We start from the raw sequence: 57,671 nt of genomic DNA, 5'->3' as shown, positions 1-57,671 counted from the left end.
AACCGTGCGCTTAGGTATGGCACTTGGCATTCCTGAAGTCTCCAATACTTTAGAGCGTTTGGGCGTGAACAAAGACGAAATTCGCCCAGTGCCTTCGATGTTTTTGGGTTCGTTTTCTTTGACGCCATTCGAAGTCGCACAGATGTATCAGACTCTGACGAATTCAGGTAAGCGTGCAAAACTGACCGCTCTGCGCTCAGTCATGGATATGGAAGGTAATGTGCTGTATCAATCCTTGCCTCGTTCATCAAGAGCCGTGGATGAACAAGCAGCATGGCTAACGACCTACGCGATGAAACAAGGGGTTGCTCAAGGCACTGGCCGCTTCTTACAAAGCCAGTTTGGTTGGGCTGCATTGGCAGGAAAAACGGGTACCAGTAATGATAACCGCGATAGTTGGTTTGTCGGTGTTGATGGTCGTGAGGTGACGACAATTTGGCTAGGCCGCGACGATAATAAACCCGTGAATCTAACGGGGTCGAGTGGTGCATTACGAGTGTACGCAGAGTACTTGAAGCAGCGTATTCCTGAGCGCTTAGAGCTCCCATGGCCAAGAGAAATCACCACATTAGGGTTCAAGCCTACATCTGATGGAGGTTTAGAAATGAACTGCCGTAGTGATTACAAACTGCCGGTTTGGGATAAAACCGGTCAGATAAAGCAACAGTGTGAGAAGAAATCAAACTGGTTAAATAGCATATTTGATTGGTAGCATCGCCAAATCAACAACATTAGCTTGTTTATCTGATTAATTCTTAGTACATATTAGGGCGTGTTAGTACAGTACTGCTAGCACGCCCTACTTGATCAGATATTCAATAAAGGAAGAAGTGAATGTTCAAAAAGCTGTTATCAAGCCCATCGGTTCGCAACTTTGCGCTTTGGGTTAGTACCTTTTTGATGATCACTCCTTCTGTTTCCCTCGCAAACTCTCTAACAAAAACGGATGACTTGGAACCTCGACCAAAGGTGGCGGTTGTGCTAGCTGGTGGCGGAGCGAAAGGGGCGGCACACATTGGGGTTTTAAAAGCATTGGAAGAAATGCAGATCCCTGTCGATATTGTGACCGGTACCAGTATGGGCGCCTATGTGGGTGGGCTCTATGCCACGGGGATGAGTGCTGATGAAATTGAGAGTTTTATCTACACCGTCGATTGGGGCAGCGGTTATCGAGATCGTGTTGACCGTAGCCAACGTCGAGTTCGTGACAAAGAGTATGAAGACCGCTATCAAATTAATACCGATCTCGGCTTAAGGTTCGGTGAGGTACGAGCACCAACGGGTGTGGTGCAAGGCCAGAACATGTTGCGAGTATTGCGTGAGACTACAGGGAACTTAGGGCGATTCGATTCTTTTGATGAGCTTGCCATTCCTTATCGTTCTGTTGCGACAGATATTCTTGCCCTAGAAGAAGTCGTACTGGGCAATGGTTACCTTGTGGACGCCATGATGGCTAGCATGTCTGTACCAGGAGCGCTTCCTCCCTATAAGCTCAATGGCCATATGCTTGTCGATGGCGGTGTCGTCAATAACATGCCTGTCGATGTGGCTCGCGCCATGGGGGCTGATGTCGTTATTGCCGTCGATATTAGCACCGACTACAAAACCGAAGATGAATTTACGGGGCTGTTTACTGTCGCGGACCAACTCTCTAACTATCTCGTTCGTCGTAGTACACAACAGCAAGTGGACGAGCTTGAACCTCAAGATATCTATATTCGTCCCAATGTGGGCACCATGGAAACCGTCGAGTTCGACAAAATGCCTTGGGCTTTTCAAGCTGGGTACGATATTACCAAGCAATTAAAAGACAAGCTGAAAGAGTTACGCTTGTCCAACGCGGACTATCAAAAATACATCGATCGCAAACAAGAAGTTCGTAAAACTTTGATTTATGGCGATCAGCGTGTGGTTGATGATATTGTGATTGTAAATAACACGCACTACAGCGATGTGCTATTGACGAATCGTATTGAACTAGAAACCGGACGTCGTATTTCAACGGCCGAAATTGAGAAAGCCGTTGAAAACCTCTACGCGTTAGATAGGTTCGAGCTCATCACTTATCACTTTGAAGAGGTGGATGGTGAGACATTGTTGGTTTTTGATGTTAACGAGAAGTCGTGGGGGCCTAATTATCTCAACTTCCGATTTTTTCTTGAAGATGACTTCGATACAGATAGCCAGTACGGCATAGGAATATCGACCAACTTTACCAATTTAAACTCTCATGGCGCGGAGTTGGCGTTCAACGTAGAAATGGGCACGGATAAGCTGATTGAAGCTGAGTTGTATTCCCCTGTTTTATCTAGCCAAGAACTTTTTGTATCGGGGCGAATTTCCTATGGTAGTGAGAGCCGAAACTTACCTTTAACAGAGCCTCAAGCACCAGATTTAGAGTCAGTAAATGACTTTTTTCCGGTCACTTACGATGATTTTACAACAGAGTTAGCGATAGGTATCCAACCCACATTGTGGCAAGAACTTCGATTTGGCGCTCGCTACTCAACCGGAGATATTGAGCTTTCTACTTTGGCTTCTGCTGGTAAATTGGATTTTGAACGTCGTGGCCTGTTTGCCAATTATCGCCTAGATACACTTGATGATTTCGCATTTCCGACTCGTGGGCTTTTAGTCGATCTCGAATATTTAGTGTCTCATGATCAAAGTCCTCAAGGCGTTAGCCTTTTAGAAACTGACAAAATTATTGAAGATACCGTTTATGAAATCTCTGCACGATTTAAAGGTGCAGTGAGTCATCAGCGTCATACTTTAGTCGGACATGCTGAATATAGTTTTGTAGAGAGTAAAAACTCATCTTTACCGCTTGATCCCAGAGAGTTGGGCGGCTTCTTAAGCCTATCGGGAATCCCAAGAAATAGCCTGATCGGACAGAACTTATTTTTCAGCAGTTTGGTGTACCGATATAAGTGGTTTGATAATGATTTCGGATTGTTTGAAGCTCCAGTCTACCTGGGCGCATCGGTCGAATATGGCGGTGTTTGGTCTGATAATGATCTGAAACTAAACGAAGCGCCGCTTTACAATGCTGGCTCCATCTTCTTTGGTGTTGACTCACCAATAGGACCAATAATGTTGGCATACGGTCGTACCGAGCAAGATTTGGATGCTGTGTATTTGATCGTAGGAACATCGTTTAATTAATCGGGTATGAGAAAGCAAAAACTTGGCATATTTGGTCAAAATTAGCAGAACTTTAGTCGTAAGTTGCTATGTTGGTCAAAATGATAAGATTTTAATTTAAGGTTAAATTTGCTATTATTTTGCCCACAGTTTGGCCTCTACGGCGCTGTTTCTCAATCATAATTGAATGAAAACAAGGGCAATGGAGAGCCAAGTTTCCAAGGATGTTCACTCCTTTACTTTAACAATAGTAATAATAGAGGAGGAACCGCAATGAGAGGAAAAAGTCGTGCTTGAAGCCTACCGTAAACACGTCGAAGAGCGTGCTGCTGAAGGAGTTGTTCCTAAACCGCTAGACGCAGAACAAGTTGCTGGACTTGTAGAACTTCTGAAAAATCCCCCGCAAGGTGAAGAAGAAGTCATTCTTGACCTACTTGAAAACCGTATCCCTCCAGGTGTTGATGAAGCTGCTTATGTAAAAGCGGGTTTCCTAACAGCAGTAGCAAAAGGTGAAGTTAAATCACCATTAGTGAGTCGTGAAAAAGCGGCTGAACTGCTAGGCACTATGCAAGGTGGTTACAACATCGAACCGCTAGTTGAGCTATTGGATGATGAAGCACTGGCAGAGATCGCAGTAAAAGCGCTGTCTCATACGCTGCTGATGTTTGATGCTTTCTATGACGTAGAAGAGAAAGCGAAAGCAGGCAATGCGCATGCACAGAAAGTACTTCAATCATGGGCTGATGCTGAGTGGTTCCTTTCTAAGCCTAAGCTTGAAGAAAAAGTCACTCTAACCGTATTTAAAGTAACAGGTGAAACGAACACGGATGACCTTTCACCTGCACCTGACGCTTGGTCTCGCCCTGATATCCCAGTACACGCACTGGCGATGCTTAAAAACGAGCGTGAAGGAATAAACCCTGATCAACCGGGTACTATTGGCCCGATCAAGCAAATTGAAGAGTTAAAAGACAAAGGCCATCAATTGGTTTACGTTGGTGATGTTGTTGGTACTGGCTCTTCACGTAAATCTGCAACCAACTCAGTGCTTTGGTTTATGGGTGATGATATCCCTTACGTTCCAAACAAACGAGCTGGTGGGTATGTGCTTGGTGGCAAAATTGCCCCTATCTTCTTTAACACAATGGAAGATGCTGGCGCACTACCAATCGAAGTTGACGTAACTAAGCTCAACATGGGCGATGTTATCGATGTTTACCCATATGAAGGTAAAGTTTGCAACCACGAAACTGGTGAGGTTTTAGCTGAGTTTTCGCTAAAAACAGAAGTACTGATTGATGAAGTTCGTGCTGGTGGTCGTATCCCATTGATCATCGGTCGTGGTTTGACAGACAAAGCGCGTCAATCGCTAGGTCTTGAGCCTTCGGACGTATTCCGCAAACCAGGTGAAATCGCAGATTCTGGCAAGGGTTACACGCTTGCACAGAAAATGGTTGGTAAAGCATGTGGCGTAGAAGGCATCCGTCCTGGAACCTACTGTGAGCCGAAAATGACGACAGTAGGTTCGCAAGATACTACTGGCCCTATGACTCGTGATGAACTTAAAGACTTGGCGTGTCTCGGCTTCTCTGCTGATCTTGTCATGCAGTCTTTCTGTCACACATCGGCTTATCCAAAACCAGTAGACGTTAACACTCACCATACACTTCCGGACTTTATTATGAACCGCGGTGGTGTATCTCTTCGTCCTGGTGACGGTATTATCCACTCATGGCTAAACCGTATGCTACTACCGGATACTGTCGGTACGGGTGGTGACTCACATACTCGTTTCCCTCTGGGTATTTCATTCCCAGCCGGCTCGGGCTTGGTTGCCTTTGCAGCTGCGACAGGCGTTATGCCGCTAGACATGCCAGAGTCAATCTTGGTTCGTTTTAAAGGTGAGATGCAACCGGGTATTACACTGCGTGATCTTGTTCATGCCATCCCTTACTACGCGATTCAGCAAGGTCTACTAACGGTAGAAAAAGCGGGCAAGATCAACGAATTTTCTGGCCGTATCCTTGAGATTGAAGGCTTAGAAACGCTAACGGTTGAGCAAGCATTTGAGCTTTCTGATGCATCTGCAGAGCGTTCGGCGGCAGGTTGTACTGTGAAATTGTCTCAAGAGTCGATCGAAGAGTACTTAAACTCTAACATCGTGATGCTGAAGTGGATGATCTCTGAAGGCTACGGTGATCGCCGTACTATCGAGCGCCGTATTACTGCAATGCAAGAGTGGCTAGCAAACCCTGAGCTGATGCAAGCAGATAAAGACGCTGAATACGCACATGTGATTGAAATCGATATGGCTGAAATCAATGAGCCAGTACTATGTGCACCGAATGACCCAGATGACGCTCGTTTGTTGTCTGAAGTACAAGGCACAGCGATTGATGAAGTGTTCATCGGTTCTTGTATGACGAACATCGGTCACTTCCGCGCAGCAGGTAAATTGCTTGATAAGTTCAATGGCCAGTTAGCGACGCGCCTTTGGGTAGCGCCACCAACAAAGATGGATAAAGACCAACTGATTGAAGAAGGCTACTACGGTATCTTCGGACGTGCAGGGGTTCGTATTGAAACGCCAGGGTGTTCACTTTGTATGGGTAACCAAGCGCGTGTTGCAGATAAATCAACAGTAATGTCGACTTCAACGCGTAACTTCCCGAACCGTCTGGGTACTGGTGCGAATGTTTACCTATCGTCAGCTGAGCTAGCTGCAGTAGGTGCAATCCTAGGTAAGATTCCAACCAAAGAAGAATACCTAGAATACGCGAAGCAAATCGACGCTACGGCAACGGATACGTACCGCTACTTGAACTTCCATAAAATGGATCAATACACCAAGAAAGCGGACGAAGTGATCTTCCAAGAACCGGCATAATCAGAAATGCACAATTCAAAAGCACCTCACATGAGGTGCTTTTTTTATGGGAGCAATTCGCTATACTCGCACCAAATTGATACGAAATAGGCAATCTCGGTGGAATTTGAATTCATTCGTAACACGTTGATGGGCGAGTACTACGTAAAATGTAGCATGGGACATGAGATTGTAGGGCGCTGGTTGCAAGAAGAAATTGGTAAAGATCCGATGAAGATTGCACAGGTTGAAAAGCTAATTGAGCGGTCATTTTCAGCGCCTTCTCAGGAGCATAACCTTACAGGCACGGAAATTAGCTTGATGATTCAGGGCGACGAAGTTCTTGTACAAGAAAACGCATTAGCCCATGAATATGATGTCGAGATGGAAAGTGAGTTCGACTTCTACAATGCAGAAAGTACAGCAAGTTGTGGGATAGAGGATTTCATGGCACTTATCGAACAGTGGAAAGACTTTTTGAACATTTAATGCACAGTTTTGGGTAACTTCTCTGCCGTTGCTTTAAATTTGTGAAAAGGGCGCACCGATATGGTGCGCCCTTTTTGTTTATAGATATGTAAATTGAGGTTAGTTTTTATTATTCAATAACTTAAAAACTTGGCACGTAGATTGGATTATAAGAAGTGTTTCAGGATGAAAGCTTCGGAGATAACTCAATGAAAATAATCAATGCCATTATTAAGCCGTTTAAATTAGACGATGTACGAGAAGCATTGGCTGATGTCGGTATCGAAGGGATGACAGTATCAGAAGTTAAAGGGTTCGGTCGTCAAAAAGGTCACACGGAATTGTATCGCGGTGCAGAGTATCAAGTCGATTTTCTACCAAAGGTGAAAATTGAAATCGCGACTCACGCAGACAATGTAGATCGCGTTGTTGAAGCAATTACAAAAGCTGCGCAAACCGGAAAAATCGGCGACGGTAAAATTTTTGTTTACGATCTGAACCAAGCGGTGCGTATCCGAACTGGCGAAATGGACGCAGAAGCACTTTAAGAATTCAAAGGATTGGAGATACTTATTATGGAATTAACAACAACAGTAACCGAGTTACGTTACGCACTTGACACCTTTTTCTTCCTCATTTCCGGTGCGTTGGTAATGTGGATGGCAGCAGGCTTTGCGATGCTAGAGGCTGGCCTTGTGCGCTCTAAAAACACAACAGAAATTCTTACGAAGAACATCTGTTTGTACGCCATCGCATGCACGATGTTTCTGATTGTCGGTTATAACATCATGTATGTCGATAATGGAGAAGGAGGCTGGTTACCTTCATTTGGTACGCTAATTGGTACTCAAGGTGAAGGGGCCGACCACTCTTTAGAGTCTGACTTCTTCTTCCAAGTTGTCTTCGTTGCAACTGCTATGTCCGTCGTTTCTGGTGCGGTAGCTGAGCGCATGAAGCTTTGGTCTTTCTTGATTTTCTCTGCGATTTTAACTGCGTTTATCTATCCAATGGAAGGTTACTGGACATGGGGTGGAGGCTTCCTAGCAGAAGCTGGATTTAGTGACTTTGCGGGGTCTGGTATCGTACATATGGCAGGTGCTTCTGCTGCTCTTGCTGGTGTGTTACTGCTTGGCGCGCGTAAGGGTAAGTACGGTAAAAATGGTGAAATCTATCCGATTCCAGGTTCTAACATGCCTTTGGCAACGTTGGGTACTTTTATCCTTTGGTTTGGCTGGTTTGGATTTAACGGTGGTTCTCAGTTGATGGTTTCAGATTTTGAGAATGCTACAGCGGTAGGTCAGATCTTTCTAAACACTAACGCAGCAGCGGCTGCTGGTGCAATTGCGGCGCTATTCGTTTGTAAAACTACTTGGGGTAAAGCCGATTTAACGATGATCCTCAATGGCGCGCTAGCTGGCTTGGTTGCCATCACTGCAGACCCTCTATCGCCATCACCACTGTACGCGGTTGCGATTGGTGCGGTGTCGGGTGCACTAGTAGTATTCAGTATCATTGCTCTAGATAAACTTAAAATTGACGATCCAGTAGGTGCTATCTCAGTTCACGGTGTGTGTGGTTTCTTCGGCCTAATGGTAGTGCCACTGAGCAACGGTGATGCAACGTTTGGTGCACAGCTTTTAGGTGCCGTAGTTATCTTTGCTTGGGTATTTGGTGCTAGCCTAGTTGTGTGGGCAATCTTGAAAGCGACCGTTGGGATTCGCGTTACAGAAGATGAAGAAATGGAAGGTATGGACATGCATGATTGTGGTGTTGGTGCTTACCCAGAGTTTGTTACGGTGAAATAATCATTAGCTTGTAATAAATGGTTACACACTTAACACAATAAAACCTGCTCCGATGAGCAGGTTTTTTAATATTCGTCATTGTCTTCTTATTGAACATACATATAATAACGCAACTGATAAACGTTATCATTAGCATGGTAAAGGATTAAACAATGAAAAAACTGCTAACTCTTTCAGCACTAACTTGCGCTACTCTAGCTCCAACAGCAATGGCTGCTGAAGAAGTGAACGTCTACTCTTACCGTCAACCTTTCCTAGTTGAACCTATGTTCAATGAGTTCACTAAAGAAACTGGTATCAAAGTAAACGTAAAATTTGCTAAAAAAGGCTTAGCAGAAAAGCTAGCTCAAGAAGGTGAGTACAGCCCTGCTGACGTTATTCTTACGACAGACATCAGCCGTCTAGCTGAACTGACAAACAAAGGTTTAGTTCAGAAAGTCGATAGCAAAATCATTGAAGAAAACGTACCTGCTCAATACCAAGATAAAGAGAATGAGTGGTTTGCTCTAACTCTACGTTCTCGTAGCGTTTATTCATCACGTGATCGCGTAGGTAAACTAGGCGCAGATTTCAACTACGCAGACTTAGCTAAGCCAGAGTTCAAAGGTAAAATTTGTACTCGTAGCGGTAAGCACCCGTACAACGTTTCTCTAGTTTCAGCAATGATTGCTCACAATGGCGAAGCAGAAACCAAAGAGTGGTTAGAAGGCGTGAAAGCAAACCTTGCTCGCAAACCACAAGGCAACGATCGTGCACAAGTTAAAGCGATCAAAGAAGGCCTATGTGATGTTTCTCTAGGTAACAGCTACTACCTAGGTAAAATGGTTAACGACAAAGAGCAAAAAGCTTGGGCTGATGCAGTTTACATCAACTTCCCTAACCAAGAGACTACAGGCACTCACGTGAATATCTCTGGTATGGCGATGGCTAAGTACTCTCCAAACAAAGACAATGCTGTGAAGCTAATGGAATTCCTAACGGGTGACAAAGCGCAGCAAATGTACGCAGAAGTTAACTACGAGTACCCAGTTAAAGAAGGCGTGAAGCGTTCTGAGCTTGTGGAATCTTGGGGTGACTTTAAAGCAGACAAGCTTTCTCTAGACGATATTGCAGCCAACCACGAAGCGGCAATTAAGCTATTAGATGAAGTGAAATTTGACCTTTAATTCCTTGTGGGGGTATAACAGTACCCCCATTTGATTAAAGGATATGAGATGTATTTGCAACAGCATTTGTATTTCATACAGCCTTGCAGTAATTAGGCGATGAAAGATAAACACTCTTTATGGAAAACCAGTAGTGGGGTAATAACTCTGCTACTGGTTTTGCCGATCTTAGCGATCTTCTACACCGCAATTGGTGAAACGGATGATTTGTTTGCTCATTTAATGGCAACGGTCATGCCGACTTATATTTTTAACACGGTTGCGCTAACTGTTGGCGTAATGGTGCTGTCCTTAATTCTTGGTATTCCAAGCGCTTGGATAATGGCCATGTGTAAACTGCCGACCGAAAAATGGTTGCAGTGGGCATTGGTGCTACCTCTTGCAATGCCAGGTTATATCATTGGTTATATTTTTACTGATTGGTTTGATTTTGCAGGCCCGATTCAGATCTTTTTGCGTGATGTAACCGGATGGGGACCTGGCGAGTATTGGTTCCCTGACATTCGTACGTTGCCTGGCGCGACCTTTGTGTTAGCTTTGGTGTTGTATCCTTACGTGTATTTATTGTGCCGGGCTGCGTTTATGGAGCAAAATGTCTCTTTATTGCAAAGCGCGCGTTTGCTCAAGTGCTCTCCATGGGAAAGTTTTTGGCGCATCTCGATGCCGTTAGTAAGACCCTCTATCGCAGTGGGTTTATCATTGGTCGCAATGGAGACCATTGGTGACTTTGGTACGGTAAGTTACTTCGCGGTGAATACGTTAACCACAGCGGTCTACGATACTTGGTTGGGGTACTCTAATCTTAATGCGGCAGCCAAGATTTCTGCCATGATGCTCGTCATTGTAGTACTGCTTCTTAGTGCCGAACGATACAGCCGCCGTAAACAAAAGCTTTTTCAAAGCCAATTTAACAGTCACGAAGATTTTCGTTACGAGTTGACGGGCTGGAAAAAGTGGACCGCACTAGTTTGGTGCTGGGGCTTGGTTTCGGTCGCGTTTATTTTGCCGCTACTACAGCTGATTGATTATGCGATCACTTATTTTGCGCAGAGTTGGACCTCAGAGTTTCGTGAATACGCATGGAACAGCTTAGTTGTGTCTGTTATTGCTGCGATTATTGGTGTTGCTGTCGCACTGATCGTTAACTTTACCCATCGAGTCAATGGTAAACGAGAAAGCTTGGCATTTATGCGTCTTTCTTCTATGGGCTATGCAGTACCAGGAACGGTACTAGCCATCGGTGTGATGGTCGCTGTGCTGTTTATGGATCATCGTGTCAACGACGTTGCTAAAGCCATGGAGTGGGGAAGGCCGGGACTTATCTTTTCTGGTTCCATGTTCGCACTAGTATTTGCCATGGTTGTGCGCTTTTCCGCGGTAGCGATTGGTAGTATCGAGAGTAATTTAAATAAAATTTCTCCGTCGTTAGATATGGCATCGCGCACTATGGGTTGTAAGCCCAATGCCATGCTGTGGCGCGTGCACTTTCCGCTGGTTAAGCGCGGTGCACTGATTGCGGCTTTATTAGTGTTTATCGAGTCAATGAAAGAGCTCAATGCGGCTTTGTTACTTCGTCCGTTTAACTTTGAAACACTAGCCACATACGTTTATAACTTCGCCTCGGATGAGCATTTAGAATTGGCCGCTTTGCCAGCGGTTCTGTTGGTTCTTGTTGGGTTGATCCCGCTTGTTGTTGTTAACCGTTCACTGGAGCAAAATCACTGATGAGCTGTGCATTATCAATTAAAAACCTAACGTGCCAATATGACGATCAAACCGTACTCGAATCATTGTCTCTTGAGGTAGAACAAGGGCAGATTGTCTGTTTGCTAGGAGCTAGTGGCTGTGGGAAAACAACACTATTAAAGGCCGTTGCGGGATTATTGCCGTTAACGTCAGGCGAAATGAGTCTAAATTGCGTCACAATTGATGATGGGGAAAACTGGTTGCCGCCAGAACAGCGTAATATAGGGATGATTTTCCAAGATTACGCACTTTTTCCTCACTTGACGGTGGAGCAAAACATTGCCTTTGGCTTAAAGCAGTGCTCGACAAAAGAGAAAAATGCAAAAGTTCAAGAGATGTTAGAACTCGTGCATCTTCAAGGTTATGGCGATCGTTATCCTCACCAATTGTCTGGTGGACAGCAGCAGCGTGTTGCGATTGCTCGCTCATTAGCTTACAGCCCAGACTTACTGTTACTGGATGAACCGTTTTCTAATATTGATACGCAAGTTCGCCATGAGTTGATAAGTGAGATCCGTAAGATTTTTAAGGCCCAAGGTGTGACTGCCATTTTTGTTACGCATAGCCGTGAAGAGGCTTTTGCTTTCGCCGATAAAATGGCAGTGATGAACAATGGAGTCATCGAGCAATATGGCACAGCATCTGAGCTTTACTACCAACCTTCAAGTAAATTTGTCGCTGATTTCTTAGGTGGTGGCAGTTACCTTGCTGCTAAACGAGTTTCGAATTCAGAATATGAAACCCACTTGGGCGTGGTTGAAGCCACGGCTCAACAAGATATTCCAGTACAGGCGGAGTGCTCTTTACTGCTAAGACCGCAGCATGTGCAAATTCAATCCGATGAAGATAGTTCGGTAACCGTATTGGAACAGCATTTTATGGGTGATCACTGCCGTTATGTGATTAACGCAAATGGTGATCGTTTGTTAGCTACAGCTTCGCAAGCATTAAATATAGGTGAGTCCGTCGCGGTAAAAATTGAAACGCAAGGCGTCCTGGCATTTGCTTAACGCTCCTGAGTATCTTTGCTATCTCGTTTACGACTTTCCAACATACAATAAAAAAGCCCGGCAGTGGGGCCGGGCAAGTGCTCTTCTCCTGTTGATGAGCGCCTTTTCAGACAGCGTCGACTCTCATCATAGTGCTCGAAGCGGGCACAAGGTTCAGTTATAAAGACAAGAAGTCTTTAAACTGTTGAAGAACACGTTCCGCAGTGTCCTTATCTTGCATCTCTGCAAAAATTCGTAGCAGTGGCTCAGTACCAGAGAAGCGAGCGATGATCCAACCGCCGTTTTTGAAGTAGACTTTCGCACCATCTTCGTAGCTGACTTTTTCGATTTCAAACTCAAACTCAGGCAACTGCTTTTCAACATAAATCTTGTTGAACAGTACGTCTTTTTGCGCTGGTTTGAACTTGCAATCGCCTTCTGCCATGTAGGCATAGCCGTACTTGCCGTAGATTTCATCCAGTAACTCAGACAGCTTCTTGCCGGTTACTGAAATCATTTCTACCAATAGGCTTGATGCGAATACGCCGTCTTTACCTTTGATGTGGCCGCGAATGGTTAGGCCACCAGAGCTTTCCCCGCCAATCAGTGAGTCATCCGCTTCCATTTGGGAACTGATGTGCTTAAAGCCTACAGGAACCTCAAAGCATTTCTCGCCATGATCTTCGGCGACTTTATCGAGAAGGTGGGTGGTTGCGATGTTACGTACCACGGAGCCTTTCCAGCCTTTGTATTCAAGTAGGTAGTAGTAAAGCAGCAGTAGCACTTCATTTGGATGAATGAAGTTACCTTTTTCGTCGATAATACCAAGACGGTCCGCATCGCCATCAGTACCGATGCCAATATCGTAACCTTGCTCTTTCACTAGGTGCATCAAACGGTAGAGTGTTGCAGCGCTTGGCGAAGGCATTAACCCACCGAAATCTGGGTTTTTGCCATCGTTAATCACATCAACGTCACAGCGGCCGTTGATTAATACGGTTTGCAGTGCGTTTTTCGCGACACCAAACATTGGGTCGATCAAAACACGTAAATTCGCCTTCTTGATCGCTTCGATGTCGATAAAGTCGATGATTGAGTCAACGAATTCGTTCATCGGATTGATGATTTCAATCAGCTTATCTTCAACCGCTTGTTCAAAGTCGACGCTTTTTACATCTTGCGCAGTGAGCGCGTCTATTTGTGATTCGATTTTTTGGGTGATGATTTCATCTGCGTCACGACCGCCTTCAATGAAGACTTTAATGCCGTTGTAATCGGCAGGGTTGTGTGATGCGGTAATACATGCCGAGTATGCGCAGCCCATTTCTTTCGCTTTAAACATTACGATAGGTGTTGGGACAAATTTGTCGATAAAGCTGACCACAATGCCGTTTGCTGCTAGAACTTCAGCGAACCAACGACCTGCTTTATCGGAAAGAAAACGACGGTCATAGCCAATCACAAAACCGCGATCAGCAACCGATTCGTTATTCGTGATGTTTGCAACTGCTTGGGCAACCAAGCGTACGTTATCTTTAGTGAACTCCTCACCGATAAATGCACGCCAACCGCCTGTACCAAATTTGATCATGATTCGATCCTCGATAAGAGCGGCATCCCACCGCCTCTTAAATCTTTGCTAGCGAACCGATGCACTTGTAAAACATAAATGCACCGGATAAATCAAAAGGGGAGAAGGACTCCTCCAAAAGATGATTAACCTAGAGTAACGATAACTTCGTTTACTGAACCTTCCGCTTGAACTGGGACAGAGGCACCATTCACTGCTTCACCGTTCACAGTAATCGACTTAACGCCTTTGCTTACTGAGTCTGGGTTAACTACTTTGATGTTGTACGTTGCACCTAGCCATTGACGAGTCACTTCGAAACCAGGCCAGTTCGTTGGGATACATGGATCGATAGTTAGGCCATCGAAGCCTGTACGCACACCAAGGATAAAGTTGGTAACAGCGAAGTAAGCCCAGCCTGACGTACCTGTTAACCATGGGTGGTTTGCACGACCGTGGTCTTGGTGGTCTCGACCCATGATGAACTGAACGTATGAGTATGGTTCTGCAATACGTTTTTCGATGATGTCGTTCTGGTTGTATGGGTTTAGCGCATCGTAGAACTTCATTGCACGATCACCACGACCCAGTTTCGCTTCAGCTACCCAAGCCCATGGGTTTGGATGCGAGAATATCGCACCGTTCTCTTTTACGCCTTGGTAAACACGAGTTACGAAGCCGATATCATCATTCGGTGTTGCAAAAGATGGTGAGTTTAGGTGGAGGCCGTATTCAGAGAATAGGTTCTCATCGACAGCGTCCATCGCTTTTTCGCCGCGCTCTTGAGATACCGCACCAGAAAGTACCGCAAGTGTGTTTGACTCTAGGTGTACACGACCTTCTTTTTGTTGCGCAGTACCGATCTTGTCGCCATTTTTCGTCAGACCACGGATGTACCAACCGCCTTCGTCATCCCAAAGGTGAGTTTCACACGCTTCACGAACGTTTGCTGCCATCACTGTGTATTTTTCAACGTCGGCTTCTTTGCCTAGGTATTTCGCTAGGTCGATGAACTCCTGCAGTGCCCAGAAATGTAGGAACGACACCATTGAAGATTCGCCGCCACCTAGGTTCAGACAGTCATTCCAGTCTGCACGCAGGCCTTTACAGATACCGGTTTGACCGACGTATTCAGCCGAGAAGTCTAGCGCTGCTTTCATGTGGTCATAAACGGTTGCATCACCGCCGTCTGCGTAAGGGATCACTTCGTCAAAGAAGCTGTGCTCACCGGTTTCCATCACGTACTTACAGATGGTTGGAACTAGCCATAGGTGATCATCAGAACATGTGTCTTCGATGCCGTGAATCTTGTCTTCATCAGATGGAGTAGGAACAACTGTTGGTGATTTCGATGGTTTAACGTCTGCTTTTTCTGGATCGAACCAATCTGGATCGAATAGGTGTAGACCGTAACCCGCCTTCACTTGACCGCGCAGTAGGTCAACGATACGTTTACGCGTCATTGCAGGGTTAGCGTGAGGAACTGAGATCGCATCTTGCGCTGTATCGCGGTAACCAAGACCAGTACGGCCTCCCACCTCGATGAATGAAGCAAAGCGAGACCACACCACACACGTTTCCGCTTGGTATAACGTCCAAGCGTTGATCATGGTATCTAGACCTTCGTTTGGTGATTTCACTTGGAACTTGCCACAACGCTCATCCCAGTGTGCTTTGATACCCGCAAATGCGTTGTCGACTTCTGCAAGGTCTTGGTACTTAGCACGCAGACGCTCTCCGTTGCCTTTACCGATACCGAGAATGTAAGCAAAGCGAACTTCTTCACCCGGCTGAATAGTAAATTGCTTATGCAAAGAGCCACAGTGGTTGTAACAAGTTTGCGCTGTATTGAAACACTTACCTTGTTCTACCGCTAACGGGTTTGCTTCGTCACGGTATAGGCCTAGGAAGCTGTCACGTTGGCCGTCGTATGAATCTGGGGCAAATGTTGAAGCTAGGTAGTAGAAGCCTTCGAAATCGTTGGTGTTGTAGTACAGGTCGTACTCGATCACGCCTTCGTTGTAAGCCGTACCTGCCGAGTACAGAGACATCTGATGGTTTTGGTTATCAGATTGAATGTGGCTGAATGAGAACTCAACAAATGAGAATGCACTGATCGTACGTGGTTTGTCAGAGGTGTTTTTAATCACTACATCCCAGATTTCAGCGTCTTCGCCTTTTGGTACGAATAGCGTCTTTTCAGCTTCAATACCGTTGTACTCACACTTAAATTTAGAGTAAGACAAGCCGTGACGAACTTCGTAGTTTGCTTCGTCTAGGCTCTTCGCAACTGGTTGCCAAGAGATTGACCAGTAATCACCTGTCTCATCATCACGCAAGTAAACGTAGTGTCCTGGGCGATCGAATGTCGCATTTGGACGGAATTTAGTAACACGGTTGTATTCTGGAGAGTTGTAGAACGAGTAGCCACCCGCGTTGTGCGAGATAACCGTACAGAACTTCTCAGTACCTAGGTAGTTGGTCCATGGTGCTGGTACGTCAGGGCGAGTGATGACGTATTCGCGATTCTCGTTATCGAAATAGCCGTATTTCATTTGTGTCTTTCCTTTTTACGAAGCTGCGCCTGCAGCCAAAAATTTAAAAACTGTTTAAGCGTGATACGTTGGCATCTAGCTTGGTATTACTTCCACGGTTTACGGTAATTCACTCCCTGCAAGTCGAGCAGAGGAAGGTGACCTTTCAAACGTGATAAATAGTCGGTCCAATCGCGGTGTTGTTTTTCAGTCCAACATGCTTCTGCCATGGCAGTTAGGCGAGGGAAAATCATGTAGTCCATGCGCGATGGGTTGTTGATGATTTCGCACCATAATGCTGTTTGAATGCCCCAAATGCGCTTACGTATTGGGTCGTCAGCAGGCACTTCAGCGAGCGGCTCGTAGTTGTAAGCTTTTTCTAGTGGCAGTGGGTTTGCCCAGTCCACGCCCGGTTCTTCAGGTGCGTAGTCTTGGGTCATATCTAGGTAAGTGGTTTGTGCTGGTTGCAGCACCACATCAAAGCCTTGGCGAGCACAGTTCAATGCCGCTTCTTCGCTTAGCCATGAGTAGATCACCGTATCTTTACTGACTTTGTCGCCGTGTTGAGCTTCTTCCCAGCCCAGCATGCGTTTGCCCAATTTACGAAGTTTGTCTTCGGCATAACGCAAGAAGTGTCCTTGCAAATCTTTGTAGTCGCTGTAACCCAGTTGTTCCATTAGTGCTTGGCATGCTGGGCTTTTTGACCATACGCCGTTAGGTACTTCGTCGGCACCAATATGAACGTAAGGCGCAGGAAAAAGTGCAGAGACTTCTTCTAGCACTTTGTCGATAAATTCATAACTCCCCGGCAGAGCAGGGTTAATGACGTTGTCGTTGTAATGCTGAATACTGCGGTATTCGGTGGTATCTTCCGCTTCTACCAATAGGTGTGGTAACGACTTGATGGCGGCTCGGCAATGACCAGGTACATCAATTTCAGGAATGATGGTGATGCCGCGTTGCGATGCAAATTCGATAACGTCTTTGATGTCTTCTTGTGTGTAGAAGCCGCCGTAACGTTCATCAAAGTGCGTGTACTGTGGTTCATTGATCTCATCCAATCCGCGCCAAGCACCAATATCGGTCAGTTGAGGCAGTGATTTGATTTCAATTCGCCAACCCTCATCGTCGGTAAGATGCCAATGGAACGTATTGAACTTGTAATGAGCCAGTTGGTTGATCAAGCGTTTGACTTGCTTAACGGAGTGAAAATGACGAGCACAATCCAGCATCATACCGCGGTAACGAAAACGTGGCCTGTCCTTGATTGAACAGCAAACTACTTCCATTGAGTTAGGTTGATCGCCAACTTTGATTAGTTGTAATAACGTTGCACAAGCATGGGTAAAACCAGACGAAGATCCTGCTTCAATTTTGATTGACTCTTCGGCTACTTTCAGTTTGTAAGCGCCTTCATCCAAGGTTGGGTTGCCTTTGAAGATGATCTGACTGCCATTGTCTGATGCGAACTCAAATTGGTGAATGCGCTTAAGCTCATCAAGTAGCCATTCTTTAGCTGAATTGGCCAGGCTTGAATAAACCGCGACGCCAGCATGATGATCAAAGCTAAAATAGTGATCGCTGACCTCAATATGGTTTGGTTTTGGCAGCAAGGGCTGTGCATGGGTTAAACTTGCAGGAATCTCACTGCGTTCACGGTATGGTGAAGCTAATACGATAGGCGTGACATCCACTTGTGCGCGCTGTGGGTTTCCATCAACGACAAAGTTGATCATCGCTTCGTTAAAGCCATCCGAGTAATAACGGAATGGGTTCGAACCAATACTGAATTCACAGTAATAGTGATGGTTGGCAGCCAGTACCACCCCTTCTGGCTTAAGTGTGCAAAAACTACCAATTTGAGTCAGTTGACCATTTGAAACGCTGTCTGGAAGAATGTAACGATCGAAAGCGAAAGTTAAGCTCCAGCTGTTTAGGTCTTGGTCGCTCAAGTTATGAAAGGTGAGGCCAAAGCGGCAGTTTTGTTTCTGCTCAGAAAGGACTACGAGATCAACACGATATTCCATATCTACTCCTACGCCGCACTGAGCGAGTAAAGGTTATGTTCTGGTTTGCCAGCAAACATAATTGCGCCTTCAATCGCGTCAAACTGTGGCTCAACAATCCATTGCTGAACTGGTGGTGAAAGCCAACGTACAATGCGTTCAGCTATGCTGCCCATTAAACAAATACGTGTTGCGCCGCGCTTGTTTAATGCCACGAGAAACATTTCTATATCCGCTGCGGTTTGCTTCAGCATTTCAATGGCCAGTGCATCGCCTTGTTCCGCATGTTGGAAAATAGCCGGAGAAAACTGCCCATAATCACGAGGAAGCGCCTGTTTTGACCACGCCACCACGTTGTCGACCTCATTTTCGAAATGCGTCATAACGTGTTGTGCTAGGGGCGTTTTTTCTCTGATGCCATCTTCAGCTAACAAAACTTGCTGAACTAGGCGTAGCCCCATCACTGCGCCGCCACCTTGATCCGAAATAGGGAACTCACGACCACCGACAACGTGTTGCTCCAATCCTTTAAGGTAGATGCCACAAGAACCGGTTCCCGCAATCATGATTGCGCCATCTTCGCCATTGTGCGCACCAACGCACGCACCGTAAGCATCGGTATTCAGAGTTATACTGGCAAATGGATGAGGAAGAGACATGAAGGCTTGCCAAGATGCTTTGTGCTCTGCGCCAGCAAGGGCTAAGCCGACGTGCATCGACGCGAAATCTTGTTGTGTCAGACCGCCTTGCTCGGTAGCCGAAGTGATGGATTCAAGAATCGAAGCCATTGCTATTTCAGCACCTAGCATGATGTTGGCACTGCCGCTTTTGGCCTCGCCAAGAAAATTACCTTGTGAATCTTTAATCCTGGCTCGACATGACGTGCCGCCACCATCGATACCGACAAAATACATTCCCATGATTATTCTTCCTTCATATTTTTAGAGGTCGCCAACTGAGAAACATGCTGAGCTTGACTCATTATCGCGAGTAAGTACCAAGCGCCATGCGGGATCCATTGTTCGCCCCAGCGCCAGTTTTGTAACACGTCTTCTTTTTGTGCTGGTGGGTTAAATGCAATGTCTTCCTCGTCTTCAAAGCCGCCAGTGATTCCGTTACACACGCCACCTTTTGCGTTGAAGAAACCATATTGAGGGAGGTAATCAGGGTTGTTACGACCATGGCCATCTAGCATGCACATGTCGTATGGGTTTAAGCCTACAACCCAGTTCAATGCATCTTGAGCAAACACAGAAAGTTGTTGCTGTACTTCTTGCGACGCTATATGCGGTTGAGCAAGGTACGCCATGGTCGCGAGTGAGCCCAGTCGAGCATTCTCGCCTTGCCACCAATAGCCGGATTCATTGTTGTGTGCGACAAAAAATGCCTCGCGTTTTGACTCATTTACGCCTTTAACATATTGGCGAGGGTAACCGAATGGGTTGATCACTTTATTCGATATTGTGATCTCAAACTCACACGCTAGGTTGACGATACGTTTTACCGATTCCGCTCGTGCTGAGTCGTCTTCAATTGATAGATATTCGCATAGGGCAATAACTGGTAGACCAGCTTCGGCTGCGTGAAAATATGGACGGCTGCCGTCTTGGTTTGCTGACCAAAAGTGTTGAATCTGCTCGTCGCTCATTTGGCGTGCAACTAAACGTTGCGCCCACAAACGGCTCTCTTCCAAGTAGCGAGTTTCTTTGGTTGTTTTAAACAGTTCTACACAAGCCAGTAGCGCACAGTATTCGTCGATAATGTTTTCTTCCCCATCATTGAGGTACTGCGTATTGTGCTCTTTTAAGTGCCAGTAACCATTTTCGGCAGCGTTGCGGTATTTTTGTTGATCGTATTCACCGTGAACACTTAAACGCGACGCTGCCGCTAGCGCTGCAATGGCGACACCGCCACCTTGTCGAAAGCCTGCTTGATAGTCGTCAAATTTGTGACCAAGTTGAGTTTCGTACGCGCAAATCTCGCGTTGCGCAGTATCTTTGCTCCACTTGTCAAAGACCGTCATGTAGAAAAAGCCTTTTTCGTTTTGCATACGCACAAGAAAGTCTGCACCGAACAGGGCTTCTTCAATCAGACGTGTACGTGTGAAAGCTGCAATGTCTTCGCTTCCTTCAAGCAATGAAACCCCTTTTAGGATGTTCCAAACCACCATTGGGGTTTGTTGAGGATTCAAATAATTCGCGTATGAAAGGTGACTTAAATACTTGCTAACGTCTCCTGATGCGTCGTACCAGCCGCCGTGTACATCAACCTTTTTATTGGAGTTTAGTACTGGAAGTTGTCGATCTTGTTTATCGAAGATCCCGCCGCAACGTTGCGATTTGAAGTAGTGGATCACATCTGACAAAGTTTGATCCAACAGAATGTGTTCGCCAACGATGAAAGAGGAAGAGCGCGTATCTTCTACTTGCAAGAAATAGTCACCTGACGTTGTGAAAGAGGAAAAGTCGATGAGGTAGAAATAGCCCTGATGCCAGTTCGCCACTTTACCTTGTTCTTCAACCGCAAAAGTTGCCACGGTTTGCTCGCTAGTGGCACAAATCAATTGAGCAGTGTAAGAAGACAAGTGTGGTTGTTCGGTCTGGATAATGGCTTTCTTTGGGCCCAGACGTTCATAACCAATGTGGTTAGTCAGTAGCAGCATTCAATGTCTCCGGGAAACGATAAAAACAGGAATGGGTCAGGCTGAACCTGACCCTCGTTATGATTAATCTTCAAATAAGTAACAGCGGACAAAGTGGTTGTCGGACAGTTGAGTGACGCCCGGTAGTCGTTCGCGACATTTGTCGGTAGCGTGTACACAACGTCCAGCAAATGGACAGCCGACAGATTCTGGTGTCCAAAGTGGGATTTCCCCTTTGTTGCCTTTCAGTTTCTCGTGAATAGACTTCGATGGATCTGGAACCGCAGATACCAACAGTTGCGTATATGGGTGTTGAGGATCGTGAATGATTTCTTCAGTATCGCCCCATTCAACCATGTGACCTACGTACATGACCGCGAGATCTTCAGCAATGTAACGCGCTGTTGCGATGTCGTGAGTGATGTAAAGCAGAGACATTTGTTTCTCGAACTTCATCTCTTCCATCAAGTTCAGAACACCGGCACGGATTGATACATCGAGCATCGATGTTGGCTCATCCGCCAATACCACTTCAGCACCAACTGCGATGTTACGAGCTAGGTTTACACGTTGACGCTGACCGCCAGATAGCTGGTGCGGGAACTTTTGCGCCGTTTCTTTTGGTGGAATAAGACCAACTTGTTCAAGTAGGTCGTACACACGCTCTTCCAGTTCTTTCTTGTTGCCCGGTGCTACTTTCTTATGAATCAGCAGCGGGCGCGCAATATGGTGGAAGATATTGTGCGTTGGGTTTAGCGAGCCAAACGGGTCTTGCCACACCATTTGTACACCTTCACGGTAGGTCATTAAATCGTGACGAGAGGTGATGTCTTGGATATCACGACCTTTGTACTCAATGATGCCATCGGTTGGTGCGTACATTTTTGCAATCATTTTTGCAGTAGTAGACTTACCTGAACCAGATTCACCTACCACTGACAAGCCGCGGCTCTTGTACATTTTGAAAGAGACGTCGTTGATTGCGCGCATCTTAGATTGTTTGATTGAGTTACTGTTTAAAGGGAAGTCCTTAACGACATTTTTACCCTCAATCAGCAGTTCGCCGAATTGTTTGCTCATAATTCTCTCCAGTGTAATTTTTGTTCTTAGCTAGCGTTTTTTTGTTGTTAAACCTTAGCTTGAGCAATGGTGTCGCCGTACAAATGGCAATTTGAGAGGCGACCTGGTTCAATTTGACGTAATTGGGTTGGTACACGTGTACATGCTTCATGTACGCGATCGCAACGAGCTTGGAAGCGGCAGCCCCGTGGTACTTCTAGCAAGTTCAACGGGTTACCTGGAATACCAGTCAATTTGGTCTTTGGTCCAGTTAGTGGAGGGAAAGAGCTACCCAAACCTTTGGTGTAAGGGTGGTAAGGACTTTCCAGAATTTGCTTAGAAGGCGCGACTTCAATCAACTCACCTGAGTACATGATGCCGATACGATCCGAGAACTCGACCATCAATGACAAGTCATGTGTGATGAACAGAATTGAGAAACCAAACTCTTCTTTAAGCGCGTAAATTTTTTGTAGAATTTCACGTTGAACCACTACATCCAATGCGGTAGTCGGTTCGTCCATGATGATCATTTTTGGGTTCAGAGCCAAAGCGATTGCGATTACTAGACGTTGACGCATACCACCAGAGAACTGGTGCGGGTAATCACTCAATCGGCTAGGGTGGATATCAACGATTTCCAGCAGACCTTCAGCGCGTGTTTTTGCTTGAGCGCGAGTCATATTGGTATGACGCATGATGACGTCACAGAACTGCTCTTCCATGGTTAGAACAGGGTTCAAAGCGTTCATCGCACTCTGGAATACCATCGACATTTCACTCCAGCGGAACGCTTGCATGCGATCATCGCTGTACTGAAGGATATCTTCACCGTTGAAGATAACCTCACCACCTGTGATAAACGCTGGTGGCTTATGAAGGCGCATTAGTGAGAAGGCAACAGTGGATTTGCCACAGCCAGATTCACCAGCCAGACCGAATACTTCACCTGGTGCAATGTCGAAGCTCACGTTGTTACAGGCGCGGACATCGCCCGCGTCTGTGATGTAGTCTACGCATAGGTTACGGATGGAAATTAGTGGTGCAGTCATGATTATTTATCTCCGCTCCATAGTGCATTTTGTGGTGCCAGTTCAGGCTCACGCTCTTTCTTGTCTTTTGCTGCTAGTTTTTTCCAGCGTTTCATGCCTTTGTGAGAACGAAGTTGAGGGTTCGCAATTTCGTCAACGGCAAAGTTCAACAGAGCAAGACCAGTAACCAGTAGTGTTAGGGCAATACAAGGTGCTAGTACTTCCCACCATGCGCCAATCAGCATGGCTGATGAGGTTTGCACGTTGTAAAGCATGATGCCCCAACTGATCGTGTTGGCATCACCCAAACCTAGGAACGAAATGACCGCTTCAGTGTTGATCGCCAGCATTACTGAGCCAATGAAGCTCGCACCGACAATTGGGATAAGGTTTGGTAAAATCTCAACGAAGATGATGCGGAATGAAGACTCTCCCAATACTTCGGCAGCTTTAACGAACTCTTTCTCGCGTAGTGCCATAGTTTGAGAGCGGACAACACGTGCACCCCATGCCCAAGAAGTACCAGCGATAATCAAGGCAATGGTGAGTGGGCCTGCTTCACCGATAAAGGCCGCCAACACGAATAGCAATGGATACTGCGGGATTACTAACATGATGTTCATCGCGGCACTCAATACGTCATCCACTTTGCCGCCGAAGTAACCTGCCGATATACCAATGACTGTTGCTAAGAAGCACACGATGATGCCAGCGCCAAAGCCTACACCCAGTGATACTCGTGCACCGTAAGCCACTTGCGACCAGATATCGCGACCCATTCGGCTAGTACCTAATACGTGGTCGGCCTTTTTAGACATAATCAGCGTACGACGATCGTCTGCTAGGTTTTTAGCGACCCAACCATCAGGATTGTTTTGTGCCTGTTTTACAACAAAGCTTGGGTATTCGTGCGGGTTACCGGTTCGCTTGTCTGGCGCATGCTTTGTAAGTAAAGGAGCGGCAATCGCAACGAACACGAACAGCGTAACAATGCCAAGACCAATGCGAGCGAATGCGTTACCTAAAATAAGTTTGAATAGTTCTTTCATGATTATTTGCCTCCCGTACGTAGGCGAGGGTCTAGAATCATGTACAGCATGTCAGCCATTAAGTTGAAGCACAGCATGAACATCGTCATGATAATTAACTGACCTTGAAGTACTTGGTAGTCACGAGCGTGAATTGCGTTCAATAGAACAGTACCTAGGCCTGGGTAGTTGAAAATCATCTCGATGATTAATTGACCTCCAATGGCCATACCTAAAGACATAGACAGTGCGGTAACACTTGGAAGTAGTGCGTTACGTGCGGCGTAATTAAAGACGACGCGGTTTTCACTCAGCCCTTTACCTTTAGCCATCGTGATATAGTCTTCGGCGAGAAGGTTGATCATGTTGTTACGCATGTTAACTAGGAAGCCACCAATTTGAACGATGGTTGCACAGAATAGAGGTAGTACAGCGTGGTAACCCACGTTCTTGATGAACTCCCAGCTTGTCCAATCAGGAATAGTACCTGGCGTGTAAGCATAGCCAGATGGGAACCATTTCAGGCCAATCGCAAAGGTAAACAGCGCTAACATTGCGATAACCATTTGTGGAATAGCTTGAATGATCAATGTGCCAGGCGTTACGAATGCATCGTACTTACTACCGCGCTTCCAGGCGGCAAAAATACCAAGGACAGAAGCGATGGAGAAAGAAAGTACAACCGCAGTACCAGCTAGAAATAGTGACCAGCCAAATGCACTACCTAGTAAAGAATTAACTGAAAGTGGGTAGAACTGGATTGAGGTGCCCAATTCCCAACTTAGAATGTTTTTAATGTACGAGAAGTACTGAATGTAAATTGGCCCATCAACGAAACCGAGCAGTTCTTTCATTGCTGCGATTCGTTCTGGAGTCACCTGTACTGAAGCATTAGCAAACATCATGGTAACTGGGTCACCAGGCATTGCTCGCGGAATAATAAAGTTTAACGTCGCTGCAACTAAGAGCGCGACAAGATAGAACGACAAACGTCTTAAAAAATAACCCATAACTCACACCTTACTCACCCAGATTTTTCCCTGTTTCTGGTTTCAGGTCGCTCCTAGCGAAATTTAGAGCGAAAAATCCCCTGACGACGAGCGCCACATATTGGTTTCGTTAACAAGGGATTTTTATAGGCGGCACACGGGATGTATGCCGCTTGAAATGAACTTCTACTTATTTAACTGGTTTTAGGTCCAGTACGTGAAGTAGACGCTCTGGGATACCTGCCCAAATGTTTGGACGGCCCTTAGGGTTTTCTTCGTTCCACCAACCAGTGAAGCGAGTTGTGTTGTATTGGTACATGTACGCGCCAGATAGCACAGGAATAGTTACTTGGTCCTGAGCAATGATCTTCTGAATGCCATGAGCGATCTCTAGCTGTTCTTGCTTATCTGCTGTCTTGTAGAAGCTGTTAAGAAGACCGTCTAGCTTATCGTTCTTGTAGAAGTGCATTGCAAAGCGAGGCATGCCGTCACCAGCTTGTAGCTTCGAGTTGTAGCCACTATCCCAGTACAAGTGTGGATCTGCACCGTGGAAGTAGTTGGTGTAAGCAACGTCGTAAGTACCTTCTAGCATTGCTTGGTTGTATACCGAGAAGTCCGGTGTACGAGCACGAGCTTTAATGCCCACTTCTGCTAGTTGCTCAACGGCTAGTTGTACTGTGTTGTTGAAGTCAGTCCAACCGTTTGGTGATTGAATTAGAAGCTCGAAAGACTTGCCAGATGGTGTATCCACAAAGCCATCTTTGTTTACATCTTTGAAGCCAGCTTTAGCTAGAAGCTTTTTCGCACCTTCCGCGTTGTATGTGTTGTAGCCTTTGTACTTGTTGTGCGTCTCTTCATCAGACCAAGCTTCGAATGCGTAGCCAAGGCCAGATGCGAAGTCGTTCACTGTACCGCCGCCGTAGAAAGCGATATCAATGATAGTTTGACGGTCTAGCGCCATAGAGAACGCACGACGGAAGTCAACGTTAGTTAGTGCTTCGTTTTTCGCAGCGTCTGGGTTTTTGAAGTTCACTACAAATGCTTGAGTACCCGCTGGTGGGTACCAGTAGTGGTGATTCGGACTTGCTGCAGCGTACGTACGGTCGATGTCTGGTACGAATGAAGACGTCCAGTCCATTTCTCCGTTAACGATTTTGCCCAAGAATTGGTCGTTGTTCGCGATTTGTGGCACACGCAGACAATCTACATCTAGGTTGTCAGCATCCCAATAATTCGGGTTCTCACACTGGATATATAGCTGCGGTGTGAAAGTGTCGATTTCAGTAAATGGACCACTGCCTACTGGATTTTCGTTTGTGAATGTTGCTGGATCTTTTACTTTGCTCCATACGTGCTTAGGTACGACGGGTACTTTCGCAATTTCGTAAGGAACGTTTGAGTTTGCTTCGCTTAGACGGAATTTAACTTGGTAGTCGTTAACTTTTTCTACGCCAGTCACCCAAGAGTTGATACCAGATTGGTCTAGCTCTGGCTTCTCTTTAACTAGGTTGAAAGAGTAAACAACATCATCAGCGGTAAACGCTTTGCCATCAGACCATTTTACGCCCTTACGGATATCGAAGGTTACGCTCATCAGGTCATCAGCCATGGTAAAGTTTTCTGCTAGACGAAATACAGGCGTATTACCGTGCATTTCGTTAAAAACAACGAGCGGCTCGTAAATAAAGTCGGTTGTTGTGTGCAGGTTAGTTGCACCCAAGAAAGGGTTAAAGTTACGAACGAAAGTTGTAAACTCTTTAGGGTGGATAGTCAGTTCACTGCGTTCAGCCGCAGTAGCTACCGATGCAAAACCTGTAGTAGCCGTTGCAATAATTGCTGTTGCTAGTGCTGTTTTTTTAATATTGGCAAGCATAGCTGTTCCTTACTATTTGCTTTCATTTCACTAAATGGAATTGAATGTCATCAATTGATAAACACTCTCTAAGACCTACCTCTTGTACATGCCTTACTCATTACAACATTGAGTTTCGCCAAGAGTGGCCTGTAGGCCTTAGGCAGGAGTAAGAAAACACCTTATCCATAAAATAATCAAACTTGATTCCCGTTAAAAACGTTAAAATCTCTGAGCTCTCCGTTATAAACGTTATTTTGGCTAATTTTAACCAGCATTGGGCCAAAAAATAAACGTTGATATGCGTCGCAGTTTATATCCTTGTTAATAATGAATGTTGGTGATTACTAACCTTTTGGTCCTTTTTAAATATACGTTTCTTGCTTGGTTTCTAGGTTCGGAGATCTCGCTCACATGCAGAAATGGTGTTAATTAATCAGCTAAAAATTAATCTGCCGTTCTGTTGTGATTAAGTTCGCAATCTCTATCAATAGTTCGTCAAAATCCGCTTGTTATCTGAAAAATGGCCTTTTTTATCGACAGTTTTCTTCCGTTTGTTGTCCTTTTTTTATTGTATGAATGAAGTTTTTCGGTTGCTCGAACTTACCTAGTTAAGACAAGTTAAATGGATAAGGTCGTACGTTTTGAAGACCAACAATAGATAGCGTTGTCTAACCAAATGTTCGTTATTGGAAATATGTTAACGGGGTAGGAAGAGGCGGTCTCTTTTATCTCTAGGAAGGGAATACTCGAATAACAAAAAAGCCCAGCATGCACGCTGGGCTAGTTTTTTGATAAATATTAGCTGGTCAATAGTCGCTGTAGTTTATCTCGTTGTGCTTCTATGTATGCTCTCTCGGGGCTCTGTTCTTTGCAGTGTTCGAGAATGAACTCTATCGAGCTTAGCACCGTTCTCCAACGTGGTGTTTTGGGTAATGTTTCTATACGCATGTATTTATCTAAAGTGCGTGTTTGCAAAGTACTACGGTCTAGATAAACGCGCCACAAGCCACTTTGCTCTGCAAATGCGAACTTACTTTCACCCGTTACAGATTCCCAATACTCTAAAGCATGTGTCATTGCGTCTACTAGAACTTCTCGCATAAGTTCTTGCTTGTCTTTTTTATTACCGAGCGCTTTGTCTGCAAGGCGCGTAAATTCTCCGCCAAGCTCTTTTAGCTTTTGTAATTGGTCTTTGTCACCATCAAATGCATAACTTGAAAGCACTTCTACGGCGGTTTCTAGATTATGTATGCGAGCGGCACTGGCTCCACCGCCGACATTAAAGATGTACATGATATCTAACCCTGAACCTTCAGGGAGCTTAAGAATGTCTGCTTCGATGTTCTGACGAATATCTTCAATATAGATATCAATCTTGCCACAGTAATGAGGTTGTTTGACGGTTAGATATTTAGGGGCAATCAGCTCATCAGCAGATGAGCGCTTTAGCTGTTCTAAGCTGCGCTTGAATAGCTTACAAGCAGCTTCGTTAGCAAAGCGAATACGCTTGTCTTCACGTAGACAGATGATAGCTTCAGGAGCCGATTCTAGCTGTTCCAACAGACGACCTTGAGTCTCAAGTAAGCTTGCTTCAACGACTGCTCGCTGTCTAAGTTCAGACTCTAGCACTTTGTTTTCCATATGGCGCATTTCTGCTTTACTTGCCGTTAAATGCGCTTGGATACGTGCCGCCAACTCTTGTTTATTAAATGGTTTCGATAAATAGTCGTTGGCTCCTGCTTCAAAACCTCTTACACGATCTTCTGTTTGACTGAGTGCGGTGAGCATAATGATTGGCAACTCGGCATGATCATAGGTTTCACGTAGTTCACTACAAACTTGGTAGCCGCTCATGCCTGGCATCATGATATCCAATAACAGAAGTTCCGGCTTCTCTTGCTCGACGAGCGCTAACGTTTCTGGCCCATCGGAGACGGTACGCACACGATAGCCCTCTAAACGTAAAAAGCTTTCAAGCACGCGTAAGTTTACTGGTTCATCGTCAGCAACATACAGTAACGGGCCGTCTGGGTTCTCTGGAAGTGATAAGTCTTCGCTGTTCTCTACATTAACTTCAGGAATTTGGAAGTGCCCGTGCGCAGCTAGAGTCTGGGTTGCTTGGATTTCTTCTTCACTGGCGAGCGGTAAAGTGAAACTGAAGGTAGTTCCGACCATTGGTTGGCTACTGACGTATAACGAGCCTCCCATTAATTCGATCAATTGCCGGCTAATGGAGAGCCCAAGCCCTGCACCTTGACGATAACGGCTCGCGTCTTGCCCTGCTTGGATAAGTGGTTCAAAAATATGCTCAAGTTGTTCTGCGGGAATTCCTTGTCCAGTATCCACGACTTGTACGCGTACATGATCATCTACCACATTAGCGGAGATAACAATTTTACCTTCTGAGGTGTATTTAATCGCATTGCCAATCAGGTTATATAGCACTTGTTCAAGGCGTTGCGGGTCAGCTGACACTGCTTTTAAATCCGCTGGGACTTGGTTGATGATGCGGATGGTTTTACTTCCAAGTAAATGGCTAGAAAGCTCTAAAACCAATCGTGTTGCACTGCCCAAACTCACTGCTGATTTCTGGATATCCATGCTTCCATAACGCATTTTATGATAATCCAACAAGTCATCGACTAGATTAGCGAGACGCTGACCACTTTTAATGATGATATCAAGCTGATATTTCTGGCTAGCGGGGATCGCGCCATTGGCGCCGGACGCTAAGGTTTCAGCAATCCCGACCATGCCGTGTAACGGTGTACGAAGTTCATGAGAAGTCGTGGCTAAGAATTCATCTTTTAATTTATCGGCCAATTGCAGTTCTTCATTCTGTTTTTGAATGAGCTGTATGTTGCTTTCTAGTTCTTCATTTTGCTTCTTAATGGTTTGAATCTTCTCTCGAATAGAGCGTTGCATTCGTTCAAAGCTTAACGCAAGCCGACCAATTTCATCTTTACGAACAGTATTAAAAGACGTGTCATCAAGATCACCTGCAGAGACCTTTTCGGCAACCCAAGTCAATTTCAGCAACGGAGAAGTGATAAAGTTTGATAAATAGTGAGAAGCGATCACCACAAGGATAATGGCGATCAACATAGCGATAACGAATAGTTTTTCGAGTTGATGGATACGAGCGAAAGCTTCGTTTTCTGGTAACTGTACGACGAGCGCCCAAATCACACCACGAGTTTCAATCGGTGCATAAGCCGCGATGATCTCTTCACCTAAACCGTTTGTGTAAGTGCCGACACCAAATGCACCAGAGAGTGCTTTATCGATCACTTCTAAACTGTTCTTAATATCGTCTTGTTTCGTGTTAATTGTGCGAGGTTGGTGATCATTTCCAACCAGCAAGGTGTTAATTGATGACTCTCGGTTGGCGTCTGCGGCTAACTTAGTGATGCCATTATTTGGCAAGCGGAACATGGCATAGCTGTGTAGATAACCTTGCTGAACAATTGGTGCACCTAGCCAAGCGACTGATTTCCCCCCTTCCAGCTCGAAGTCAGACACAATCACAGGAGTGTAGTCTTCGTTTACTTTTCGACGTTCAGTCACATCATCGGCGAGACGCTTGAAAGTTTTGCCAAGTGCCGAGTCTTTGTAGGGGCCTGATAACAAGTTCGTTCCGTAGTTATCGTCTTTGTTGATCGAGTAGGTGACGTTACCATTGATGTCGACCAGCAAAATGTCATTAAAATCAGAGCGCTTGAGGAGCTCTAAGTAGGCCCAATGATAGCGTTTATGTAAAAGCCGGTAACGTTCACTTCCTACATAGTTGGATGACTCGGGTAACGTTGAGGTTTTGATTTGGTCTCCGCTGCCCTCGATGTAGCGCTGTTGGGCGTTTTTACGAGACTCTTCAATATCATTGCCTAAACGACTAAAAGCATTGACGAGACCGTAGAATCGGCCACCACTGGCGTAAGCCAACTCTGAGCGCACAAAGCCCATGACTTCGGTTTCTCGTGCCTCAAAGTAGTCGATGATTTGCTGCTGTTTTGTATCTCGAACAGACAGTAAGTGCGAGGTGCTTTGTTCTTGCAGATCTTTACTGTGGGACTGCAAGAAAAAGATCGCAGTAATGGTAAGAGGTGTGATACTGAGCACTAGAAATGCGGTCATCAGTGTACTCTGAAGGCGCTTAAATTTCTGTTTTTTGTAGAATTTAAACATGGATAAGATTACAACTCATAATGGGCAGTTCTAAAACATACTTCGCTGCCGAGGTTCTCGTTAAAAACGGATAAGATGTTCAACTAGATAGAATTAACAAAATTAACGAGTTTTTTTTCTTTGACAAGAAAGTTAGTTGTAAAGCGTGCAGGGTGACGCAGTTTTTCTTATGAGTGTTGAATTTATGAGAAAAAATCGCGCAGGTTTGTGCCCGCGCGGGGGAAGTTATGATTTTTTCGCGTAGTAGATAGAAAATTTATTGGTCTTATTTAGCGTCTCGCAATTATTAAACGCCCGCTCGATAATTGGTGGGTATTTTAAGAAACTATTCGCGACAATCACCATTTCGCCGTCTTTGGTTAAATATTGTGGTGCCTGACCCAACAAGGTTTCCGCTGCGTTGTAATTTGTGTCTAGACCACTGTGGAATGGCGGGTTGCTGACGATAAAGCGGTAGTCTTTTGCGGTATCCGAGTATATATCTGATGCAAATACGCGTCCGGATAAACCATTCGCTTCTAATGTGGCTTGGCTAGAAGTGATCGCATAAGCATTAATGTCACACATCTCAATCGCGATCTCTGGATTCGCTTTCGCCATAAACGCACCGAGTACACCTGCACCACAACCAAAGTCGAGCACTTTGCCCGACAGCTTAGGTAAGGCTTCAAGCAGCAATCGGCTACCTAAGTCGAACTCGCCATGGCTGAATACGCCAGGTAGGCTCTTAACCGCTAGCGACTGCTCACCGAGTGTAACAGTGTAAGACTTAAACCAATCTGCTTGGTTGAAAGGTTTTGGTTCATTGAGGCAATTACCCCAGTAAAATGAGCAGCGACGAGCAGAGTCGTACTTGTTCACAGGGCCGTATTCTTGGAACATCTTCTCGATGCTCTTGATGCCGGAGCGGTTTTCACCAACGATGACGATTTCGGTGTTAATGCCCAGTTTCGCCATCAACATCGCCAGCAAGTATTCTGCTTCGGCTTTTGCTTTTGGCCAGTATAAAAGGACCATGTCTGCTTTTGTTTCAACATCAAACACAGAGCCAAAATGACTTTTCACTTTGTCAGAGGTTTGAATTTGGCGGTAGTAGCTATAGTTGGAAGTAAACACTTCAACAGACTCACAATGAGCTACTAACTCAAGAGGAAATAGGTCTTCAACTTCACCAGCGACTAAAACGTGTTTTCCGTTGAAGTATTCAAGTTGGCGCTGAGCTATTTGGCTAGGAGCGATATAAGCAGACATAAATTTGGTTCATCAGAAATAATTTGGGGCAGATTTTCGCACAATCTGCCCCAAGCTTGAAGTGATTAAGCGGTGACTAGCTGTTGTCTTGTTGGTTAAGGAAGTCTTTGAATTCTTCCTCGTAGATATTAAACAGTACCATGGTCACGGCAAAAATAAGTGGGCCGTAGATAAGACCAATCAAACCAAACAGATGCAGACCACCCAGTAATGAGAAGAAAATCATAAGGGTATTCATGCCGGCGCTGCCTTGCATTAGCAACGGGCGCAATAGGTTATCTATAGAGCCAACGACAACTACACTCCACACCGTCAAAAAGATAGCCCAAGTCATATCGCCTGTTAAGAACAAGTACGCTGCTGCAGGAATCCAGATTAGCGCGGTTCCTACCACTGGAATGAATGATGCAAAGCCCATCATCGTTCCCCAAAATAGCCCAGGGAAGCCGGCGAGCCACATACCGATGCCGCCAGCCAAACCTTGAGCAATCGCCGTCATGAATGAGCCCATTACGGCTGATTTAGAAACTTGCTCTATCTCTGTCAATATTCGGTCTTCTTGGCTACGTGAAAGTGGCAGAATATGACGAATCGCAGAGATAATTTTGTCGTGGTCACGAAGCAGAAAAAACAACACAAACAGCATTAGGAAGAAGTTCATTAGGAAGTTGGTTGCGTCTCCTAAAATCTTTGCGCTAATAGCAACTAAGTTAGAGCCAAACGATGTGGCAAATTGCCCAATTTTCTCAGCGATGGCTTTGGGCTCGATTTTATCAAAAGGTAAGTACTCATTAACAATCGCTAAGCCTTTGATAACGAAAGGATGTTGGAATATATCTTGGATACCACCATTGGTAACCCAATTATATGTATTTTGTGAGAAAACAGAGCCTTGCTGAACAATGGCGGCAAACACAAATAAAAGCGGGATAACAATAATAAACGTCAAGACGACACATGACAGCAGTGCCGCCATATTGGGGTGCTTGGGAATTTTCTGCTCAAACCATTCGTGTATCGGAAACATGAGCAAAGAAATGATAAAAGCCATCACAATGGAATTGATATATGGCTCAACCAATAAGTAGCAAGCAAAAGCAGCGGCGAGTAAAGCAACCATTAGTACTCGGTGACTCGACGTTATTTTTACATTATTTGGCATGGTATTAGTCCAACTTACAGGTGACGTTTACGGTTTATGCCTTCAATGATGGCGTGTAACCTTTATTACTTTGCACTCTTAACTCTTTCAAGCTTATGACAATGCCGAATTAGAGCAGGGCGATGTACCTTGCTATAATGACTACAAATCAGTCGGTTATCAATCAAGAGATGAGCTATGGGTTGTTGCAACGGTGATAAAAAGTGTCAAACCGAGAAAAAAGCTAAGCGAATACCGTGGTTTGGCATTGTCGTTGGGGTATTAGCGATATTGGTTATTTTGAATTGGCAATAAAAAAGGACCGTTACGGTCCTTTTCTAAATGCGTTATCGCCGTTTTTAGCGATTATTTCGCTTCTTCTGCAAGAACAGCAAAACAGCGGTCAGCCGCTTCTAGTGTGGCATCAATCTCTTTTGAACCATGAGCGAGTGAAGTAAAGCTCGCTTCAAACGCAGATGGCGCAAGGTAGACACCGTGTTTTAGCATTAAGTGGAAGAAACGCTTGAAGCGTTCTACATCGCACTTCGTTACGTCTTCGTAGCAAGTTACTTTTTCTTGGTCAGTGAAGAAGAAGCCGAACATACCGCCCACTTGGTTAACAACTAGCGGAATACCGTGTTTTTCTGCTAGAGACTTAAAACCTTCAGCAAGTTGTTTCGTTTTAGAAGCTAGGCGCTTTTCGTTGCCTTCTTCTTTTAGAAGGTTCAAACATGCGTAGCCTGCTGCCATTGCGACAGGGTTACCGGAAAGGGTACCAGCTTGGTAAACTGGGCCTGTAGGTGCAACGTATTGCATCACTTCTTTACGGCCACCGAAAGCACCTACTGGCATACCGCCACCAATCACTTTACCCAGTGTCGTTAGGTCGGGTTTGATGTTGTAGTGTGCTTGCGCGCCGCCTAGAGCAACACGGAAGCCTGTCATTACTTCATCAAAAATTAGTAGCGCGCCCTCTTGATCACAGATTTCACGTAGCCCTTCGTGGAAGCCTTCCACTGGTGGAATACAGTTCATGTTGCCAGCTACTGGCTCAACGATGATACAAGCAATTTCGCCTTTGTTAGCAGCAAATAGCTCGCGTACAGAATCTAGGTCGTTGAATGTTGCTGTTAGCGTGTGCTTAGCAAAATCTGCAGGAACGCCAGGAGAGCTTGGTTGACCTAGTGTTAGTGCACCAGAACCTGCTTTTACTAGCAAGCTGTCAGCATGGCCGTGGTAACAACCTTCAAATTTCATGATCTTGTCGCGACCGGTGAAGCCACGTGCAAGGCGAATCGCGCTCATCGTAGCTTCAGTACCAGAACTTACCATGCGGATTTGCTCCATTGATGGAACAAGCTCAGAAACTAATTCTGCCATCGCGATTTCAAGTTCTGTTGGCGCACCGAAGCTAAGACCGCGTTGCGCTGCATCAATTACTGCCTCGCGGATAACCGCGTGGTTGTGGCCAAGAATCATTGGACCCCAAGAGCCAACGTAATCAATATACGCTTTACCATCGGCATCAAAAATCAGTGGACCGTCTGCTCGTTCGATAAATAGCGGAGAGCCGCCAACGCCGTTGAATGCACGAACTGGTGAATTGACACCGCCAGGGATGGTTTGCTGAGCTTTTTGATACAGCTCTGATGATTTGGTCATGGGGTTATCCTCTTTTGATTGCTCGGACCAAGTGGAGCGCATTGTACCTAGCTATAATCAAGTTAGAAACGTTTTGCTTAATTTATGTGTTGTTTCGCAGTGTAATCTTATATATCCGCATCTGTTATAAAGAATCGGCGGCGAATACTTGAACGAGTTTGTCAGGTATTGGATAATCGTCTCAATTAGCACAAATTTGACGTCTTGCTTCAGGCTTGACGCATTACACGAGTGAGAGAGGTCTTCGTGAGCGAAGTAAACGTACCATTATCTTTTTCTGACGCAGCAGCATCTCGCGTTAAAGCATTGATTGCTGAAGAAGAAAACCCAGCATTGAAACTGCGCGTATACATTACTGGCGGCGGCTGCAGCGGCTTCCAATACGGCTTTACTTTTGATGAAAATGTAAACGAAGGCGATACGACAATCGTAAACAGTGGTGTAACACTGGTTGTAGACCCTATGAGTCTGCAATATCTCGTTGGCGGTATTGTTGACTACACAGAAGGGTTGGAAGGAGCGCGCTTCTTCGTAAATAATCCAAATGCAACGACAACATGTGGTTGTGGTGCATCGTTCAGTGTGTAATTAACACCTAACAGGCAGCTAATGGCTGCCTGTGCTTTATGTAGAAGGATGTCACGTAAAGCGCACGCTCGCAGATATGCAGAGAAATAATAAAAAGGACTTTATATGTCTGGACTTTCTTTTGGACGCCGAATTGTCGAGCGCCCTTGGCTAGTATCTCTTATCCTCGTCTTACTTCTTGTTGCATGGCTAACCATCGGCCAACTCAAAGCACAAGATGATCATCCTAACTCTTCAACATCCACGAACACGACACCACTTGCAAAGGTGATGTTTGATACTTTTCTTGCCGAACCTACTAGTAAAACCATTGAATTGTATGGACGAACAGCGCCCAATCGTCAAGCGCGTCTTGGCGCTGAAGTTGCCGGTAAAATAGTCAGTCTTAACATAAAGAAAGGCCAAGCGGTCAAACAGGGACAAGTGATCGCAAACATCGATAAGCGCGACCTTGGCATTCAACTTAAACGAGCCCAGGCGATGCTGTTGGTTAAAGAAAAAGAGTTTAATGCAGCTAAATCGCTAAAAAGTCGAGGACTGCAAGGTGAGGTTGCATTTGCGACAGCGCAAGCAGCGTTGGTAGATGCACGTGCGAATTTGAGTAACGTGCAAACGGCTTTAAGAAATACTGAAGTTAAAGCGCCATTTGATGGCATCGTAGATCACCACTTTGTTGAGTTAGGTGATTTTGTCGGGATTGGCGACCCTATTGCGACGGTCATTGATTTGGATACTTTAGTGATTGAAGCCGATGTCAGTGAACGGCATATACAATACCTTAAGGAAGGCCTAGAAGCCGACGTAAGAACCATTAACCAACAGCATCATCAAGGTCGTGTGCGCTACATTGGACGTGTTTCTTCTGCTTCTACTAATACATTTCCAATTGAAATCGAAATTGATAATCAAGACGCAAGAATTCCTGCCGGTATGAGCGCAGAAGTACAGCTGCCGTTGAGTGAAGTGTTGGCAGTAAAGATTACGGCTGCCATGTTAGCACTAGATGAAGAAGGTAACTTAGGTGTCAAGACACTGCGTAATGAGCATGTTGAGTTTGTTCCAATTCAACTCGTTAAGGCCGAGGATGATGGTGTGTGGCTCTCTGGGTTAGGAGAGCGTGTAGACATTATCGTGCTGGGACAAGGTTTTGTGCGAGATGGTGATCAAGTACTGGCCAATAAAGTTGATGACGTAGTTATTGAAGCGGCTAATGAGCAGTAAGGAGCACCTATGTACACTCTGATTGATGCTGCGTTATCTCGTGCTCGCACTATGCTGACATTGTTGGTGATGATATTAATTGCAGGTGTCATTACTTACGTCACAATCCCCAAGGAATCGAGCCCTGATATTACCATTCCTATTATCTACGTTTCTGTTGGGCATCAAGGCATTTCTCCTGTCGATGCCGAGCGTTTATTGGTTCGTCCAATAGAGCAAGAGCTGCGTTCAATTGAAGGCGTAAAAGAGATGACCTCTGTGGCATCAGAAGGTCATGCTTCGGTGACGCTGGAATTTAGTGTCGGAGTGGATCTTGATAAAGCGATGGCAGATGTGCGTGATGCAGTTGATCTTGCGAAGCCAAAGTTACCAGAGGACAGTGATGAGCCGACGGTAAACGAAGTCACGTTTGCATCTGAAGAGCCTGTTTTGACCGTTGTGCTCTATGGCACCGTACCAGAGCGAACCATTGTTCAGATTGCCAGAACGTTACGTGATCGTTTGGAAAGTTTCCGTCAGGTTCTTGAGGTTGAAATCGCAGGAGATCGCGAAGACATCGTGGAGATAGTTGTCGATCCGCTATTGATGGAAAGCTACGGTCTCGATCAAGCGGACATCTATAATTTAATTGCCTTGAATAACCGAGTTGTGGCTGCGGGGTTTGTCGATACTGGGTATGGACGCTTTTCGGTAAAAGTCCCATCGGTTTTTGATTCACTGAAAGATGTGCTTGAACTACCGATCAAGGTGAATGGCAAAGAGGTGATCACTTTTGGCGATGTGGCGACAGTACGACGTGCATTTCGCGATCCTGAAAGTTTTGCTCGTTTAGATGGCGAATCTGCCATCGTTTTGGACGTAAAAAAACGGGCAGGGGAAAACATCATTGAAACGGTTGAGCTGGTAAAAGAAGTACTGGCTCTGGGACAGAAGCGCGCCGAGTGGCCCGACAATTTGCAAGTTAAATATACTTGGGATCAATCCGACGATGTCAAATTGATGCTCAGTGATCTACAAAACAATATCTTATCCGCAATTATCCTCGTAGTTATCGTCATTATTGCCATATTGGGGGTTAGGACCGCGCTTCTCGTGGGGATTTCTATTCCAGGATCGTTCTTGACTGGGTTGTTGGTGTTATCGGTATTTGGGCTGACGGTCAATATCGTCGTACTGTTTGCTTTAATTATGGCGGTAGGCATGTTGGTGGATGGTGCCATTGTGGTGACAGAGTTTGCAGATCGGCGCATGCAAGAAGGAACGCCACGTAAAGAAGCCTATCGAGATGCAGCAAAGCGAATGGCCTGGCCTATTACCGCATCCACAGCAACCACATTGGCTGCGTTTGCTCCGTTACTTTTCTGGCCAGACATCACTGGTGAGTTCATGAAGTACTTACCACTTACTTTAATTGCTACCTTGGCCGCTTCGCTGATGATGGCTTTATTGTTCGTTCCTGTCATCGGTGGGATCATTGGCAAGCCTCAAGTAGTCAATCAGAAAGCTCAGCGAGAAATGGTGGAGCTGCATAACGGCAACTTTGAAAAAGCGACAGGCATTACCAAGCTTTATTACCAGACTCTGTCGGTAGCGATTCGTCATCCATGGAAAGTCTTACTCAGCGCGATACTGCTAGCGGCAGGTGTCGGCTTCACTTACAACAAAGCTGGCTTGGGTGCAGAGTTTTTCCCTGAGGTGGACCCTGCCTTTTTTACCGTTAAAGTTCGTTCTTATGGTGACCTGTCTATTCACGAAAAAGATGTTGTTATGCGCGAAATCGAGAAGGTGATGCTCGGTCATGACGAGTTTGAAAGTGTCTACACGCGCACAGGATCGAGCGATAATGGGGACGAGATTGGCCAGATTCAAATAACGCCTGTGGATTGGCAGTATCGACGCAAAGTGAAAACCATTATTGAGGAACTAAAAGAGACGACAGACCGCTTTTATGGTGTTGAACTTGAGTATAAATTCCCGGACGCAGGACCGCCTGTCGAGCATGATCTCGTGATTGAAGTGTCATCACGAAATTTGAGTGTTAGTGCGTTAGATGAAGCAGCCAAAAAAGTACGACATTGGGCTGATGGTAATCCTGCACTGACCAACTTGAGTGATACCACTAATAAGGAAGGGATTGATTGGCAAATTGATATCCAGCGAGATGACGCCTCTCGCTTTGCAGCGGATGCTACTTTAGTCGGGAATACCGTCCAGTTTGTTACGAACGGCTTGAAAATAGGCGATTATTTGCCCGATGATGCGGATGAAGAAGTCGATATTTTGGTGCGCTATCCGCAAGATAAGCGCGACATAGGTCGATTTGATCAACTGAGAGTGAAAACGGCAGCTGGTCTGGTTCCGATTACGAATTTTGCTCAAATCAAACCAGATCATAAGCAAGACACTATTCGTCGGGTCGACGGTCATCGAGTTATCAATATTAAAGCGGATATGGTGGAAGGTTACAATTTGGCGCTTGAGTTACCTAAGATTGCCGCTGGAATGGAACAGCTCGACTTACCAGAAGGCATTGAATATAAGATTCGGGGTCAAAATGAAGAGCAGGAAAACTCATCAGCATTCTTGCAAAATGCTTTTATTGTCGCGCTTGGTGTGATGGCTTTGATTTTAATTACGCAGTTTAATAGCTTTTATCAAGCTTTCTTAATCCTTAGTGCAGTGCTGTTTTCTACCGTTGGTGTCTTCGCTGGGTTACTTATTTTCCAAAAGCCATTTGGCATCATTATGTCGGGAATTGGAGTGATTGCGTTGGCTGGTATCGTGGTAAACAACAATATTGTTTTAATCGATACTTATAATCAGATGCGTAAACGTGGCTTAGAAAAATCTGAGGCTATTTTGCGTACGGGTGTGCAGCGTTTAAGACCCGTTTTACTCACGACGGTGACCACCATATTAGGCTTATTGCCAATGGTGTTAGAAATGAACATCGACTTAGTTAATCAGAAAGTGGAGTTTGGCGCACCAAGCACTCAATGGTGGTCTCAGCTTGCGACCGCTGTCGCGGGTGGTTTGGCATTTGCGACTTTGCTAACGTTAGTTCTGACACCGTGTTTGCTTATGCTCGGGAGAGAGCATCACTCTGAACAGTAAGCTTTATCGTGATGATATCGACAAAACAAAAAGGGCAGCGAAGCTGCCCTTTTCAATACCTTGCCTTACTTCATTGCTAACAGTTTGCTGTAGCGTTCAAGCTTGTCCATGCTAACTTTCGCGTTTGCCATGAAAGTTTGTCTCGCTTTGCCTGTCAGGGATTTAGATTGTGGCAAATTCACCGTGCGTGGGTTTTTATGGACACCATTCACAAGGAACTCATAGTGCAAGTGGGGGCCTGTTACACGGCCAGTTCCGCCAAGCGTACCAATGGTTTGGCCTTGCTTAACGCGTTGACCAGCTCGTACAGTACGTTTGGTTAAGTGCAGGTACTTGGTAATGTAAGTATTACTATGTTTAATGAAAACGTAGTTACCATTAAATTTGTTGTAAGACGATTTTTGAACGACACCATCACCAGCCGCCCAAATCGGGGTGCCCACTGGTGCTGCATAGTCCGTGCCTCTATGAGGACGAACGCGTCCCGTCACTGGATGTAAGCGGCGTGGGTTGAAGTTAGACGAAACTCGACGGAAATCCAACGGCGCGCGTAAGAATGCTTTTTTCATTGCACGCCCATTTTCGTCGTAATACTTGCCACTTTTCTGATCCAATATTGCGGTAAAGGTATCGCCTTGGTTTTTAAAGATCGCAGCAATGATTTTTCCACGGCCGATTACTTCTCCTTCTACCACTTCCTCTTGGTAAAGTACTCGGAAGCTATCGTTTTTACGAATATCTAAAGCAAAGTCGATGTCCCAACCAAATATGCCAGCCAGTTCCATGATTTGGTTACCATTTAATCCAGAAGATATTCCTGCATTCCAAAAGTTTGATTTGATGGTGGCTTCTGCGTAGTTGTACTGGAAGTCGACTTCTTTCTTATCAACTTCAGAAACGTACTTGCCGTCTTTTAATGTGATACGAAAAGTCTCGAACGCGCTTAGTGTCCTTCTTAGCTGCACCAAGTCGTTATTTTCGTCAAAGCCAAATTGCAATCGGTCACCAGGTCGAAGCCGAGTTAACTGTTTTTCTACTTCTTTGTCTGATGACACCAGTTCATGTAATAGACGAGCAGAAAGCCCTACGCGACTAAATAAGATGGCAGCACTCTCGCCATTTTTTACCTTGTATGTCTCCCAGCGCAGCACGGCGGGAACCGCAGGCGATGAACTATTTAGTGCACTGAGTTCGAGGGAAACTGGCACAGGATAATGTTGACCAACTTTTAATCGGCTCTGCTGCGGGTCTAGGTCTTGCGGATCAGGTAAAAAGAAGAGCGCGAAGATAATCAACGCACTAAAAAAACCGATCAATACTTTGTGCAAGAGTGGAAGTCGGACAAAAATCGAATGCATGAGGTACTTGATTGCTAAATTAAACGGAAAAAGTGACAACTACCTAGTCTAACGTGTTTCAAAATGCATCGCTATTCAAGTAATATGTTCAGCTATTATATTTTTGCCAAATCTGTGGGAGTGAACAAGAATGGCGAGCATTGAAGCTGCACTAGCCGAGATTAAGCGCGGTGTTGAAGAGCTGATTCCAGAAGAAGAGTTAATCGCAAAACTAAAAGAAGACCGTCCTCTACGTATTAAATTGGGCGCTGATCCAACAGCACCTGACATTCACCTAGGCCATACGGTTATTTTCAATAAGCTTCGCTTGTTCCAAGAACTAGGTCATGAAGTGACGTTCCTAATCGGTGACTTCACTGCAATGGTTGGTGACCCAACAGGTAAAAACACAACTCGTCCACCGCTAAGTCGCGAAGACGTATTGCGTAACGCTGAAACGTACAAAGAGCAAGTGTTCAAAATTCTCGATCCTGCAAAGACTAAAATTCAGTTTAACTCTGAGTGGCTGTCTGAACTGGGCGCAGAAGGTATGATTCGCCTTGCGGCAAACCAAACCGTTGCTCGTATGCTAGAGCGTGACGACTTTAAAAAGCGTTACGCGGGTGGTCAGCCAATTGCTATTCATGAGTTCATGTACCCACTTCTACAAGGCTGGGACTCAGTAGCAATGGAAACGGATGTTGAATTAGGTGGTACAGACCAGAAGTTCAACCTTCTAATGGGTCGTGAACTGCAAAAGTCTCACGGTCAAAAACCTCAGGTTGTACTGATGATGCCGCTTCTAGTGGGCCTTGATGGCGAGAAGAAGATGTCTAAGTCAGCAAACAACTACATCGGTATCAGCGAAGCGCCAAGCGAAATGTTTGGTAAAATCATGTCTATTTCTGATGACCTAATGTGGAGCTACTACGAGCTGCTCTCTTTCCGTCCTCTGGAAGAGATTGCTCAATTCAAAGCTGATGTAGAAGCGGGCAAAAACCCTCGTGACATCAAAGTATTGCTAGCAAAAGAAATTATTGCTCGTTTCCACAGTGAAGCCGATGCCGATGCAGCAGAGCAAGAATTCGTAAACCGTTTTGCGAAGAACCAAATTCCTGATGAAATGCCAGAGTTTGACTTTGACGCAGGTCGCCCAGTGAGTAATCTGTTGAAAGAAGCAGGTTTATGTCCATCATCGTCAGATGCGATGCGCATGGTTAAGCAGGGCGCTGTGAAGATTGATGGTGAAAAAATTGCGGACAGCAAATTTGCTCCAGAAGCGGGTACTTACGTGTTCCAAGTAGGTAAACGTAAATTTGCTCGTATTACTATTCAGTAATCCATAATGACTGCAAATGAAAGCGTCCGAAGGGCGCTTTTTTTGTATGAAAATTTAGCAAAAACGGCAAAGTAAAACTTCCATACCTGATGAACTTTGCTACTATACTTGCGCTGCCAATAATGGCAGCGCTATCGGAGATTTACATGAACAATACCGACCATCCTCCCAGTCGTTGGGTGAGTAAGATTAAGGGAGCGAAATAACCCGCTTCGGTATTGGCGATCTCCGCCTTACCTAAGTGGTGAGGCATCTTTTCTAATTTTTTCTCGTTATTTCCTTCATACATTCTGAATAGACAGTGCATTCGCATTGGTTTTCTCTGTGCATCTTATTTGTTGTCTGACTTTTAGCGTGCGAGAGTGGCTTTTTCATGCTTTGTCGATGGTCGTTACCAATGCCAATCGGGAGATTCGCCATGACGGTAATGAACAACACTTTTATTGAAACAACACCAAACTTTTCTGAAGTAGAAATTGGTGCAGCTCGCAATGCATTCTTGCAGTATGAGCAAGAGCAACAAGTCCATTTGCTTACGGTTATGCCGATTGATGAGGCTGTAGGTATTTTACAGCATTGCTCTGTCGGCTATGTGAATAGTCTTATTGCTCAACTTGAGCAAGCAGGTCATGACAAACGCGCACGTCATTATGCTCACCAACTGGGTCTGCATATGTCTGAAGTTGATACACCCGATGGTTATTTATCAACTAGTGTTTTAGGGCATGTAAAACAGCGTATTGGATGGATCATTGCGCTGGCTCTTTTAGGGATAGTGTCAGGCTTGATCATCGCTCAGTATGAGGACACCCTTAGTCAGCTTGTTTTACTTGCAGTGTACATGCCAGTGATTGCAGCTGCTGGTGGTAACACAGGAACACAAGCAGCAACTTTGGTGATTCGTGCTCTTGCTACTGGAGAGTTAAAAAAACGCCAATGGTTAGAAGTTTTGTGGAAAGAGAGCCGAGTCGCTCTATTTATTGCGCTAGCAATCGCTATCGTGATGATTGGACGCATTATGTTATTTAGTGCAGGACAATCAACAGGAGGCTTTGAACTGACCGATATCGCTCTGGCAATAGCAGTTGCGCTGTTCATTCAAGTCACCATTTCTACAACATTGGGCGGGCTGTTGCCAATTATTGCACGAGCTTGCAAGTTGGACCCTGCCGTATTGGTGAGTCCAGTTCTTGCGTCTATCGTCGATATTTCAGGAATGTGGATTTACTTTAACGTGGTGAACTATTTCTTAGGTATTGCCTGACTAAAGTTCACAATGTCATTGTAAAAAAGCTGCTCAAAATGTGTAATCGGGGCGATGACAGGAGTGTTGTCGTCCCGTTTTTCTGGGAAGTAGTCTGAAACAAACTGAACAAAAATGGTGTTAGGTTGACCATTTTTATCCAAGCCATATCCAGCCATATTGTAAGTCCCGTAGATAGAGCCACTTTTCGCTATCAGCTGTCCTTTAATTGGAAGTTTTCGCATACTTTGTCGGTACTTTAATGTGCCGGATTCACCTGATTTCGGCATGATGGCAATCAATTTGAGTTCGTTTTCATGCTTCCAAATATAGCGCAGCATTTCAGCCATCTTGGTCGCGGAGATCCGGTTATTTCGCGAAAGTCCTGAGCCGTCTTCTAGGCGCGCATTACGAATATCAATACCAGTGTTGGCGAAAATGATCTGCTTGATCGCTTCTGTCCCGTTAGTAAAACTGCCTGGCTGAACGAAAAATTTAGCGCCAAGTGTTTTGGTTAATGTGTCGGCAATCAAGTTGTCAGAGTTTTTGAGCATATCTTCAAGAATGTCTGGTAAGGCCTTTGATTGATGCATTGCGATGAGCTTTCGCTGCTTTTCTGGCGCCGTACCGACCCTAATCTTTCCTGATACCCCAATGTTGAGCTCCTTGAGCAAAGTCGCCAACCTTTGACTGGTGTAACGCTCAGGGTCTTGAACCGCAAATTTCAGTGGCAATGGTTTGTCTCTTTCAACCAAGCACCCTGTTAGCTTGTAGTTGTTATCGGGATTTGCAACTAAACCTAAGTCACAATGACGACTTTTCTTAATGGTTTTAGAAACTGTTTCTACGGTACTTGTGACACGAATAGGTTGATGCTCTGGTACGTAGACCCGCGTTCCACCATCTTTTTGTGTATAGATAGAGGCTTGTACACAGTTGTTATTGAGTGTGATGGTCGATGCCGGAGCGCTGTAGCAAACTCCCAAGATATCCCACGGCCAGCCCACCGCACGGTTATAACCAGTGAATGCGCTGTTATCGAGCCATAGGTCACCGTTAATCCGTTTTAAGCCATTTTTCTTAGCTAGAGTGAGAAGTGATTTTAAGTCGTTGGTTTGGAGTGTTGGGTCGCCGACAAAGTAAATCACTGCATCTGAGTTCGACGTTTCCAGCTTGGTTCGAAACCGGAAATTATCACCCAGTTCTAGCTTTGCGGCTAATGCGGTGACGATTTTTAATGTACTCGCTGGTGGGAACAGTTGTTCGGTAGGATGAACACCGTCAAGCTCAGCATTTTCACTGAGTTTTTCCGCAACTAAACTGATGCGGGCGCCTTCAGGCAACACCTCTTGATGAGGGTACGCTTGTGAAAAAGCAGAAAGTAATGAAGAGAATATGAGCAAGGGCCAACGTAAACGCATAATGGTACTTTCTAAGGTGAGTTATGTGATTGAGTATACGCAAGTCCTTTCAATATGCTAGGTAACTAAAGAAATGCTTCAAATGTCTTCATGAATGAGACACGAGAGAAAGGCGCGCTGCTTAAAATGAAGTATAAAAAATGCCCGCTTAAAGCGGGCATTCGATATTCTAGTCAAAGACCGGAATTAGAAGTCGTAACGTAGACCTAGAGCTAGCTCGTCTTCAGCATCGATCTTAGTTGCAACTGTTTTGCTAGTGTCAGTTGAACCAAACTTGTCACCTGCATCAATCAGGTTGAAGTTGTAAGAAATGTAACCACGGAAGTTAGGCTTGAAGTAGTAAGAAGCATCAACAGCGAAGTTGTTTGCAGAAGTTTCGTTGTTAGTTTCTGCATTGTTGTATGATGTTGTAAATACTGTTTGGCCTAGAGTGTAAGCACCCGCTAGCTCGTAACCAGTGTAATCAACTGTGTTACTGTTGTTTGAATCTTCCATTTTCTCGCCGTCAGTGAATACACCAGCGAAGTAAAGATCAGACATTGTGTAAGATGCAGCTAGCATGTACTCGTTAGCTTTGTCTTGATCTGCGTAACCAGCACCTAGCTCAAGACCAGTGTCAGCTAGAGCGTAGATTGCAGATAGAGAGTAACCGTCTTGTTTGTTGTCGTAGTACTCACCAGTGTTTTTGTTTTCCATACGATCAGCGAAGCGGTAGCTTGCTTTTACGCTTAGGTTTTCAAACTGGCCTTTGTAAGCCATCATGTTGTCTGTACGGTCTGATACAGCTAGTTTGTCTGCTGCAGAGTTACCGTGGTAAGCCATGATATCTGTGAAGTCAGTGATAACGCCTAGTGCACCTTCAGTTTTACCGTATGCGAACTCACCGTAAGCACCGCCAAGACCAGCGTAAGCAAGACGAGTTTCTAGATCGCTCTTGTCGTCGCCGTCTACAGTACCGTTTTGAGCAGTCTCAAATTCACCTTCCCAGAAACCAACACCGTATAGGTTGTCATTGATTTCTTGTTTACCAAGGAAGTTTAGACGGATGCGAGATTTGTCTTGAGCGTCGCCATCTTTCATAGATAGACGTGCTTCAGCACGGCCGCCCATTTCTAGAGAAGTACCGTCTTGGTTGTAAAGTTCAGCTGCGTTTACGCCAGTTGCCATAGCTGCTGCAGATACAGAAAGAGCAATTAGAGTCTTTTTCATCTTATTTGTCCTAGTTAGCTGTCCATAATCATTGTTGTATGGGGGAGAGGTGATCTCTCACAAGTTGTTGGTCCAAAATTGGCTAATTGAGCGATATAGTTCGCACTTGTAAGCCATTGATCTAACAACTCGCTGGACATGTTTTACTGCTAAAGTTTCCGTATGAGTTAGTAAAATGATATAAATCCCAATGATGAACACTGTTCAATTGTGCGTTGTTTTTATTTAAATTACTGTTTTTGATTGAAATTATTGGCAATGACATTGGCCTGACATTGATTAGTTTTTATCTTTTTTGAGGTTTTTGGTGTAATGAACAGTGTTGTTTTTCAATAAATTGAGAAGGTGATTCGCCCTAGAGCCGCTCTAAAAGTGAGTTATATCATTATGCCGAAAAGGCATAGTCTTGCTGTCTTTCGAATTAAGATGATTTCGTCCGGGAGTTTGTTTACACTAAACGAAATACATCTTTAAGCGCACTACCCAGTCCTATGACAGGGTGGGCTTTTTTTGTCCAAAGACCCATTTGGGCTTGAGGTTATAAAATGGAAAAAGTTCCAATGACACTACGTGGCGAGCAAAAGCTACGTGCAGAACTCGATCGTCTACTTAAACTACGTCCTCAGATCTCAGAGGCAATTGCTGAAGCTCGTGAGCTAGGTGATTTAAAAGAGAATGCTGAATATCACGCCGCTCGTGAAGAGCAGGGCATTTGTGAAGCACAAATCCGTGACATTGAATACAAACTGTCAGTTGCTCAAGTTATTGATGTAACGAAGATGGAGAACACGGGTAAAGTTATTTTTGGTTCAACCGTAACCTTGATTGATATCGACACCGAAGAAGAAAAAACGTACCAAATCGTTGGTGATGACGAAGCCGATATCAAAGCAGGTCGCATTTCAGTGAGCTCACCTATTGCTCGTGGCCTGATTGGTAAGATGGAAGGCGATGAAGTTGCTATTCAAACTCCGGGTGGCGCGAAAGACTTCGAAATTGACCGAGTAGAATATATCTAAGTCGTTTGGAGTAGCATTACTACTCTGATAAAACGCAAAAAGGTCGCCTCAGGCGACCTTTTTTCTTCAGCAACGTAAGTAGGGTTACTTACGAGGGATTTCGATTTTACGCTCTTCAGACTGGCGGTATAGCACAAGCACTTTACCAATAGTCTGAACTTTTTCAGCGCCCGTCTCACGTACGATAGCGTCGATGATTAGCTGTTTTGTTTCACGATCTTCCGAAGCAACTTTTACTTTGATAAGTTCGTGATGGTTAAGAGCGATTTCAATTTCTGCTAGCACGGCTTCTGTAAGTCCATTTGCGCCCATTAGCACAACAGGTTTTAAACTGTGAGCTAGGCCTTTAAGGTGCTGCTTTTGTTTGGTGCTTAGGTTCATTACGCGGCCAATTTTCTTTAAATAAGGGTTGAAAAAAGCTATTTTAACGCCATCTATTGCTGAAGACTATAATTTATTGAGTAATAGGTAGCGCCTATTAAAACAATAGCTCCAATTTGTGCCTTGTTGGGATTAAAATGAGTAAACAAAAACATTCGGCTAGTTCTGGTCGTTGGTTGAAAGAACACTTTGATGATAAATACGCGAATGAAGCCCGAAAAAAAGGCTACCGCTCACGTGCTTATTTCAAGATCGATGAGATTCAAACGAAAGATAAATTGTTAAAGCCTGGAATGACAGTCGTCGACTTGGGGGCTGCGCCGGGCGGATGGTCTCAATATGCTGCTAAGATAGTAGGGGACAGTGGTCAGATCATCGCGTGTGACTTGCTTCCTATGGACCCGATTGCTGGCGTTAGCTTTTTACAAGGCGACTTTCGTGATGATGCAGTATTGGAAGCTTTGCTAGAAAGGATCCAACCTTCCATGGTAGACGTAGTAATGTCTGATATGGCGCCTAACATCGCGGGAAACAATTCTGTTGATCAACCTCGCGCTATGTATTTAGTTGAATTAGCTTTAGATATGTGTCGACAAGTTCTAGCGCCTAATGGTAGCTTTGTCGTAAAGGTTTTCCAAGGGGAAGGCTTCGATCAGTATGTGAAAGAAGTCCGAGACATGTTTAAAGCCGTAAAAATTAGAAAACCAGACTCATCGCGAGCCCGCTCTCGAGAGGTCTTCGTCGTAGCCACTGGTTACAAAGGTTAACCATTTTGCTCTCTTGAGAGCGTGTTAACACTATAGCTACAGTTAATGAACTGTAGTACCCTACCTTTAATTACAATTAGTTATCGAGAGGCTTACACCTTGAGTGACATGGCAAAAAATTTAATTCTGTGGCTTGTTATCGCCGTCGTATTGATGTCGGTATTCCAGAGCTTTGGCCCTGGAGAAAGCAATGGCAGAACCGTGGATTACACCACGTTTGTACAGGAAGTTGGCCAAGGCCAGATTCAAGAAGCAACTTTTAAAGACGGTGAAATTAGCTTTGTTCGTCGTGGCGGCGGTGCCAAAATGGTCACTTACATGCCAGTGTATGACCAAAAGCTTCTAGATGACCTAATTAACCAAAACGTGAAAGTACAAGGCACGCCTCCAGAAGAGCAAAGCTTGCTTGGTACTATCTTCATCTCTTGGTTCCCAATGATCTTACTAATTGGTGTATGGATTTTCTTCATGCGTCAAATGCAAGGCGGCGGTGGTAAAGGCGCCATGTCTTTTGGTAAGAGCAAAGCTCGAATGATGAGCGAAGAACAAATCAAGACAACTTTTGCTGACGTTGCAGGTTGTGACGAAGCAAAAGAAGACGTGAAAGAGCTGGTGGACTACCTACGCGATCCAAGCCGCTTCCAAAAGCTGGGCGGTAAGATTCCAACGGGTGTTCTAATGGTTGGTCCTCCTGGTACGGGTAAAACGCTTCTAGCGAAAGCCATTGCCGGTGAGGCGAAAGTACCATTCTTTACTATCTCTGGTTCTGATTTCGTAGAAATGTTCGTTGGTGTTGGTGCATCTCGTGTGCGTGACATGTTTGAACAAGCAAAGAAAGCCGCACCTTGTATCATCTTTATCGATGAGATCGATGCGGTAGGTCGTCAACGTGGCGCAGGTGTTGGTGGTGGTCATGATGAACGTGAACAAACACTAAACCAAATGCTCGTTGAGATGGATGGTTTCGAAGGTAACGAAGGTATTATCGTTATCGCTGCGACTAACCGTCCGGATGTGCTGGACCCTGCGTTACTGCGTCCTGGTCGTTTTGACCGTCAAGTGGTAGTTGGTCTTCCAGATGTACGTGGCCGTGAACAGATCCTAAAAGTTCACATGCGTAAGGTCCCTCTAGCGGGTGATGTAGAGCCTTCTCTCATCGCACGTGGTACTCCAGGCTTCTCTGGTGCTGACCTAGCAAACTTAGTTAACGAAGCAGCCTTGTTTGCTGCGCGCGGTAACAAGCGCAACGTTTCTATGGTTGAGTTTGAACTGGCGAAAGACAAAATCATGATGGGTGCTGAGCGCCGTTCAATGGTGATGTCTGAGGAAGTGAAAGAGTCAACCGCATACCACGAAGCTGGTCACGCGATTGTTGGTCGCTTGGTTCCTGAACACGATCCAGTGTACAAAGTGTCTATCATTCCACGTGGTCGTGCGTTGGGTGTAACAATGTACCTTCCAGAGCAGGACCGCGTGAGCATGTCTCGCCAACACCTAGAATCAATGATTTCTAGCTTGTACGGTGGTCGTTTAGCAGAAGAACTTATCTACGGTGCTGACAAAGTATCAACCGGTGCTTCTAATGATATCGAGCGCGCAACAGATATTGCTCGTAAGATGGTTACTCAATGGGGTTTCTCTGAAAAGCTTGGCCCTCTGCTGTATGCAGAAGATGAAGGCGAAGTGTTCTTAGGACGTAGTGTAACTCAGACTAAACATGTGTCTGACGATACAGCGAAGTTGATTGATGACGAAGTTCGTCAGATCATTGACCGCAACTACGATCGTGCGAAGAAGATTCTTCAAGAGAACATGGATATCATGCATGCGATGAAAGATGCGCTGATGAAGTATGAAACCATTGATGCTCGCCAGATTGATGACTTAATGGAGCGCAAAGCTGAAATTCGTGAGCCTGCGGGCTGGAGTGATAACTCAGCAAGCAAACCAGAAGACAGCGACAAGCCTCAAGCAAAGCAAGAAGTTAAAGAAGAAGCAACGGATACTGCGAAAGATGCAGAACAGCCTAGCTCTTCTGATACAACTTCTAACGAAGCGCCTGAAAAGAAAGACTCTGAATAAAGAGTATCGATAATATTAAACCCCGAGTTATCTCGGGGTTTTTGTGTTTATGATGATGATTACAGCAAATAACAAATCTTTGGACCTTTCGCGTCCACATGTCATGGCCATTCTAAATGTGACACCGGATTCCTTTTCGGATGGCGGTAAATACAACTCAATTGAACTTGCTCTTGCTCAAGTTGATAAAATGATAAAGGCTGGTGTAAGTATTGTTGATGTTGGTGGTGAATCGACAAGACCTGGTGCACCGGATGTGTCTTTGGAAGAAGAGCTTAGGCGTGTTGTCCCAGTAATCAAAGCCATTCGTGAAAAATATGATGTATGGATTTCCGTTGACACCAGTAAAGCAGAAGTGATGCGTCAAGCAATTGATGCTGGGGCTGATTTGATCAATGACATCCGCTCGCTGCAAGAGCCAGGTGCTCTGGAAGTCGCAGCAGAAGCAAACCTTCCAATTTGTCTGATGCATATGAAAGGTCAGCCTAGGACCATGCAAGTTGACCCTCATTATGATGATTTAATGGGGGACGTGTCGGCTTTTCTAGAAGAACGTATCGCGGCGTGTGAAGCAGCAGGGATTGATAAATCTCAACTGATTCTCGATCCTGGGTTTGGCTTTGGCAAAACAATCGAACACAATTATCATATGCTTGCTCATCTTGAAAAGTTTCATGAATTCGGCCTGCCTATTTTGGCTGGCATGTCTCGTAAATCCATGATCTTCAAACTGTTAGACAAGCCAGCGGCAGAGTGTACGAACGCAAGTGTCGTTTGTGCTACGATTGCCGCGATGAAAGGCGCGCAGATCATTCGCGTGCATGACTTTGAAGAGACAATCGAAGCGATGAAAGTTGTTGAGATGACGAAAAACAATATTTAAAAATAATAAAGGAAAGTTTATGTCGAATGAAAGACGTTACTTTGGTACTGACGGTGTGCGCGGTAAAGTAGGACAATACCCAATCACTCCAGACTTCGTACTTAAGCTTGGCTGGGCTGCTGGTCGTGTACTAGCGAAACAAGGCACAAAGAAAGTTATCATAGGTAAAGATACACGTATTTCAGGTTATATGCTTGAATCTGCACTAGAGGCTGGCCTTGCAGCTGCGGGACTTAAAGCAACATTTACTGGTCCCATGCCAACTCCAGCTGTGGCATATTTAACTCAGACTTTCCGTGCCGAGGCTGGTATTGTGATTTCTGCATCACATAACCCATATTACGACAACGGCATTAAATTCTTTTCTTCTGAGGGTACTAAGCTACCTGACGATATCGAATTGGCGATCGAAGCTGAGTTAGATAAAGAAATTGAATGTGTGGAGTCTGCTGAGCTTGGTAAAGCAACCCGCCTAAATGATGCAGCTGGTCGTTACATCGAATTCTGTAAGAGTACTTTCCCATCTGAGTTGAGCCTTGCGAACTTTAAGATCGTAGTAGACTGTGCGCACGGTGCAACGTACCACATCGCTCCAAATGTTTTCAAAGAACTTGGGGCAGAAGTTATCGCTATGGGCGTAGAGCCTAACGGCATCAACATTAATGAAAAAGTGGGCGCAACAGACGTACGAGCTCTTCAACAGCGTGTTGTTGAAGAGCAAGCGCATCTTGGTCTCGCATTTGATGGTGATGGTGACCGCATCATTATGGTCGACCACCTAGGTAACAAAGTTGATGGTGACCAAATTGCTTATATCATCGCTCGTGATGCACTTCGTCGTGGTGAGCTAAAGGGTGGTGTTGTTGGTACACTAATGACTAACTTGGGTATGGAAAATGGTTTAAAGCAGCTAGGCATTCCGTTTGTACGTGCTGCTGTTGGTGACCGTTATGTCATGGAGCAACTGCTAGAAAAAGGTTGGAAAATTGGTGCTGAAAACTCAGGCCATGTGATCTTATTAGATAAAGTCACAACCGGCGATGCGATTGTTGCTGCACTTCAAGTACTTGCTTCTGTAATTGGCAGCGATATGTCTTTATATGAACTATCGCAAGGAATGACATTATATCCTCAGGTTTTAGAAAATGTCCGTTTCTCAGGAGAAAGTAACCCTCTTGAAGCTACAGCTGTATTAAACGCTGTCGCTGAAGTAGAGGCGACACTTGGTGATAAAGGGCGTGTACTGCTGCGTAAGTCTGGCACTGAGCCTTTGATCCGCGTTATGGTGGAAGGCGAAGATGGTGAACTAGTTCAACACTCAGCATTGAAAATCGCTGAGGCTGTTAAAGCAAGTTGTTAATCATTGCGTTAAAGCATGTCTTGAATGAAAAGGGCATCTTTTGCCCTTTTTTTGAGCGCTTAACGCATTGGCATTGATTTTTTACTAATTTTCCCTTGTCAGCGTTACTGGCTTTCGCTAGTATTGCTCCGCCTCCCGTTAGGAGGTCGCTAGCCTTGTTCATAATGATTTATTCTTTTGAACGGCGCTGGCTCAACAATTTGGAACATAGGTGGAAAAAATGTTTTCAGTTCTACTTGTGATTTACCTGTTGGCAGCGCTTGGTGTGATTGGCCTTGTGTTGATTCAACAAGGTAAAGGCGCAGATATGGGAGCCTCGTTCGGTGCTGGTGCTTCAAACACAGTGTTTGGTGCTGGCGGCTCAGGTAATTTCTTAACCCGAACAACTGCTATTTTAGCAACCGTATTCTTTATCGTTAGCTTGTTACTTGGTCGTATGTCTACGCACCAGACTGAATCACAATGGGTAGACCCAACGTTAGGTCAACCAGTTGTTGAACAAGTTAAGGATGCAGCGAGTGAAGTTCCTGCCCCTGCGGGTGATGAAATTCCTCAATAAGCTGTAAGGTTTTGATGCCGAGATGGTGAAATTGGTAGACACGCTAGCATGAGGTGCTAGTGCCTTAGGTGTGAGGGTTCGAGTCCCTCTCTCGGCACCATGTATTTACAAACTTGTAAATCACTTGTTTGCGAGTATAATGCTCAGCAAGTCGGACGCGGGGTGGAGCAGCTTGGTAGCTCGTCGGGCTCATAACCCGAAGGTCGTCGGTTCAAATCCGGCCCCCGCAACCAATCTCTTTCTTTAAAAGGAAATCGTAGATTGGCAAGTTTGCGTAGTGCTAACCACACTACGAGTTAAGAAAAGCAATTGTTGGCTATTCTTAACGTATCAGGGTCCAGCAGCATAAAACCCCGACTATCGGGGTTTTTTGTTATCTGAGCTTTTTGAAATAGCTCAGATACTGCTTGGTTTTTTGATTGGGCTCTGAGCCCTTTTTTTGTTTCTGGAGTGGTTAAATGACTGGTTTAGAAAGACAACTTACTGAAATGCTTGACGCGCCAGTAGCGGCATCAGGTTATGAGTTAGTTGGATTAGAATTCATTCGTGCAGGCGCGCACTCAACGTTACGTATCTACATTGACCATGAAAATGGTATTAACGTAGACGACTGTGCAGAAGTTAGCCACCAAGTTAGTGCAGTTTTAGACGTTGAAGATCCAATTTCTGTTGCTTACAGCCTAGAAGTGTCTTCTCCAGGTTTAGAAAGACCACTTTTTAAAGCAGCACATTACGAGCAATTTATTGGTCACGAGGTCAGCATCGTATTGAAAATGGCTGTAGCAAACCGTCGTAAGTGGAAAGGTATTATCCACGGTGTTGATGGCGAAACAGTGACAATTACTGTAGACGGTCAGCAAGAAGAGTTTGCTCTAAGTAACATTTCCAAAGCTAACCTGATCCCTAAATTTTAGTTCCCTAAAAAAGTTTAAGCTTAGAGGCTAAATACAATGAGTAAAGAAATTTTAGCGGTAGCAGAAGCGGTATCGAACGAAAAAGCGGTACCTCGTGAGCGTATCTTTGAGGCTCTTGAGATTGCTCTAGCAACTTCTACAAAGAAAAAATACGAAATCGAAATCGACGTACGTGTTGCCATTGACCGTAAAACCGGTGAGTTTGTAACTTACCGCCGTTGGTTAGTTGTTGATGACGTTGAGAACCCTACAAAAGAGATCTCACTAGAAGCAGCGCAATACGAAGATGACTCAATCGAGCTTGGCGACTACGTAGAAGACGAAATCGAATCAGTAACGTTTGACCGTATTACGACTCAAACTGCTAAGCAAGTTATCGTACAAAAAGTTCGTGAAGCTGAGCGCGCACAAATCGTTGAACAGTTCATCGACAATGAAGGTGATCTAATCACTGGTGTCGTGAAAAAAGTAAACCGTGACACAATCGTGCTTGATCTTGGTAATAACGCTGAAGCGGTAATCCTGCGTGATGACCAACTTCCTCGTGAAAACTTCCGTCCAGGCGACCGTGTACGTGGCCTTCTTTACAAAGTCGCGCCTGAAGCACGTGGTTTCCAATTGTTCATCACTCGTTCTAAGCCAGAAATGTTGGCAGAACTGTTCCGTGTTGAAGTGCCTGAAATCGCAGAAGATATTATCGAGTTGAAAGGCGCGGCACGTGATCCTGGTTCTCGCGCTAAGATCGCTGTCAAAACAAATGACAAACGTATCGACCCTGTAGGTGCGTGTGTTGGTATGCGTGGTGCACGTGTACAAGCTGTTTCTGGCGAACTTGGTGGGGAGCGTATCGATATTGTGCTTTGGGATGATAACCCAGCTCAATTCGTTATCAACGCAATGGCGCCAGCTGATGTTGCTTCTATCATCGTTGATGAGGATGCACACTCAATGGACATCGCAGTTGAAGCTGACAACCTAGCGCAAGCTATCGGTCGTAACGGTCAAAACGTGCGTCTAGCATCTCAACTAACAGGTTGGGAACTGAATGTTATGACAGTTGCTGATCTTCAGAAGAAACACGCTGAAGAATCACAAGCATCTATTGAAAACTTCATGAAGTACCTAGATATTGAAGAAGACTTCGCTCAACTTCTTGTTGAAGAAGGTTTCTCAACGCTAGAAGAAATCGCATACGTGCCAGTTAACGAGCTACTAGAAATCGATGGTTTGAATGAAGAACTAATCGAAGAGCTTCGTGGACGTGCAAAAGATGCACTAACGACGATCGCACTAGCACAAGAAGAGTCTTTTGAAGGTCTAGAACCAGCTGAGGACCTACTTGCACTTGAAGGTCTTGAGCGTGAGATGGCATTTAAATTGGCAGCGAAAGGTGTAGCGACACTGGAAGATCTTGCTGACCAAGGTATTGACGATTTAGAAGGTATCGAAGGCCTGACCGAAGAACGTGCAGGTGAGCTAATTATGGCCGCACGTAACATCTGTTGGTTCGGCGAAGAAGCATAATTTTCGGCAAGGAGGAAGCGGCATGACACAATTAACAGTTAAAGCACTGAGTGATGAGATTGGTACGCCAGTCGACCGCTTGATTGAACAACTTGCTGACGCTGGCATTAAAAAGGCGAGCTCTGACAATGTTACTGATGAAGAGAAGCAGAAGCTTCTCTCTCATTTAAAGAAAGAACACGGTGATAAATCAGGTGATTCAGAGCCGACTCGCCTTACGCTTCAGCGTAAAACTCGTAGTACACTTAGTGTGAACGCGGGTGGTGGTAAGAGTAAGAATGTTCAGGTTGAGGTGCGCAAAAAACGTACATACGTGAAGCGCAGCACAATTGAAGATGAAGCGAAACGTGAAGCTGAAGAAGCAGCACAACGTGAAGCAGAAGAAGCAGCAAAACGTGCAGCAGAAGAAGCTGCAAAACGTGAAGCTGAAGAAGCTGCGAAACGTGAAGCTGAAGAAGCTGCAAAACGTGAAGCGGAAGAAAAAGCGAAACGTGAAGCTGAAGAAAAAGCGAAGCGAGACGTAGATACGAATGCACAACGTAATGCTGAAGAAAAAGCAAAGCGTGATGCTGAAGAGAAAATTAAGCAAGAAGCAGCGCGAAAAGAGGCCGACGAGCTTAAACGTCGTCAGGAAGAAGAAGCTAAGCGTAAGGCTGAAGAGGAAAGTCAGCGCAAGCTTGAAGAAGCTCGCGAATTGGCTGAAAAGAATAAAGAGCGTTGGTCTGCTGCAGAAGAGAAAAAGGGTGATATGGAAGATACAGATTACCATGTAACGACTTCACAATACGCACGTGAAGCCGAAGATGAAGCAGATCGCAAAGTAGAAGGCGGTCGTCGTAAGAAGAAAAAAGCAGCTTCGGGTAAAGACGACCAAGCTCGCGGTGGCCGTAACAACCAACGTGGCGGTAGAGGTCGTAAGGGCAAACTTGCTAAGCCGACTTCAATGCAGCACGGGTTTGATAAGTCAGCAACGGTTGCTAAGCAAGACGTTGTAATTGGCGAAACGATCGTTCTATCAGAACTTGCTAACAAGATGTCGGTTAAAGCGACAGAAGTTATCAAAGTAATGATGAAGATGGGCGCTATGGCGACTATCAACCAAGTGATCGACCAAGAAACAGCACAACTTGTTGCTGAAGAAATGGGCCATAAAGTAGTTCTTCGTAAAGAGAACGAACTGGAAGAAGCGGTACTATCTGACCGTGACACTAACGCGGAAGCAGTTCCACGTGCTCCAGTTGTTACTATCATGGGTCACGTTGACCACGGTAAAACGTCAACACTTGACTACATCCGTCGCACACACGTTGCTTCTGGCGAAGCGGGTGGTATTACTCAGCACATTGGTGCGTACCACGTTGAAACAGACAACGGCATGATCACGTTCCTTGATACTCCTGGACACGCAGCGTTTACTGCAATGCGTGCTCGTGGTGCTCAAGCGACAGATATCGTTGTTCTTGTAGTTGCAGCAGACGATGGCGTAATGCCACAAACAGTAGAAGCGATTCAGCACGCGAAAGCGGCAGGCGTTCCTCTAATTGTTGCTGTGAACAAGATCGATAAAGAAGACG

Annotated in this window: 41 protein-coding genes and 2 tRNA genes (2 of these 43 running past the window's edge); 25 read left to right on the top strand and 18 right to left on the bottom strand. The window is 45.2% G+C overall.

Going from position 1 to position 57,671, the window contains the following annotated elements; all coding sequences use genetic code 11:
• The 9 genes from mrcB to IJ23_RS04935 form a co-directional block, all read left to right on the top strand.
• On the top strand, positions 1-712 hold the 3' portion of the coding sequence (mrcB, locus tag IJ23_RS04975; protein WP_017820402.1) for a penicillin-binding protein 1B. It extends 1,661 nt beyond the left edge of the window; only the last 712 of its 2,373 coding nucleotides appear in the window; the start codon falls outside the window, past its left edge; it ends in the stop codon at positions 710-712.
• 122 nt (positions 713-834) lie between these two features.
• The gene (locus tag IJ23_RS04970) at positions 835-3,165 is read left to right on the top strand and encodes a patatin-like phospholipase family protein (protein WP_033905586.1); all 2,331 of its coding nucleotides are present in this window, start codon (positions 835-837) and stop codon (positions 3,163-3,165) included.
• Positions 3,166-3,433: 268 nt separating this feature from the next.
• The gene (gene acnB, locus IJ23_RS04965; protein WP_005380009.1) at positions 3,434-6,031 is read left to right on the top strand and encodes a bifunctional aconitate hydratase 2/2-methylisocitrate dehydratase; all 2,598 of its coding nucleotides are present in this window, start codon (positions 3,434-3,436) and stop codon (positions 6,029-6,031) included.
• A 99-nt stretch (positions 6,032-6,130) separates the two neighbouring features.
• Positions 6,131-6,499 carry a YacL family protein gene (locus tag IJ23_RS04960; protein WP_017635908.1) on the top strand — a complete coding sequence of 123 codons (369 nt, stop codon included), beginning with the start codon at positions 6,131-6,133 and terminating at the stop codon, positions 6,497-6,499.
• Between the two features lie 188 nt (positions 6,500-6,687).
• Positions 6,688-7,026 (top strand): P-II family nitrogen regulator, encoded by a 339-nt coding sequence (locus tag IJ23_RS04955; protein WP_005386570.1) that lies wholly within the window; start codon positions 6,688-6,690, stop codon positions 7,024-7,026.
• Between the two features lie 27 nt (positions 7,027-7,053).
• On the top strand, positions 7,054-8,283 hold the full coding sequence (locus IJ23_RS04950) for an ammonium transporter (RefSeq protein ID WP_005386568.1): 1,230 nt from the start codon (positions 7,054-7,056) through the stop codon (positions 8,281-8,283).
• Positions 8,284-8,435: 152 nt separating this feature from the next.
• The gene (locus tag IJ23_RS04945; RefSeq protein WP_005386566.1) at positions 8,436-9,449 is read left to right on the top strand and encodes a Fe(3+) ABC transporter substrate-binding protein; all 1,014 of its coding nucleotides are present in this window, start codon (positions 8,436-8,438) and stop codon (positions 9,447-9,449) included.
• 99 nt (positions 9,450-9,548) lie between these two features.
• Entirely contained in the window at positions 9,549-11,174 is a 1,626-nt protein-coding gene (locus IJ23_RS04940) for an ABC transporter permease (RefSeq protein WP_005386564.1), read from the top strand.
• Positions 11,174-12,205, top strand: coding sequence for an ABC transporter ATP-binding protein (locus tag IJ23_RS04935; protein WP_005380055.1), 1,032 nt, complete (start codon positions 11,174-11,176; stop codon positions 12,203-12,205). Before IJ23_RS04940 ends, IJ23_RS04935 begins: the two co-directional genes overlap by 1 nt.
• A 157-nt stretch (positions 12,206-12,362) precedes the next feature.
• On the opposite strand, the gene IJ23_RS04930 is transcribed toward IJ23_RS04935, so the two are convergent.
• The 14 genes from IJ23_RS04930 to hemL form a co-directional block, all read right to left on the bottom strand.
• On the bottom strand, positions 12,363-13,775 hold the full coding sequence (locus IJ23_RS04930) for a phosphoglucomutase/phosphomannomutase family protein (protein WP_033905585.1): 1,413 nt from the start codon (positions 13,773-13,775) through the stop codon (positions 12,363-12,365).
• A gap of 125 nt (positions 13,776-13,900) precedes the next feature.
• Entirely contained in the window at positions 13,901-16,309 is a 2,409-nt protein-coding gene (locus IJ23_RS04925; protein WP_033905583.1) for a GH36-type glycosyl hydrolase domain-containing protein, read from the bottom strand.
• 86 nt (positions 16,310-16,395) lie between these two features.
• On the bottom strand, positions 16,396-18,315 hold the full coding sequence (locus tag IJ23_RS04920; RefSeq protein WP_033905581.1) for a beta-N-acetylhexosaminidase: 1,920 nt from the start codon (positions 18,313-18,315) through the stop codon (positions 16,396-16,398).
• Positions 18,316-18,323: 8 nt separating this feature from the next.
• Positions 18,324-19,214, bottom strand: coding sequence for an N-acetylglucosamine kinase (locus tag IJ23_RS04915; RefSeq protein WP_017820409.1), 891 nt, complete (start codon positions 19,212-19,214; stop codon positions 18,324-18,326).
• 2 nt (positions 19,215-19,216) lie between these two features.
• On the bottom strand, positions 19,217-20,956 hold the full coding sequence (locus tag IJ23_RS04910) for a glycoside hydrolase family 9 protein (RefSeq protein WP_033905580.1): 1,740 nt from the start codon (positions 20,954-20,956) through the stop codon (positions 19,217-19,219).
• A 63-nt stretch (positions 20,957-21,019) separates the two neighbouring features.
• Positions 21,020-22,015 carry an ABC transporter ATP-binding protein gene (locus tag IJ23_RS04905; protein WP_005380041.1) on the bottom strand — a complete coding sequence of 332 codons (996 nt, stop codon included), beginning with the start codon at positions 22,013-22,015 and terminating at the stop codon, positions 21,020-21,022.
• A gap of 47 nt (positions 22,016-22,062) precedes the next feature.
• Positions 22,063-23,046 (bottom strand): ABC transporter ATP-binding protein, encoded by a 984-nt coding sequence (locus tag IJ23_RS04900; RefSeq protein ID WP_005380040.1) that lies wholly within the window; start codon positions 23,044-23,046, stop codon positions 22,063-22,065.
• Between the two features lie 2 nt (positions 23,047-23,048).
• Positions 23,049-24,074 (bottom strand): ABC transporter permease, encoded by a 1,026-nt coding sequence (locus IJ23_RS04895; RefSeq protein WP_025768199.1) that lies wholly within the window; start codon positions 24,072-24,074, stop codon positions 23,049-23,051.
• Between the two features lie 2 nt (positions 24,075-24,076).
• Entirely contained in the window at positions 24,077-25,063 is a 987-nt protein-coding gene (locus IJ23_RS04890; RefSeq protein WP_005380038.1) for an ABC transporter permease, read from the bottom strand.
• Positions 25,064-25,232: 169 nt separating this feature from the next.
• Entirely contained in the window at positions 25,233-26,915 is a 1,683-nt protein-coding gene (locus IJ23_RS04885) for an ABC transporter substrate-binding protein (RefSeq protein ID WP_005380037.1), read from the bottom strand.
• Between the two features lie 780 nt (positions 26,916-27,695).
• Positions 27,696-31,082 carry a hybrid sensor histidine kinase/response regulator gene (locus IJ23_RS04880; RefSeq protein ID WP_033905579.1) on the bottom strand — a complete coding sequence of 1,129 codons (3,387 nt, stop codon included), beginning with the start codon at positions 31,080-31,082 and terminating at the stop codon, positions 27,696-27,698.
• Positions 31,083-31,307: 225 nt separating this feature from the next.
• Complete coding sequence (gene rsmC / locus IJ23_RS04875; protein WP_033905578.1) at positions 31,308-32,333, bottom strand: 16S rRNA (guanine(1207)-N(2))-methyltransferase RsmC; 1,026 nt, start codon at positions 32,331-32,333, stop codon at positions 31,308-31,310.
• 76 nt (positions 32,334-32,409) lie between these two features.
• Positions 32,410-33,495, bottom strand: a complete 1,086-nt coding sequence (locus tag IJ23_RS04870) for an AI-2E family transporter (protein WP_005386541.1) — start codon at positions 33,493-33,495, stop codon at positions 32,410-32,412.
• Positions 33,496-33,840: 345 nt separating this feature from the next.
• On the bottom strand, positions 33,841-35,136 hold the full coding sequence (gene hemL / locus IJ23_RS04865; RefSeq protein WP_005380032.1) for a glutamate-1-semialdehyde 2,1-aminomutase: 1,296 nt from the start codon (positions 35,134-35,136) through the stop codon (positions 33,841-33,843).
• Positions 35,137-35,382: 246 nt separating this feature from the next.
• Here hemL and erpA point away from each other — a divergent pair, with 246 nt between their 5' ends.
• From erpA to vmeK, 3 genes are all read left to right on the top strand, one after another.
• Positions 35,383-35,724 (top strand): iron-sulfur cluster insertion protein ErpA, encoded by a 342-nt coding sequence (gene erpA / locus IJ23_RS04860; protein WP_005380031.1) that lies wholly within the window; start codon positions 35,383-35,385, stop codon positions 35,722-35,724.
• Between the two features lie 105 nt (positions 35,725-35,829).
• Positions 35,830-36,945 carry an efflux RND transporter periplasmic adaptor subunit gene (locus IJ23_RS04855; protein WP_005380030.1) on the top strand — a complete coding sequence of 372 codons (1,116 nt, stop codon included), beginning with the start codon at positions 35,830-35,832 and terminating at the stop codon, positions 36,943-36,945.
• 9 nt (positions 36,946-36,954) lie between these two features.
• Complete coding sequence (gene vmeK / locus IJ23_RS04850; protein ID WP_017820415.1) at positions 36,955-40,059, top strand: multidrug efflux RND transporter permease subunit VmeK; 3,105 nt, start codon at positions 36,955-36,957, stop codon at positions 40,057-40,059.
• A 65-nt stretch (positions 40,060-40,124) separates the two neighbouring features.
• On the opposite strand, the gene IJ23_RS04845 is transcribed toward vmeK, so the two are convergent.
• Positions 40,125-41,417, bottom strand: coding sequence for a peptidoglycan DD-metalloendopeptidase family protein (locus IJ23_RS04845; protein ID WP_033905576.1), 1,293 nt, complete (start codon positions 41,415-41,417; stop codon positions 40,125-40,127).
• Positions 41,418-41,547: 130 nt separating this feature from the next.
• On the opposite strand from IJ23_RS04845, the gene tyrS reads away from it, so the two are divergent.
• Both tyrS and IJ23_RS04835 read left to right on the top strand, forming a co-directional pair.
• Entirely contained in the window at positions 41,548-42,735 is a 1,188-nt protein-coding gene (gene tyrS, locus IJ23_RS04840) for a tyrosine--tRNA ligase (RefSeq protein WP_017820416.1), read from the top strand.
• Between the two features lie 418 nt (positions 42,736-43,153).
• The gene (locus IJ23_RS04835; RefSeq protein ID WP_005380062.1) at positions 43,154-43,999 is read left to right on the top strand and encodes a magnesium transporter; all 846 of its coding nucleotides are present in this window, start codon (positions 43,154-43,156) and stop codon (positions 43,997-43,999) included.
• Here the strand turns inward: IJ23_RS04835 and dacB are convergent.
• Positions 43,978-45,399: a serine-type D-Ala-D-Ala carboxypeptidase gene (dacB, locus tag IJ23_RS04830; protein WP_017820417.1), complete on the bottom strand. Its 1,422-nt coding sequence runs from the start codon at positions 45,397-45,399 to the stop codon at positions 43,978-43,980. The genes IJ23_RS04835 and dacB overlap by 22 nt on opposite strands.
• Positions 45,400-45,585: 186 nt before the next feature.
• Positions 45,586-46,608 carry a porin gene (locus tag IJ23_RS04825; protein WP_005380064.1) on the bottom strand — a complete coding sequence of 341 codons (1,023 nt, stop codon included), beginning with the start codon at positions 46,606-46,608 and terminating at the stop codon, positions 45,586-45,588.
• Between the two features lie 545 nt (positions 46,609-47,153).
• On the opposite strand from IJ23_RS04825, the gene greA reads away from it, so the two are divergent.
• Positions 47,154-47,627 (top strand): transcription elongation factor GreA, encoded by a 474-nt coding sequence (gene greA / locus IJ23_RS04820; RefSeq protein ID WP_005380065.1) that lies wholly within the window; start codon positions 47,154-47,156, stop codon positions 47,625-47,627.
• A gap of 84 nt (positions 47,628-47,711) precedes the next feature.
• On the opposite strand, the gene yhbY is transcribed toward greA, so the two are convergent.
• On the bottom strand, positions 47,712-48,008 hold the full coding sequence (gene yhbY / locus IJ23_RS04815) for a ribosome assembly RNA-binding protein YhbY (protein WP_005380066.1): 297 nt from the start codon (positions 48,006-48,008) through the stop codon (positions 47,712-47,714).
• A 137-nt stretch (positions 48,009-48,145) separates the two neighbouring features.
• Here yhbY and rlmE point away from each other — a divergent pair, with 137 nt between their 5' ends.
• From rlmE to infB, 10 genes are all read left to right on the top strand, one after another.
• Positions 48,146-48,775, top strand: a complete 630-nt coding sequence (gene rlmE, locus IJ23_RS04810; protein WP_005388985.1) for a 23S rRNA (uridine(2552)-2'-O)-methyltransferase RlmE — start codon at positions 48,146-48,148, stop codon at positions 48,773-48,775.
• 108 nt (positions 48,776-48,883) lie between these two features.
• On the top strand, positions 48,884-50,857 hold the full coding sequence (ftsH, locus tag IJ23_RS04805; RefSeq protein ID WP_021034025.1) for an ATP-dependent zinc metalloprotease FtsH: 1,974 nt from the start codon (positions 48,884-48,886) through the stop codon (positions 50,855-50,857).
• A 52-nt stretch (positions 50,858-50,909) separates the two neighbouring features.
• Positions 50,910-51,740 (top strand): dihydropteroate synthase, encoded by an 831-nt coding sequence (folP, locus tag IJ23_RS04800; RefSeq protein ID WP_017820419.1) that lies wholly within the window; start codon positions 50,910-50,912, stop codon positions 51,738-51,740.
• A gap of 19 nt (positions 51,741-51,759) precedes the next feature.
• Positions 51,760-53,100 (top strand): phosphoglucosamine mutase, encoded by a 1,341-nt coding sequence (glmM, locus tag IJ23_RS04795; RefSeq protein ID WP_005388992.1) that lies wholly within the window; start codon positions 51,760-51,762, stop codon positions 53,098-53,100.
• A 220-nt stretch (positions 53,101-53,320) separates the two neighbouring features.
• Positions 53,321-53,659, top strand: a complete 339-nt coding sequence (gene secG / locus IJ23_RS04785) for a preprotein translocase subunit SecG (protein WP_005380080.1) — start codon at positions 53,321-53,323, stop codon at positions 53,657-53,659.
• A 16-nt stretch (positions 53,660-53,675) separates the two neighbouring features.
• Positions 53,676-53,759 (top strand) — tRNA-Leu (locus tag IJ23_RS04780).
• Positions 53,760-53,815: 56 nt separating this feature from the next.
• Positions 53,816-53,892 (top strand) — tRNA-Met (locus tag IJ23_RS04775).
• Positions 53,893-54,117: 225 nt separating this feature from the next.
• A complete protein-coding gene (gene rimP / locus IJ23_RS04770; RefSeq protein WP_005386424.1) occupies positions 54,118-54,573 on the top strand; it encodes a ribosome maturation factor RimP in 456 nt (151 codons plus the stop codon).
• Positions 54,574-54,609: 36 nt separating this feature from the next.
• On the top strand, positions 54,610-56,097 hold the full coding sequence (gene nusA, locus IJ23_RS04765; RefSeq protein ID WP_005380084.1) for a transcription termination factor NusA: 1,488 nt from the start codon (positions 54,610-54,612) through the stop codon (positions 56,095-56,097).
• A 22-nt stretch (positions 56,098-56,119) separates the two neighbouring features.
• Positions 56,120-57,671 carry the 5' portion of a translation initiation factor IF-2 gene (gene infB, locus IJ23_RS04760; protein ID WP_005380086.1) on the top strand. Its footprint extends 1,160 nt past the window's final position, so the window shows 1,552 of its 2,712 coding nt (coding positions 1-1,552); it begins with the start codon at positions 56,120-56,122; its stop codon lies off the right edge, out of view.

It is taken from the genome of Vibrio sp. OY15 (genome assembly GCF_000742455.1).
Taxonomy (GTDB): domain Bacteria; phylum Pseudomonadota; class Gammaproteobacteria; order Enterobacterales; family Vibrionaceae; genus Vibrio; species Vibrio alginolyticus.
The sequence above is the reverse complement of the archived record's forward strand: the minus strand, read 5'-3'. Positions and strand labels throughout refer to the sequence as shown.

Excerpts from the sequence above, each read along its gene's own strand:
- dacB (WP_017820417.1), bottom strand. The coding sequence starts at position 45,399 with ATGCGTTTACGTTGGCCCTTGCTCATATTCTCTTCATTACTTTCTGCT.
- glmM (WP_005388992.1), top strand. The coding sequence starts at position 51,760 with ATGTCGAATGAAAGACGTTACTTTGGTACTGACGGTGTGCGCGGTAAA.
- secG (WP_005380080.1), top strand. The coding sequence starts at position 53,321 with ATGTTTTCAGTTCTACTTGTGATTTACCTGTTGGCAGCGCTTGGTGTG.
- vmeK (WP_017820415.1), top strand. The coding sequence starts at position 36,955 with ATGTACACTCTGATTGATGCTGCGTTATCTCGTGCTCGCACTATGCTG.
- tyrS (WP_017820416.1), top strand. The coding sequence starts at position 41,548 with ATGGCGAGCATTGAAGCTGCACTAGCCGAGATTAAGCGCGGTGTTGAA.
- IJ23_RS04935 (WP_005380055.1), top strand. The coding sequence starts at position 11,174 with ATGAGCTGTGCATTATCAATTAAAAACCTAACGTGCCAATATGACGAT.
- rlmE (WP_005388985.1), top strand. The coding sequence starts at position 48,146 with ATGAGTAAACAAAAACATTCGGCTAGTTCTGGTCGTTGGTTGAAAGAA.
- greA (WP_005380065.1), top strand. The coding sequence starts at position 47,154 with ATGGAAAAAGTTCCAATGACACTACGTGGCGAGCAAAAGCTACGTGCA.
- IJ23_RS04950 (WP_005386568.1), top strand. The coding sequence starts at position 7,054 with ATGGAATTAACAACAACAGTAACCGAGTTACGTTACGCACTTGACACC.
- IJ23_RS04940 (WP_005386564.1), top strand. The coding sequence starts at position 9,549 with ATGAAAGATAAACACTCTTTATGGAAAACCAGTAGTGGGGTAATAACT.
- IJ23_RS04895 (WP_025768199.1), bottom strand. The coding sequence starts at position 24,074 with ATGAAAGAACTATTCAAACTTATTTTAGGTAACGCATTCGCTCGCATT.
- IJ23_RS04835 (WP_005380062.1), top strand. The coding sequence starts at position 43,154 with ATGACGGTAATGAACAACACTTTTATTGAAACAACACCAAACTTTTCT.
- nusA (WP_005380084.1), top strand. The coding sequence starts at position 54,610 with ATGAGTAAAGAAATTTTAGCGGTAGCAGAAGCGGTATCGAACGAAAAA.
- IJ23_RS04945 (WP_005386566.1), top strand. The coding sequence starts at position 8,436 with ATGAAAAAACTGCTAACTCTTTCAGCACTAACTTGCGCTACTCTAGCT.
- rsmC (WP_033905578.1), bottom strand. The coding sequence starts at position 32,333 with ATGTCTGCTTATATCGCTCCTAGCCAAATAGCTCAGCGCCAACTTGAA.
- hemL (WP_005380032.1), bottom strand. The coding sequence starts at position 35,136 with ATGACCAAATCATCAGAGCTGTATCAAAAAGCTCAGCAAACCATCCCT.
- IJ23_RS04930 (WP_033905585.1), bottom strand. The coding sequence starts at position 13,775 with ATGATCAAATTTGGTACAGGCGGTTGGCGTGCATTTATCGGTGAGGAG.
- IJ23_RS04915 (WP_017820409.1), bottom strand. The coding sequence starts at position 19,214 with ATGGGAATGTATTTTGTCGGTATCGATGGTGGCGGCACGTCATGTCGA.
- rimP (WP_005386424.1), top strand. The coding sequence starts at position 54,118 with ATGACTGGTTTAGAAAGACAACTTACTGAAATGCTTGACGCGCCAGTA.
- IJ23_RS04905 (WP_005380041.1), bottom strand. The coding sequence starts at position 22,015 with ATGAGCAAACAATTCGGCGAACTGCTGATTGAGGGTAAAAATGTCGTT.
- IJ23_RS04845 (WP_033905576.1), bottom strand. The coding sequence starts at position 41,417 with ATGCATTCGATTTTTGTCCGACTTCCACTCTTGCACAAAGTATTGATC.
- ftsH (WP_021034025.1), top strand. The coding sequence starts at position 48,884 with ATGGCAAAAAATTTAATTCTGTGGCTTGTTATCGCCGTCGTATTGATG.
- IJ23_RS04920 (WP_033905581.1), bottom strand. The coding sequence starts at position 18,315 with ATGGAATATCGTGTTGATCTCGTAGTCCTTTCTGAGCAGAAACAAAAC.
- IJ23_RS04910 (WP_033905580.1), bottom strand. The coding sequence starts at position 20,956 with ATGCTGCTACTGACTAACCACATTGGTTATGAACGTCTGGGCCCAAAG.
- IJ23_RS04870 (WP_005386541.1), bottom strand. The coding sequence starts at position 33,495 with ATGCCAAATAATGTAAAAATAACGTCGAGTCACCGAGTACTAATGGTT.
- IJ23_RS04925 (WP_033905583.1), bottom strand. The coding sequence starts at position 16,309 with ATGAAATACGGCTATTTCGATAACGAGAATCGCGAATACGTCATCACT.
- IJ23_RS04890 (WP_005380038.1), bottom strand. The coding sequence starts at position 25,063 with ATGGGTTATTTTTTAAGACGTTTGTCGTTCTATCTTGTCGCGCTCTTA.
- yhbY (WP_005380066.1), bottom strand. The coding sequence starts at position 48,008 with ATGAACCTAAGCACCAAACAAAAGCAGCACCTTAAAGGCCTAGCTCAC.
- IJ23_RS04855 (WP_005380030.1), top strand. The coding sequence starts at position 35,830 with ATGTCTGGACTTTCTTTTGGACGCCGAATTGTCGAGCGCCCTTGGCTA.
- IJ23_RS04880 (WP_033905579.1), bottom strand. The coding sequence starts at position 31,082 with ATGTTTAAATTCTACAAAAAACAGAAATTTAAGCGCCTTCAGAGTACA.
- IJ23_RS04970 (WP_033905586.1), top strand. The coding sequence starts at position 835 with ATGTTCAAAAAGCTGTTATCAAGCCCATCGGTTCGCAACTTTGCGCTT.
- IJ23_RS04825 (WP_005380064.1), bottom strand. The coding sequence starts at position 46,608 with ATGAAAAAGACTCTAATTGCTCTTTCTGTATCTGCAGCAGCTATGGCA.
- IJ23_RS04955 (WP_005386570.1), top strand. The coding sequence starts at position 6,688 with ATGAAAATAATCAATGCCATTATTAAGCCGTTTAAATTAGACGATGTA.
- folP (WP_017820419.1), top strand. The coding sequence starts at position 50,910 with ATGATGATTACAGCAAATAACAAATCTTTGGACCTTTCGCGTCCACAT.
- IJ23_RS04900 (WP_005380040.1), bottom strand. The coding sequence starts at position 23,046 with ATGACTGCACCACTAATTTCCATCCGTAACCTATGCGTAGACTACATC.
- IJ23_RS04885 (WP_005380037.1), bottom strand. The coding sequence starts at position 26,915 with ATGCTTGCCAATATTAAAAAAACAGCACTAGCAACAGCAATTATTGCA.